General features: G+C 64.9%; 50 protein-coding genes and 1 tRNA gene (1 of these 51 only partly in view). 34 read left to right on the plus strand and 17 right to left on the minus strand.

Going from position 1 to position 57671, the window contains the following annotated elements; translation table 11 throughout:
- The first annotated feature begins 33 nt into the window (after positions 1-33).
- From NG900_RS05090 to NG900_RS05100, 3 genes are all read left to right on the plus strand, one after another.
- Positions 34-585 carry a fimbrial protein gene (locus NG900_RS05090; protein ID WP_252677435.1) on the plus strand — a complete coding sequence of 184 codons (552 nt, stop codon included), beginning with the start codon at positions 34-36 and terminating at the stop codon, positions 583-585.
- Between the two features lie 389 nt (positions 586-974).
- Complete coding sequence (locus NG900_RS05095; RefSeq protein ID WP_252677437.1) at positions 975-2057, plus strand: catalase family peroxidase; 1083 nt, start codon at positions 975-977, stop codon at positions 2055-2057.
- The gene (locus NG900_RS05100) at positions 2054-2602 is read left to right on the plus strand and encodes a cytochrome b (RefSeq protein ID WP_252677438.1); all 549 of its coding nucleotides are present in this window, start codon (positions 2054-2056) and stop codon (positions 2600-2602) included. Before NG900_RS05095 ends, NG900_RS05100 begins: the two co-directional genes overlap by 4 nt.
- Before the next feature lie 96 nt (positions 2603-2698).
- On the opposite strand, the gene NG900_RS05105 is transcribed toward NG900_RS05100, so the two are convergent.
- Positions 2699-3535, minus strand: a complete 837-nt coding sequence (locus NG900_RS05105) for a class I SAM-dependent methyltransferase (RefSeq protein ID WP_252677447.1) — start codon at positions 3533-3535, stop codon at positions 2699-2701.
- A 207-nt stretch (positions 3536-3742) separates the two neighbouring features.
- On the opposite strand from NG900_RS05105, the gene NG900_RS05110 reads away from it, so the two are divergent.
- Entirely contained in the window at positions 3743-5005 is a 1263-nt protein-coding gene (locus NG900_RS05110) for a TIGR03862 family flavoprotein (RefSeq protein WP_252677449.1), read from the plus strand.
- Position 5006: 1 nt separating this feature from the next.
- On the opposite strand, the gene NG900_RS05115 is transcribed toward NG900_RS05110, so the two are convergent.
- Positions 5007-6140 carry a methyltransferase gene (locus tag NG900_RS05115; RefSeq protein WP_252677451.1) on the minus strand — a complete coding sequence of 378 codons (1134 nt, stop codon included), beginning with the start codon at positions 6138-6140 and terminating at the stop codon, positions 5007-5009.
- 258 nt (positions 6141-6398) lie between these two features.
- Between NG900_RS05115 and NG900_RS05120 the strand changes: the two genes are divergently transcribed.
- Both NG900_RS05120 and acnB read left to right on the plus strand, forming a co-directional pair.
- Positions 6399-6977, plus strand: coding sequence for an HD domain-containing protein (locus NG900_RS05120; protein WP_252677453.1), 579 nt, complete (start codon positions 6399-6401; stop codon positions 6975-6977).
- A gap of 130 nt (positions 6978-7107) precedes the next feature.
- The gene (acnB, locus tag NG900_RS05125; protein ID WP_252677468.1) at positions 7108-9693 is read left to right on the plus strand and encodes a bifunctional aconitate hydratase 2/2-methylisocitrate dehydratase; all 2586 of its coding nucleotides are present in this window, start codon (positions 7108-7110) and stop codon (positions 9691-9693) included.
- Positions 9694-9777: 84 nt separating this feature from the next.
- On the opposite strand, the gene NG900_RS05130 is transcribed toward acnB, so the two are convergent.
- Positions 9778-9854: transfer RNA gene (locus NG900_RS05130), tRNA-OTHER, on the minus strand.
- A 358-nt stretch (positions 9855-10212) separates the two neighbouring features.
- On the opposite strand from NG900_RS05130, the gene NG900_RS05135 reads away from it, so the two are divergent.
- Positions 10213-11166 carry a chemotaxis protein gene (locus NG900_RS05135; RefSeq protein ID WP_252677470.1) on the plus strand — a complete coding sequence of 318 codons (954 nt, stop codon included), beginning with the start codon at positions 10213-10215 and terminating at the stop codon, positions 11164-11166.
- A 67-nt stretch (positions 11167-11233) separates the two neighbouring features.
- Here the strand turns inward: NG900_RS05135 and NG900_RS05140 are convergent, their stop codons facing one another.
- Both NG900_RS05140 and NG900_RS05145 read right to left on the minus strand, forming a co-directional pair.
- On the minus strand, positions 11234-11749 hold the full coding sequence (locus NG900_RS05140; protein WP_252677472.1) for a hypothetical protein: 516 nt from the start codon (positions 11747-11749) through the stop codon (positions 11234-11236).
- Positions 11750-11859: 110 nt separating this feature from the next.
- Positions 11860-12948 carry a zinc-binding metallopeptidase family protein gene (locus tag NG900_RS05145; protein ID WP_252677474.1) on the minus strand — a complete coding sequence of 363 codons (1089 nt, stop codon included), beginning with the start codon at positions 12946-12948 and terminating at the stop codon, positions 11860-11862.
- A gap of 234 nt (positions 12949-13182) precedes the next feature.
- On the opposite strand from NG900_RS05145, the gene NG900_RS05150 reads away from it, so the two are divergent.
- The 4 genes from NG900_RS05150 to NG900_RS05165 are packed head-to-tail and all read left to right on the plus strand — an operon-like array spanning position 13183 to position 20414.
- A complete protein-coding gene (locus NG900_RS05150; RefSeq protein WP_252677476.1) occupies positions 13183-16593 on the plus strand; it encodes a transglutaminase family protein in 3411 nt (1136 codons plus the stop codon).
- 21 nt (positions 16594-16614) lie between these two features.
- The gene (locus NG900_RS05155) at positions 16615-19203 is read left to right on the plus strand and encodes a circularly permuted type 2 ATP-grasp protein (protein WP_252677478.1); all 2589 of its coding nucleotides are present in this window, start codon (positions 16615-16617) and stop codon (positions 19201-19203) included.
- On the plus strand, positions 19203-20102 hold the full coding sequence (locus NG900_RS05160; RefSeq protein WP_252677480.1) for a transglutaminase family protein: 900 nt from the start codon (positions 19203-19205) through the stop codon (positions 20100-20102). The genes NG900_RS05155 and NG900_RS05160 overlap by 1 nt, the downstream gene beginning before the upstream one ends.
- A 33-nt stretch (positions 20103-20135) precedes the next feature.
- Positions 20136-20414, plus strand: a complete 279-nt coding sequence (locus NG900_RS05165; RefSeq protein WP_252677482.1) for a hypothetical protein — start codon at positions 20136-20138, stop codon at positions 20412-20414.
- Positions 20415-20526: 112 nt separating this feature from the next.
- On the opposite strand, the gene NG900_RS05170 is transcribed toward NG900_RS05165, so the two are convergent.
- Entirely contained in the window at positions 20527-21171 is a 645-nt protein-coding gene (locus NG900_RS05170; RefSeq protein ID WP_252677484.1) for a TetR/AcrR family transcriptional regulator, read from the minus strand.
- A gap of 139 nt (positions 21172-21310) precedes the next feature.
- Here NG900_RS05170 and NG900_RS05175 point away from each other — a divergent pair, with 139 nt between their 5' ends.
- The 3 genes from NG900_RS05175 to NG900_RS05185 all read left to right on the plus strand — a co-directional run bounded on the left by NG900_RS05175 (position 21311) and on the right by NG900_RS05185 (position 23805).
- Positions 21311-21742, plus strand: a complete 432-nt coding sequence (locus NG900_RS05175; RefSeq protein ID WP_252677497.1) for a YybH family protein — start codon at positions 21311-21313, stop codon at positions 21740-21742.
- An 84-nt stretch (positions 21743-21826) separates the two neighbouring features.
- On the plus strand, positions 21827-22258 hold the full coding sequence (locus tag NG900_RS05180; protein WP_252677499.1) for a VOC family protein: 432 nt from the start codon (positions 21827-21829) through the stop codon (positions 22256-22258).
- 98 nt (positions 22259-22356) lie between these two features.
- Positions 22357-23805: a DHA2 family efflux MFS transporter permease subunit gene (locus NG900_RS05185; RefSeq protein WP_252677501.1), complete on the plus strand. Its 1449-nt coding sequence runs from the start codon at positions 22357-22359 to the stop codon at positions 23803-23805.
- Positions 23806-23861: 56 nt separating this feature from the next.
- On the opposite strand, the gene NG900_RS05190 is transcribed toward NG900_RS05185, so the two are convergent.
- Positions 23862-24473: a TetR/AcrR family transcriptional regulator gene (locus NG900_RS05190; RefSeq protein ID WP_252677503.1), complete on the minus strand. Its 612-nt coding sequence runs from the start codon at positions 24471-24473 to the stop codon at positions 23862-23864.
- A gap of 262 nt (positions 24474-24735) precedes the next feature.
- Between NG900_RS05190 and NG900_RS05195 the strand changes: the two genes are divergently transcribed.
- Positions 24736-25554, plus strand: a complete 819-nt coding sequence (locus tag NG900_RS05195; protein WP_252678431.1) for a class I SAM-dependent methyltransferase — start codon at positions 24736-24738, stop codon at positions 25552-25554.
- Positions 25555-25581: 27 nt separating this feature from the next.
- Here the strand turns inward: NG900_RS05195 and NG900_RS05200 are convergent, their stop codons facing one another.
- Both NG900_RS05200 and NG900_RS05205 read right to left on the minus strand, forming a co-directional pair.
- Entirely contained in the window at positions 25582-26718 is a 1137-nt protein-coding gene (locus tag NG900_RS05200) for an acyltransferase family protein (RefSeq protein WP_252677505.1), read from the minus strand.
- Between the two features lie 98 nt (positions 26719-26816).
- Complete coding sequence (locus tag NG900_RS05205; RefSeq protein ID WP_252677507.1) at positions 26817-27248, minus strand: YciI family protein; 432 nt, start codon at positions 27246-27248, stop codon at positions 26817-26819.
- A 415-nt stretch (positions 27249-27663) separates the two neighbouring features.
- On the opposite strand from NG900_RS05205, the gene NG900_RS05210 reads away from it, so the two are divergent.
- The 19 genes from NG900_RS05210 to NG900_RS05300 all read left to right on the plus strand — a co-directional run bounded on the left by NG900_RS05210 (position 27664) and on the right by NG900_RS05300 (position 50974).
- On the plus strand, positions 27664-28455 hold the full coding sequence (locus NG900_RS05210; protein WP_252677508.1) for an enoyl-CoA hydratase-related protein: 792 nt from the start codon (positions 27664-27666) through the stop codon (positions 28453-28455).
- Positions 28456-28462: 7 nt separating this feature from the next.
- Positions 28463-29986, plus strand: coding sequence for a 3-hydroxyacyl-CoA dehydrogenase (locus tag NG900_RS05215; protein WP_252677510.1), 1524 nt, complete (start codon positions 28463-28465; stop codon positions 29984-29986).
- The gene (gene paaI / locus NG900_RS05220) at positions 29979-30419 is read left to right on the plus strand and encodes a hydroxyphenylacetyl-CoA thioesterase PaaI (RefSeq protein WP_252677512.1); all 441 of its coding nucleotides are present in this window, start codon (positions 29979-29981) and stop codon (positions 30417-30419) included. The genes NG900_RS05215 and paaI overlap by 8 nt, the downstream gene beginning before the upstream one ends.
- Positions 30420-30434: 15 nt before the next feature.
- A complete protein-coding gene (gene paaK, locus NG900_RS05225) occupies positions 30435-31745 on the plus strand; it encodes a phenylacetate--CoA ligase PaaK (protein WP_252677514.1) in 1311 nt (436 codons plus the stop codon).
- 36 nt (positions 31746-31781) lie between these two features.
- The gene (gene paaA, locus NG900_RS05230) at positions 31782-32804 is read left to right on the plus strand and encodes a 1,2-phenylacetyl-CoA epoxidase subunit PaaA (RefSeq protein ID WP_252677521.1); all 1023 of its coding nucleotides are present in this window, start codon (positions 31782-31784) and stop codon (positions 32802-32804) included.
- Positions 32805-32826: 22 nt separating this feature from the next.
- Positions 32827-33117 carry a 1,2-phenylacetyl-CoA epoxidase subunit PaaB gene (gene paaB / locus NG900_RS05235; RefSeq protein WP_252677530.1) on the plus strand — a complete coding sequence of 97 codons (291 nt, stop codon included), beginning with the start codon at positions 32827-32829 and terminating at the stop codon, positions 33115-33117.
- Positions 33118-33125: 8 nt separating this feature from the next.
- On the plus strand, positions 33126-33899 hold the full coding sequence (gene paaC / locus NG900_RS05240) for a 1,2-phenylacetyl-CoA epoxidase subunit PaaC (protein ID WP_252677532.1): 774 nt from the start codon (positions 33126-33128) through the stop codon (positions 33897-33899).
- A complete protein-coding gene (paaD, locus tag NG900_RS05245) occupies positions 33893-34426 on the plus strand; it encodes a 1,2-phenylacetyl-CoA epoxidase subunit PaaD (protein ID WP_252677534.1) in 534 nt (177 codons plus the stop codon). The genes paaC and paaD overlap by 7 nt, the downstream gene beginning before the upstream one ends.
- Positions 34427-34442: 16 nt before the next feature.
- Positions 34443-35528, plus strand: a complete 1086-nt coding sequence (gene paaE, locus NG900_RS05250) for a 1,2-phenylacetyl-CoA epoxidase subunit PaaE (RefSeq protein WP_252677536.1) — start codon at positions 34443-34445, stop codon at positions 35526-35528.
- 16 nt (positions 35529-35544) lie between these two features.
- Positions 35545-37587, plus strand: a complete 2043-nt coding sequence (gene paaZ, locus NG900_RS05255; RefSeq protein WP_252677538.1) for a phenylacetic acid degradation bifunctional protein PaaZ — start codon at positions 35545-35547, stop codon at positions 37585-37587.
- Between the two features lie 65 nt (positions 37588-37652).
- The gene (locus NG900_RS05260) at positions 37653-38495 is read left to right on the plus strand and encodes a LuxR C-terminal-related transcriptional regulator (RefSeq protein WP_252677540.1); all 843 of its coding nucleotides are present in this window, start codon (positions 37653-37655) and stop codon (positions 38493-38495) included.
- A 323-nt stretch (positions 38496-38818) separates the two neighbouring features.
- Positions 38819-40249 (plus strand): aldehyde dehydrogenase family protein, encoded by a 1431-nt coding sequence (locus NG900_RS05265; RefSeq protein ID WP_252677543.1) that lies wholly within the window; start codon positions 38819-38821, stop codon positions 40247-40249.
- 72 nt (positions 40250-40321) lie between these two features.
- Entirely contained in the window at positions 40322-41683 is a 1362-nt protein-coding gene (locus tag NG900_RS05270; protein WP_420804121.1) for a DUF1329 domain-containing protein, read from the plus strand.
- A gap of 75 nt (positions 41684-41758) precedes the next feature.
- Positions 41759-43582 (plus strand): DUF1302 domain-containing protein, encoded by a 1824-nt coding sequence (locus NG900_RS05275; protein WP_252677545.1) that lies wholly within the window; start codon positions 41759-41761, stop codon positions 43580-43582.
- Positions 43583-43666: 84 nt separating this feature from the next.
- On the plus strand, positions 43667-46030 hold the full coding sequence (locus tag NG900_RS05280) for an efflux RND transporter permease subunit (protein ID WP_252677547.1): 2364 nt from the start codon (positions 43667-43669) through the stop codon (positions 46028-46030).
- A 13-nt stretch (positions 46031-46043) separates the two neighbouring features.
- Positions 46044-47048 (plus strand): WD40/YVTN/BNR-like repeat-containing protein, encoded by a 1005-nt coding sequence (locus NG900_RS05285; protein WP_252677549.1) that lies wholly within the window; start codon positions 46044-46046, stop codon positions 47046-47048.
- Positions 47049-47196: 148 nt separating this feature from the next.
- Entirely contained in the window at positions 47197-48579 is a 1383-nt protein-coding gene (locus tag NG900_RS05290) for an APC family permease (RefSeq protein WP_252677551.1), read from the plus strand.
- A 54-nt stretch (positions 48580-48633) separates the two neighbouring features.
- A complete protein-coding gene (locus tag NG900_RS05295) occupies positions 48634-49917 on the plus strand; it encodes an aspartate aminotransferase family protein (protein WP_252677553.1) in 1284 nt (427 codons plus the stop codon).
- Positions 49910-50974 (plus strand): phosphotransferase enzyme family protein, encoded by a 1065-nt coding sequence (locus NG900_RS05300; protein ID WP_252677555.1) that lies wholly within the window; start codon positions 49910-49912, stop codon positions 50972-50974. Before NG900_RS05295 ends, NG900_RS05300 begins: the two co-directional genes overlap by 8 nt.
- A gap of 39 nt (positions 50975-51013) precedes the next feature.
- Here the strand turns inward: NG900_RS05300 and catC are convergent, their stop codons facing one another.
- The 8 genes from catC to NG900_RS05340 form a co-directional block, all read right to left on the minus strand.
- Positions 51014-51304 (minus strand): muconolactone Delta-isomerase, encoded by a 291-nt coding sequence (gene catC, locus NG900_RS05305; protein WP_252678435.1) that lies wholly within the window; start codon positions 51302-51304, stop codon positions 51014-51016.
- A gap of 74 nt (positions 51305-51378) precedes the next feature.
- The gene (locus tag NG900_RS05310) at positions 51379-52506 is read right to left on the minus strand and encodes a porin (RefSeq protein WP_252677557.1); all 1128 of its coding nucleotides are present in this window, start codon (positions 52504-52506) and stop codon (positions 51379-51381) included.
- A 175-nt stretch (positions 52507-52681) separates the two neighbouring features.
- The gene (locus tag NG900_RS05315) at positions 52682-53815 is read right to left on the minus strand and encodes a muconate/chloromuconate family cycloisomerase (RefSeq protein WP_252677559.1); all 1134 of its coding nucleotides are present in this window, start codon (positions 53813-53815) and stop codon (positions 52682-52684) included.
- A 4-nt stretch (positions 53816-53819) separates the two neighbouring features.
- Entirely contained in the window at positions 53820-54773 is a 954-nt protein-coding gene (locus NG900_RS05320) for a PDR/VanB family oxidoreductase (protein WP_252677561.1), read from the minus strand.
- Positions 54774-54788: 15 nt separating this feature from the next.
- A complete protein-coding gene (locus NG900_RS05325) occupies positions 54789-55529 on the minus strand; it encodes an SDR family NAD(P)-dependent oxidoreductase (RefSeq protein ID WP_252677562.1) in 741 nt (246 codons plus the stop codon).
- A gap of 8 nt (positions 55530-55537) precedes the next feature.
- The gene (locus NG900_RS05330) at positions 55538-56041 is read right to left on the minus strand and encodes an aromatic-ring-hydroxylating dioxygenase subunit beta (protein ID WP_252677564.1); all 504 of its coding nucleotides are present in this window, start codon (positions 56039-56041) and stop codon (positions 55538-55540) included.
- Positions 56034-57329 (minus strand): aromatic ring-hydroxylating oxygenase subunit alpha, encoded by a 1296-nt coding sequence (locus NG900_RS05335; RefSeq protein WP_252677566.1) that lies wholly within the window; start codon positions 57327-57329, stop codon positions 56034-56036. Before NG900_RS05335 ends, NG900_RS05330 begins: the two co-directional genes overlap by 8 nt.
- Positions 57330-57347: 18 nt before the next feature.
- Positions 57348-57671, minus strand: the final stretch of a protein-coding gene (locus NG900_RS05340) for an amidase (protein ID WP_252677567.1). Its footprint extends 831 nt past the window's final position; only the last 324 of its 1155 coding nucleotides appear in the window; its start codon lies beyond the right edge, outside the window — the gene reads right to left on this strand; its stop codon occupies positions 57348-57350.

Below are 57671 nucleotides of genomic sequence, written 5' to 3' on the forward strand. Positions count from 1 at the left end.
CTGCCGTGCCTTTTTCTACTCACTGAGTTCCTTATGAAGATCGCGAACCACAAGCGTTGTCTGCCTCAAGCCCTGGCTGCCCTGCTGCTGATTGCCGGTGGTGCTACCGAGGTTTTTGCACAGACCACTACGGTCAACGTGACGGGCAATATCGTTGGCACGTGCGCAGCCGGCGCGGCTAGCCCCGATACACTCAACTTCACGCTCCCCGATACGCAGGCTGCCACCTTGACTGCCGCCGGCCCCGTGACGGCCAGTCGTGCTGCAGTCCAAAGGGTTACGGTTGCGTGCAGTGGCAATCCTGGCGTCAGGATGACCATGTCGATCGCTGGCACATCACCCGTGCCAGCACAGAACGTGGTGCCGAATACAGGCACAGCAACCCAAGTGGGGGTGCAGATTCTCTATGGCGCTGCCGGGGGCGCCACTGCTCCGACAGTGATGCCGATTGGCGGTACGGGCGTTACCTTTGTTGGCGGAGCCCCCGTCGTTATTCCTATTTCGGCGCAGTACTACGTCATGAGTGCCAATCCCAACGCGGGTAGCGTTACGGCCACGGCCACGTTGACGTTCACCCCGAACTGACCGTTTGACGCTCCGGGGCATTTTCCTGGAGCACGGGCATCAAAGAAGAAGGGCTTGCGCCGTAGGGGCTCAAGCCCTTTTTGCATGTTGGCTGATTGCGTTTGCAATACGGACGAATCTCATTGTTCCAAAGGTCAATAAGAAACAAGCTGACGGTGTCACTACGTACCCACTACGTACAGCGAGGCCGGCATGGCCTATGCGCCCCGGCTTCTGCGTTCGCCGGGCAGTCGTAGCGTTCTCCAGACGTCTTTACCGCGATCAGTCCATCCGGCCGAGTCGGCGATGGGCGCAAGCGTGTGCCGCGTGCGGCTCTGTGTGCGACGTCATCGTGGGACGCCAGCCATCACTTGAACCTGCTTTGGAGCTATCAGGAAAGCGCACTCTCTATGTCAAAACTGGATCTCAAATCAAAACGCACCTGGGGCGCGCTAGCCGTCATCGCCCTGACTGCCGGGGCATTGACCACCGCCTTCGCCTGGACGGAGGGCTGGATCGGGTCACGCCTGACCAGCGCACAGTTGTTTTCGGAAACCCCGCAGCCGTTCCCGCCGGGCTTTCGCCGTGCGCATGGCAAGGGCATCTGCATTGCCGGCACGTTTCGGCCGACGGATGCCGCGGCACCGTTGTCGACCGCGCGCGCCTTTACCGAGCCGAACATCCCCGTTGTGGGCCGGCTTGCGATTGCCATGGGTGACCCGCATGGGCCGGACAGCGCTTCCAACGTAGTGAGCATGGCGCTGCTGCTGAAGACCGACGACGGCCAGCAGTGGCGCATGGCCATGAACAACCAGCCGTACTTCCCCACGCACAATGCGCAAGGCTTTACGGTGGATATGCCGAAAGCCATGGCGCCCGACCCCGCCACTGGCAAGCCCGACCCGGCGCGCGTGGCTGCCTTTCTCAAGCAGTATCCCGAAGCGGAAAAGTTCTTGAAATGGGCCGCGCAAGCACCCCAACCCGGCAGCTTTGGCGGGGTGGAGTTCGACGGCATCAATGCGTTCTACCTGGTGGCCGCCGATGGCAAGCGCCAAGCCGTGCGCTGGTCCATGCGGCCGCAAGAGCCGTTCGTGCAACTGAGTCAAGACCAGTTGCAGCACGTGGGCCACGACTACATGTTCGAAGACCTGCGCGCGCGGCTTGCGCAAAAGCCCCTGCACTGGGACATGGTGATGCAACTGGCCGAACCGGGTGACCCGGTCGACGATCCATCCTTGCCTTGGCCGCAGGAGCGCAAACAGATCGTGGCGGGCACGCTGGAGGTGACGCAGGCCGTGGAACAGGCCGAGGGTGCCTGCCGCGATGTCAACTTCGATCCGACGATCGTCCCCACCGGGATTGAGATTTCAGACGACCCAATTCTGCAGGCGCGTTCCGGCGCGTACACCCACTCGTTCAACCGCCGGGAACGCGAGATCGGTTATGGCAAGGCCACCGACGCCGTTGGCAAGCCGGAGGTCCCATCCAAATGAAGACACGCAACCCACGTCATTTCAACGCGCTCGCACGGGGCTTGCACTGGCTGATGGCGGCGATGATTCTGTCCATGCTCTTCATCGGCGCGGGCATGATGACCTCGGTCACGCATCGAACCGAATTGATCGATCTGCATCGGCCGTTGGGCATTGCCATTCTGGTGTTGGCGGTGGTCCGCCTGATCAATCGGCTGCGTCACGCGCCGCCGCCGTTGCCGGCTAGCGTGCCGCCGCTGCAGGCACTGGCCGCCAAGGCGTCGCACGTTGTGCTGTATGCGCTGATGTTGGCGCTGCCGCTGATCGGCTGGGCGCTGCTGTCTGCGGGCGGCTACCCAGTCGTGCTGTTCAAGGGCGTCAACCTTCCGGCGATTCTGCCCGCCAGCCCCGAGCTGTATGCGTGGCTGCGCGATGCGCATGGCTGGTTGGCCCGACTGCTGTTTCTGGTTGTGATCGCCCATCTGTCCGCGGCACTGCTGCACGGGTTGGTCTATCGGGACGGCGTGTTCTCAAGCATGGCCAAGGGCGACGGACATCGCGGGTAAGGCGTTGATCGACGCCTCATGAGGCGCTGAAAAAAAAGAAAAGGGACGGAAAGCGATTTCCGTCCCTTTGTCTTTGATCAGTCGGGCTGGCGGCTATCAGGCTGGCGCAAAGAAGCGCTCGTGCAGCTCTTCCAGCCCCAGCGTGCTGATCACCTCGTTCAGTCGCTCGGTCGGGCGGCGGCGCGGCAGGTTCTTGTACTGCGCGATGATCAACTCGTTCTTCATCGAATGCTCCCAGCCGACCAGCTCCGTCACGCTCACCTGATAGCCGTGGGCCTCAAGCTGGAGGCAGCGCAGCACGTTGGTGACCTGGCTGCCGAATTCACGCGTGTGCAGCGGGTGGCGCCAGATCTCGGTGAGCGCATTGCCGAGCGATTTGCCCTTGTTCTTGCGCAGCACGCCGGCCACCTCTGCCTGGCAGCACGGCACGAGCACGATGTACTGCGCCTTCTTCTCCAGCGCAAAGCGGATCGCATCGTCCGTGGCGGTATTGCAGGCATGCAGCGCGGTCACGATGTCGATGGTGGCGGGCAGCTTGTCTGACGTGATGGAGTCCGCCACCGACAGGTTCAGGAACGACATCCCCTTGAAGCCGAGCCGAGCGGCAAGTTCGGTCGATTTGGTGACCAGCTCTTCGCGCGTTTCAATGCCGTAGATGTGCGAGGTGCCGTCACCGGGTTGTTCCTTGCAGAAGAGGTCGTACAGGATGAAGCCGAGGTACGACTTACCCGCGCCGTGGTCGACCAGCGAGACATGCCCCTTGGCCTGCTGCACGTCGGCCATCAGCGGCTCGATGAACTGGAACAGGTGGTAGACCTGCTTGAGCTTGCGGCGGCTGTCCTGGTTCATCTTGCCGTCGCGCGTCAGGATGTGCAGCTCCTTGAGCAGTTCGATCGACTGGTTGGGGCGGATTTCGTGGGTGTTGTTGGACATCGTCAGGACAGCCTGGCGGCATGCGGCACGGTGTGTGCGGCAGCCATGGGAAAAACGGAGCGAAGGCGTGAGTTTACCGAAAAGCGTGTCCGACGATGGGAAGGGCGCCTGCATGAGCACGATGGGCCGCTTGGTTTGCCCGGGCCAAGCCGGGATGTGACAATAGCGCCCCGCCTGTCTGCTCGTATGTCATCTGTCCACCTTCGCATGTCTGAACCGCAAAACATTCCCCTCGTTGCCGTGATCGGCGCCGGCCCCGCCGGGCTGATGGCTGCTGAAGTGCTGTCCGGCCAGGGCGTGCGCGTGGCGGTGTTCGATGCCATGCCGTCGGCCGGGCGCAAGTTCCTGCTGGCGGGTATCGGCGGGATGAATATCACGCATTCGGAGCCGATCGACGCGTTTCTGGGCCGGTATCGCGCGCGACGCGAGCAGCTTGCGTCGCTCATCGATCGGTTCAATCCCGATGCGCTGCGCGCGTGGATTCACGGCCTGGGCATCGATACGTTTGTCGGCAGCTCGGGCCGCGTGTTTCCGACCGAGATGAAGGCGGCGCCGTTACTGCGGGCGTGGCTGCACCGGCTGCGCGCGGCGGGGGTGCAGTTGCACATGCGCCATCGCTGGGTGGGCTGGGCGGAGCCGTCCGACTACGCGCAGGTGCTGCGCTTTGACACGCTCGACGGCCAGCGGCTTGTGCAGGCCGATGCCGTGGTGCTGGCGATGGGCGGGGGCAGTTGGCCGCGTCTGGGTTCCGATGCGGCATGGGTGCCGCTGCTGGAGGCGCGTGGCGTGCAGGTGCAGCCGCTTCAGCCCGCCAATTGCGGGTTCGATGCGGATTGGAGCGCGTATTTTCAGGAGCGCTATGCGGGGCAGCCGGTCAAGTCGGTGGCGATTGGTTTGCCGTCCGGCGAGGGCGGTGCGTTGCAGTTCCGCCAGGGCGAGTTCGTCGTTACGCAGACGGGCGTGGAAGGCAGCCTCGTCTATGCGTTGTCCGCGCCCATCCGCGATGCGCTGCTGGCCGGCGGTGACACCACGATCTGGTTGGACTTGGCGCCCGGCTGGAGTGCGCAGCGTGTGACCGACGAGCTGATGCGCCCGCGCGGCGCGCGTTCGATGTCGAGCCACCTGCAGAGCAAGCTGAACATCACGGGGGTGAAGCTTGGGCTGCTGCGGGAGTGCCTGTCGAAAGAGGCGTTTGCCGATCTCGCCCAGCTTGCGAAGGCCATCAAAGCGTTGCCGCTGCGCCTCACTCGCGCCAGGCCGATCGACGAAGCCATCAGCAGTGCAGGCGGCGTTGCCTTTGAGGCGTTGAATGCGCAGTTGATGATCGAGCGCCTGCCCGGCGTGTTCTGCGCGGGCGAGATGCTCGATTGGGAGGCGCCGACCGGCGGCTATTTGCTGACCGCATGCTTTGCGAGCGGCGCCGCGGCCGGGCACGGCGTGCTCGATTATCTGGCCGCCCTGGGTCGCTGAATTACTGGCGGGCCTTCAGGCGCCACAACGATGTCACCTCGGCCACGCGCGCCTTGTGGAGCGGGTCAGTGGCGTCGGACGACTTCGGGTGCTTGGGTTTGATGTCGTCGCGGCCGACGACTCGCAGGCCCGCCGCATCGATCATCGCCAGCAGGGCGTCGCGCGTGCGCAGGCCGAGGTGCTCGGCAAAGTCGGACAGGATCAGCCAGCCCTCGCCGTTAGGCTCCAGATGCGCGGCGAGCCCGTCGAGAAAGCCCCGCAGCATGCGGTTGTCCGGATCATAGACGGCGCGCTCGATGGGCGAGCTGGGCCGCGCGGGCAGCCACGGCGGATTGCACACGACCAGCGGCGCACGGCCTTCGGGAAATAGATCGGCTTCGACGATGTCCACCTGGGTTTGCAGGCCGAGGCGTTCGACGTTTTCGCGTGCGCAGGCCAGGGCGCGCTGGTCCTGGTCGGTGCCGATCACGCGCTTTACACTACGTTTGGCCAGCACGGCCGCGAGTACGCCCGTGCCCGTGCCGATATCGAACGCCAGGGCTTTCGATGGCAGCGGCGCGTTCGCCACCAGATCGATGTATTCCCCCCGTATCGGCGAGAACACGCCGTAATGCGGGTGGATGTGTACGCCGCCCAGCGCGGGAATCTCGACGCCTTTCTTGCGCCATTCGTGCGCGCCGATCAGGCCAAGCAGCTCACGCAGCGAGACGACGGAGGCGGCATTGCTCGAGCCGTAGGCCTCAGTGCAGGCGTCGCGCACATCCGGGGCGCGGCGCAGGGGGATGGTGTAGCCGGCATCCAGCGGGATCAGCAGCATGCCGAGCGTGCGCGCGCGCTGCGACTGCGCTTGCCGATGCAGGTTGAACGCGTCGATCGGCGACGTGGCTTCTTTGCGCGGTTTCCGGTCGGTGCGGCGGGACATGGCCTGCAGCAGTTGGCGCGCGTTCTGGAAGTCGCCGCGCCAGAGCAGCGCCGTGCCTTCGCAGGCGAGGCGATAGGCGGCATCGGCAGTGGTGCGGTCATCGGCAATGACCACGCGCTTGGGCGGCGGGTTGCCGGCTTCGGAGCGCCAAAGGGTGGTGTGCGCGGCGCCGGTTTCGGCGTCGGTCCAGGAGAGGGTGGGGAGATCGGTCACGGGAAATCTGGTAAAGCGGGGGAAGGGCGCGGCTGCGGGCGTTGTGGGCGACACGATACCGCCGGTGGTGCAAACACACAATGCGGGCGGGTGGCGCTGCGGTATCGCGGTCTTGCCGGCGCGGCCTGCTAGCATGATTTCCATGCGAAGCGTTCGCGCAATCCGAACCGTTTTTTGCCGCGCTCCGGCGTACCTTGTCCTAATCAATATGCGGTCGCGGCCGAACTCTCGTCCGCACCACAGCCTGAGGTATTCAACGTGAACTCGCCCGACCTGCAGCGCCAGCTTGCCTTCCTCAGAGAAATTGATCGACTGAAAACCGTGATACGAAAGTCACCGCTGATCGACCAGTCGCGGCGCGAGAACAGCGCCGAGCACTCGTGGCATCTCGCCATGTACGCGCTGGTGCTGTCGGAGCACGCGGCTGCGCCGGTTGACGTGCTGCGCGTGGTGAAAATGCTGTTGATCCACGACATCGTGGAGATCGACGCGGGCGATGTCCCGTTTCACGAGCCATCGACGCATGCCGGCCAGGCCGAGCGGGAGCAACTGGCGGCCGAGCGCATCTTTGCCTTGTTGCCGGATGCCCAGGCAGCAGAGTTGCGCAGCTTGTGGTTTGAGTTCGAGGCCGGCGACAGCAACGACGCGCGATTCGCCAAGGCGCTGGACCGCTTCCAGCCCATGGTGCACAACGCCGCCACCGAAGGCGGGACCTGGGTGGAATTCGAGGTCACGGAAGCGCAGGTGATTGCCCGTGGCAAGCCGCCCATCGAACGCGGGGCGCCCACCTTGTGGGAGGCCGCGTCCGAGCTTGTGGAAGGGCATTACCGCCGCTGACTCTTATATAAGATATAAGACATTTGACGTTATAGGGGCATTGCGATTAGAATCGCGCCCAATTGGCGCCCAGAGCAGTCTCGGTTGTCTGGAAGCCCTTCCCCTGAAACGCAATCTCAGCAGGTCCCCCATGCTTGAAAACTATCGTGCTCACGTGGCCGCCCGCGCCGCGCTCGGTATTCCTCCCCTGCCGCTGACGGCTCAGCAAACCGCCGAACTGGTGGAACTGCTGACCAACCCGCCCGCTGGCGAAGAGCAGACCCTGGTCGACCTGATCACCCACCGCGTGCCCGCCGGCGTGGACGAAGCCGCCCGCGTAAAGGCCGGCTTCCTGGCCGCCGTGGCCAAGGGCGAGACTGCCTGCCCGCTGATTTCGCGCGCCCACGCCACCGAACTGCTCGGCACGATGCTGGGCGGCTACAACATCGCCCCGCTGATCGAGCTGCTGTCGGATGCGGAAGTCGGCGCCACCGCTGCCGAAGCGCTGAAGAAAACCCTGCTGATGTTCGACCAGTTCCACGATGTCAAGGAACTCGCCGACAAGGGCAATGCAAATGCCAAGGCCGTGCTGCAGAGCTGGGCCGACGCCGAATGGTTCACGAGCCGCCCGGAAGTGCCGGAAAGCCTGACCATCACCGTCTTCAAGGTGACGGGCGAAACCAACACCGACGACCTGTCGCCGGCGCCGGACGCCACCACCCGCCCGGACATCCCGATGCACGCGCTGGCGATGCTGAAGAACGCACGCCCGGGCATCACGCCGGAAGAAGACGGCAAGCGCGGCCCGGTCAAGTTCATCGAATCGCTGAAGGAAAAGGGCCACTTGGTCGCCTACGTGGGCGACGTGGTCGGCACCGGCTCCTCGCGCAAGTCGGCCACCAACTCGGTGCTGTGGTTCACCGGCGAAGACATCCCGTTCGTCCCGAACAAGCGCTTCGGCGGCGTGTGCCTCGGCGGCAAGATCGCCCCGATCTTCTACAACACGATGGAAGATGCCGGCGCGCTGCCGATCGAGCTCGACGTGTCGCAGATGGAAATGGGCGATGTGGTTGAGCTGCGCCCGTACGAAGGCAAGGCGCTGAAGAACGGCGCGGTGATCGCCGAATTCCAGGTCAAGTCCGACGTGCTGTTTGACGAAGTGCGCGCTGGTGGCCGCATTCCGCTGATCATCGGCCGCGGCTTGACTGCCAAGGCGCGTGAAGCGCTGGGCCTGGCCCCGTCGACGCTGTTCCGCCTGCCGCACCAGCCGGCCAACAGCGGCAAGGGCTTCTCGCTCGCACAGAAGATGGTCGGCCGCGCCTGCGGTCTGCCGGAAGGCCAGGGCGTGCGCCCGGGTACGTACTGCGAACCGAAGATGACCTCGGTCGGCTCGCAGGACACCACGGGCCCGATGACCCGCGACGAACTGAAGGACCTGGCGTGCCTCGGCTTCTCCGCCGACCTCGTAATGCAGTCGTTCTGCCACACCGCCGCGTATCCGAAGCCGGTGGACGTGAAGACGCACCAGACGCTGCCGAACTTCATCAGCACGCGCGGCGGTATCGCGCTGCGCCCGGGCGACGGCGTGATCCACTCGTGGCTGAACCGCATGCTGCTGCCCGACACCGTCGGCACCGGCGGCGATTCGCACACGCGCTTCCCGATCGGCATCAGCTTCCCGGCAGGTTCGGGTCTGGTCGCCTTCGCGGCCGCCACCGGCACGATGCCGCTGGACATGCCGGAATCGGTGCTGGTCCGCTTCAAGGGCAAGATGCAGCCGGGCGTCACGCTGCGTGACCTCGTCAACGCAATCCCGCTGTACGCGATCAAGCAAGGCATGCTGACGGTCGCCAAGCAGGGCAAGAAGAACATCTTCTCGGGCCGCATTCTCGAAATCGAAGGCCTGCCCGATCTGAAGGTCGAGCAAGCGTTCGAGCTGTCGGATGCATCCGCCGAGCGTTCGGCTGCCGGTTGCACGGTGCACCTGAATAAGGAACCGATCATCGAATACCTGAACAGCAACATCACGCTGCTCAAGTGGATGATCGCCGAGGGTTACCAAGACCCGCGCAGCCTGCAACGCCGTATCAAGGCGATGGAAGCGTGGCTGGCCGATCCGCAACTGCTGCAACCGGATGCCGACGCAGACTACGCTGCCGTCATCGAGATCGACCTGGCCGACATCCACGAGCCGATCGTGGCCTGCCCGAACGACCCGGACGACGTGAAGACGCTGTCCGACGTGGCTGGCGCCGTGATCGACGAAGTGTTCATCGGTTCGTGCATGACCAACATCGGCCATTTCCGCGCCGCGTCGAAGCTGCTGGAAGGCAAGCGCGACATTCCGGTCAAGCTGTGGGTTGCGCCGCCGACCAAGATGGACCAGAAGCAACTGACCGAAGAAGGCCACTACGGCGTGTTCGGCACGGCCGGCGCGCGTACCGAAATGCCGGGCTGCTCGCTGTGCATGGGTAACCAGGCACAAGTGCGCGAAGGCGCGACGGTCATGTCGACGTCGACCCGTAACTTCCCGAACCGTCTGGGCAAGAACACGAACGTGTATCTGGGCTCGGCGGAACTGGCGGCGATCTGCTCGCGTCTGGGCAAGATCCCGACCAAGGAAGAGTACATGGCCGACATGGGCGTGCTCACTGCCAACGGCGACAAGATCTACCAGTACATGAACTTCGACCAGATCGAAGACTTCAAGGAAGTGGCCGACACCGTGCAGATGTAAACGTGCTGTCGGGCGACGGCGGGTTGTTGGCACCGTCGTAACTCGATAAGACGCCGCAGGCGAATGCCTGCGGCTTTTTTTTTTTGGTGGGACGTACAGGAGTTGAACCTGCCTGCCTGCAACGGTTAGCCGCTGCCGCTCGACCCATGAGCTACCGTCCCGCCTTCACTATATCGACCCTTGCTGAGCAAACCCGAGTCCGGACATGTCCCTAGCCGGATCGGCCGGTGAAGGCTGGTGGCGCAGGCATCCAGATGTTCTACCCCGTCAGTGTTTCCAAGTGTCGGCGAGAGCCTAATGCGACGTGCCCCAGCATTGCCGCGCAGCATGCCGCGGTCGGATTGAGATGCCATTGATGCCTGTACGTCAGCGGTCTTTATGGCCGCCCGCGGAGCTTGCCTAGGCTGTCGCGTCCCCACGTTGGAAGGGCGTAGCGATCACCTGCGTAAATCCCTTCAAGTTGCCCGGTACCGTGCCGTTTACCGCCACATAACGTGTGCCTGAACGGGGGAAGACGCAATGTCACTGCATTCGCAATTGGAAGTGGATGAACGGACCAATCTGACGAACAACAACCGCTTTGAGCTGTTGCTGTTCCGCCTGGGGGAATCTGCGCGATCCAACCAGCGCGAGATGTTCGGCATCAACGTGTTCAAGGTGCGCGAGATCATGGTCATGCCGCCCGTGACGCACGTGGCGGATGCCGGTGCCCATATCCTGGGTGCGGTCAACGTGCGCGGCCAGATCATCCCCGTGATTGACCTGGCCAGCGTGATCGGCACCAAGAACGGCAATGCAAACATCCTGCTGATTACCGAGTACGCGCGCTCCACGCAAGGCTTTGCGGTGGAAGAGGTGGACGAGATCGTGCGGCTGGAATGGAGCCAGGTCTTCCCGGCCGAAGCGAGCGTGGGCAGCAGCAACATCACGAGCCTCGCGCGCCTGGACGGCAACGCCGACAACTCGCGCCTGGCGCAGGTGATCGACGTCGAGCAGATCCTGGTGGATGTGTTCCCGACCCGCCGCACCGATCTGGCCCCCGACAACGACGAGCGCCCGATCAAGCTGGCGCCGGGCGCCAAGCTGCTGGTGGCGGACGATTCGGGCCTGGCCCGTTCTCTGATCGCCAACGGCCTGGAGGCGATGGGCACGCCGTACGTGATGACCAAGAGCGGCCAGGAAGCGTGGGACACGCTGCAGAACATCGCGCGCGACGCCGCGCGAGAAGGCAAGACCGTGCGCGACAAGATCGCGCTCGTGCTGACCGATCTGGAAATGCCCGAGATGGACGGCTTCACGCTCACGCGCAAAATCAAGACCGAGCCTGCATTCCAGTCGATTCCCGTGGTGATCCACTCGTCGCTGTCGGGCTCGGCCAATGAGGACCATGTGCGCCGCGTGGGTGCCAATGGCTACGTCGCCAAGTTCGAGGCCAACGAACTGGCGCAGGCGATCGCGTCGGCGCTGGGCTGATCGCGCCGCATTCATACCCAGGTTAGGGCGGTGTGCAATGCGCCGCCCGGTTTGACGCGGGCCGGCTTTATTTGCGGGCGTCGCGATCATTGCCGCCCAGTGGGTCGACCACGATCATGGTGCGGTCCAGCACGCCGTTGTCATCGAACAGCGCGTTGAAATGCGCTTGTTGATACCCCGCAACGTACATCCGGTATGACCAGGCTTCCCGCTTCATCAGCGGGTAGTACTGCGTCGGCTCGCGCGGCATGCCGAAGCGCTCGGCCACATCGTGCTTGGTCCACACGCCGGGGCGCGCTTCGTAGATTTCCTTTTCCGTCAGCATCTGCCGGTAGTGGGTGAGCTTGCCCTGCCCGTCAAAATCGGCGGCATACACCTCGTGCCCCAGCGGTTGCCTGGAGTAGATCCAGCGGTGTGTGCCATCGGCCAGCTGATACGTCTCGGTCGGTGCGCCAAAGGTTTCGCGTACGGCACTTTCTGGCTGGCCGATCAACTTTTGCGCGGTCTGCAGGGGGGTGAGCGAGGCACAGGCGCACAGCGCGAGTGCCGTCACGCTGATCCATCGGCTGAGTCGGGCGGGCATGGCGTTCTCCGGGAGGATGCGGGGATTGATCTTCAGGATGGTAAACGCCTTGGCCGCTCGAAATATTCCATCCGTCCAAACTGGCGCCTCGCCGCACAACATTGGTGCGATCAAGCGGGCTTGTTCGCCGACGCTGCGATGACACGGTGCACGAACCGCAGCTTGTCGATCACGGGCGGGGCCAGCGTGAACGGGTAACCGTCGGGCTGCCCGAGGCTGCGATTGAGGCTGTTCAGCACATAGGTGAGCGGAAACCATCGGCTCATCAGGTTGTTGAAGCTGGCTTCTTCCACGGGGGTCTGGTCGGTCAGTTCGGGCTCCAGCGGGTGGTCGGGTAGCAGGGCCAGGCCGTATGACACAGCAGTGTCCAGCGCGTCGACCATGTGCAGGTAGTGCGCCCAGGTTTCGGCCCAGTCTTCCCAGGGGTGCATGGAGGCGTAGGCACTGATGTAGTGCTGCGCCCAGTCTGCGGGTGGCCCATTGTCATAGTGGGCTTGGAGGGCATCGGCATAGCTTGCGCGCTCGTCGCCGAAGCGCAGGCGGAAAGCCGCTTCCCACATGGGTCTGCCGGCAATCAGGCGGTCGAAGAAGTAGTGCCCGGACTCGTGGCGGAAGTGGCCGAGCAGCGTGCGATAGGGCTCGCCCAGTTCAGTGCGCGCCTTCTCGCGTGCGGCGTCATCGGCCTCGGCAATGTTGAGCGTGATGCGGCCATGGTGGTGGCCGGTCATCACGGGGTCGCCCTCTTCCTGGTTTTCCAGAAACGCAAACTCCAACCCTGTCTCGGGGTTTTCCTGCCGTGATTCCAACGGCAAGCCCAGCGTCATGAGCGTATAGAGCAACCGGCGCTTGGCCACCTCCAGCCGGTACCAGTAGAAGCGATTTTCCGGCACCGTCAGGTCGGGGATGGTGGCCGTGAACTGGCAGGCCCGGCACAGTGCGTCGGGCGAATCCGCCGGGATCATCCAGTTGCAGACGTTTTCGACTGCGTAGTTGTGGCATTGGCGGTAGAGCCGGCCTTGCGCATCGGGGTGCAGGCTGCGCCAGAGGTTGCCTCCTGCTTCCGGCGCGGCGTCGACGGGCTCGAAGGCGCTGATCTCGCCCACGTCGGGCAAGTAGCCGAGCAGGGCGTCGCAGCGCTCGCACAAGACGTTTTCAAAGAAGACGAGTTGCTGGCAACGGTTGCAGTGGAACGTTTTCATGGTGATCCCAGGGCCGGGGCTGGCATGTTGGCGCGCGCTCCACCAAGATGGTGGAAGGCGGCGAGGTGCTCAGCAAGCGTTGTACCGCATCGGCCTGTCATACGCACGGCCTTGCACGGCTGGCACGATGGCAGGAGCCCCAAGGAGGGGTGTGCCGCGCAAACGGCATGAACCTTGCTTTGACCGCACGCCGGCACTGCGCCGGCAAGCCATAAGAGCCATTGAGGAGCCCGTGTGTCGATCCGAGTCGCGTTGAATCACGTTACCCACTATCGCTATGACCGGCTCGTCGAGCTGTCGCCCCAGGTGGTTCGCCTGCGGCCGGCGCCGCACTGCCGCACGCCGATCCATTCGTATTCCATGCGGGTGGAACCGGCCGAGCATTTCATCAACTGGCAGCAGGACGCGTTTGCCAATTACCAGGCCCGGCTGGTGTTTCCGAACAAGACGCGCGAGTTCAAGGTGACCATCGACCTGGTTGCCGAGATGGCGGTCTATAACCCGTTCGATTTCTTCCTGACGCCCGAAGCCGAGTCGTTCCCCTTCACCTACGCCGATGACCTGGCTGCCGAGCTGGCGCCCTACCTCGTCAAACGCGAGATGACACCGCGCTTTGCCGCGTTTGTCGCCAGCATTGACCGCACGCCGCGCCGCACGATCGACTTTCTGGTGGGCCTGAACCAGCGCCTGCAGCAGGACATCCGCTACCTGATCCGCATGGAGCCCGGTGTGCAGACGCCGGAAGAGACGCTGTCGCTCGGCTCCGGCTCATGCCGTGACTCGGGCTGGCTGATGGTGCAGACGCTGCGGCAGTTGGGGTTGGCCGCGCGCTTTGTATCCGGTTACCTGCTGCAGCTCACGCCCGACGTGAAAGCCGTCGATGGCCCCAGCGGCACCGAGGTGGACTTCACCGACCTGCATGCCTGGTGCGAGGTCTATCTGCCGGGCGCCGGTTGGATCGGCTTTGACCCGACCTCGGGCCTGCTGGCGGGCGAGGGGCACATCCCCGTGGCCTGCACGCCGGAGCCCGGCAGCGCGGCGCCCATCTCGGGTGCGGTGGACGAGTGCGAGGTGGAGTTCGAGCACACGATGTCGATCACGCGCGTGCTGGAGGCCCCGCGCGTGACCAAGCCCTACACCGAAGCGCACTGGGAAGACGTCGTTCGCATGGGGGCACAGGTGGATGCCGACCTCGAGGCCATGGACGTGCGCCTGACCATGGGCGGCGAGCCAACCTTCGTGGCTGTGAGCGACCGCGATGCCGCCGAGTGGAACACCGACGCCCTTGGCCCTACCAAGCGCAGCTACGCCGTCGGGCTGATGGACAAACTGCGCCAGCGTTACGGCGCCAACGGCTTCCTGCATATCGGGCAGGGCAAGTGGTACCCCGGCGAGCAACTGCCGCGCTGGGCGCTCTCGCTCTACTGGCGCACCGACGGCCAGCCCTGCTGGAGTAATCCAACGCTGTTTGCCGACGAGCGCGAGCCCGGCCGCTACACCTCCGCCGATGCACAGCGCTTTCTGCACCATCTGGCGCGCAAGCTGTCGGTGGACGAACAATGCATCCAGCCCGGCTACGAGGACACGTGGTACTACCTCTGGCGCGAGCGGCGTCTGCCAGTGAACGTCGACCCGTTCGATTCGCGGCTCGACGATGAACTGGAGCGCGTGCGCCTGCGCCGTGTGTTCGACGCCGGCCTGTCTGCCGTGACGGGCTACGTGCTGCCGCTCGCGCGCAATGACGATGCCGCGCTGGCTGGCCCCCGCTGGGTGACGGGCCAGTGGTTCTTCCGCGACGAGCGCATGTATCTGATTCCCGGTGATTCGCCGATGGGCTATCGCCTGCCGCTCGACTCACTGCCGTGGGTCAGCAAGAGCGACTACCCGTATCAGCACGCGCACGATCCGTTTGGCCCGAGCGCGCCGCTGCGCACGGCGACGGAGTTGCGCATGCAATACCAGGGCGACTCTGCCGGCGCTGCAGTGGGAACGAAAGCCGTATCGGCCGCGCTCGGCACCGGCTCGCGGGCCGATGCTCGCCTGCCTGGGCAGAACGAATCCGCCTCGTGGGTCCACCGCACCGCGGTGTGCGTGGAAGCGCGCGACCCCGCCCGCGCCGCCGGCCCCAAGGTCGAGAACGACACCTTCGGCTCCGGCCATAGTCAGCTGCATGTCTTCATGCCGCCGCTGACGGCGCTGGACGACTACCTCGACCTGCTGGCCGCCGTGGAGGCCACCGCCGCCGAACTGCGCGTGCAGATCGTCATCGAGGGCTATCCGCCGCCGCGCGACCCGCGCCTGAAGCTGCTGCAGGTGACCCCCGACCCCGGCGTGATCGAGGTCAACATCCACCCCGCCAGTAACTGGGAGCAGTTGGTCGACCATACGGAATACCTGTACGAATCCGCCCATCAGTCGTACCTGAGCACCGAGAAGTTCATGCTCGACGGGCGCCACACCGGCACCGGCGGCGGCAACCACTTCGTGCTGGGCGGGGCCACGCCGGCCGACAGCCCGTTCCTGCGCCGGCCCGATTTGCTGGCGAGCCTGATTGCGTACTGGCACAACCATCCGTCTCTGTCGTATCTGTTCTCGGGGCTGTTCATCGGCCCGACCAGCCAGGCGCCGCGCGTGGACGAAGCGCGCAACGACCAGGTGTACGAGCTGGAGATCGCGTTTGCCGAGCTGCAGCACCAGCTTGACCGGCTGGGTGCGGCCAATGTCCAGCCCTGGCTGATCGACCGCATCCTGCGCAACATCCTGATCGACGTCACCGGCAACACGCACCGCGCCGAGTTCTGTATCGACAAGCTCTATTCGCCCGACGGCCCCACGGGGCGCCTGGGCCTGCTGGAGCTGCGCGGCTTTGAGATGCCGCCGCACGCGCGCATGAGCCTGGTGCAGCAACTGCTGCTGCGCGCGCTGGTCGCCCGCTTCTGGAAGACGCCGTACACCACGCGCCTCACGCGCTGGGGCACCGAGCTGCACGATCGGTTTTTGCTCGGCACCTTCGCGCAGATGGATTTCGATGATGTGCTCGCCGATCTGCGTGAGGCGGGCTACGCCTTCGAGCGCCATTGGTTTGCGCCGCATTTCTCGTTCCGCTTCCCGCTGGTGGGCGAGCTGCATACGGGCGGGATTTCGCTCACGCTCAGCGGCGCGCTGGAACCCTGGCACGTGATGGGCGAGGAGGGCGCGCAGGGCGGCACGGTGCGCTATGTCGATTCCTCGGTCGAGCGGCTGGAGGTGCGCGTGCTGGGCCTGAACGAGAACCGGCACGTGGTGACCGTCAACGGCATTCCCTTGCCATTGCAACCAACCGGCCGCGTGAGCGAGCAGGTGGCGGGTGTGCGGTTCCGGGCGTGGTCGCAGGCGTCGGCCTTGCACCCCACCATTGGTGTGCACGCGCCGCTGACGTTCGATTTGGCAGACACTTGGACTGGCCGCTCGCTGGGCGGTTGCCAGTATCATGTGGCGCATCCGGGTGGGCGCAATTACCAGACGTTTCCCGTCAACGCTTACGAGGCGGAAAGCCGCCGGCGCGCGCGCTTCTTCACCACCGGGCACACGCCCGGGCCGCTGGAGGTGCGAGCGCCCGAGCGCAGTCTGGAGTTTCCGTTTACGCTGGATTTGCGCCGCTACTAATCTCTTCCAGCCAAGCCGATCTTGTCTTACCAGTCGACCCTGCCGCTTGATCCGCAAGAGCCCGCTGCCGCCCACGCGGATGTGCTGGCCCTCCTTCGCATGCTGCCGGTGCGGGAGGGCCACTGGGATGAACTACACGACGCCACGGGCGCATTGCGTGAACCCTGGCGGCAGTTCTTCGAGCACGTACGCGAGGGCGGCCTAGTCGGGCTGGAGCAGGCCCGTGCCTCCGTCGCCCAGCAGGTGCGCGACAACGACATCAGCTACAACGTCTACGCCGACAAGGGCGAGCCGCGCCCGTGGGCGCTCGACCTGCTGCCTTTCCTCATCGACCCTGCCGACTGGGCCGTGATCGAGCAGGGCGTGATGCAGCGCGCGCGGCTGCTCAACGCCATCGTGGCGGATACCTACGGCCCGCAGTCGTTGCTGGCGCAGGGGCTGATGCCGCCGGCGCTGGTGTTCGGCCATCCGGGCTATCTGCGCGCGGTGCGCGGCTTCACGCCCCCGGGCGGGCAGTACCTGCAGATCGTGGCGGTGGACCTGACCCGTGGGCCCGACGGTAACTGGGTGGTCGTCGGCCATCGCACCGAAGCCCCATCGGGCCTGGGCTATGCGCTGGAGAACCGGTTGATCGTCTCCGGCCTGTTTGCCGATGCCTTTCGCGAGTTGCGCGCGACACGCCTCGCGCCAACGTATTCGCAGTTGATCAGCACACTGGCTGCTGCCGCGCGCACCACGATGTCTGATGACGAGGCGGGAGAATCACCGCACATCGCGCTGCTCACGCCGGGCCCTTTTAGCGAGACGTATTTCGAGCACGCCTTCCTGGCGCGCTATCTGGGCATGACGCTGGTCGAGGGCAAGGACTTGACGGTGCGCGGCGACAAGCTCTATCTGAAGACGTTCAACGGCCTGGAACGCGTGCACGTGGTGCTGCGCCGCCTGGACGACGTCTTCTGCGATCCGGTGGAGCTGCGCGCGGACTCCACCATCGGCGTGCCGGGGCTGCTGCAGGTGATGCGTGCGGGCAATGTGATGGTGTCGAACGTGCCCGGCGCGGGGTTTGTCGAATCGCCGGCCATGCTGGGTTTTTTGCCGGGGATTGCCCAGGCGCTGCTGGGCGAGCCGCTGGCGCTGCCCAGCGTGCCGACATGGTGGTGCGGCGAGGCCCTCGCCCGCGAAGAAGCGCAGGCCAGCCTGTCCGAGGGGCTGCTGCTGCCGACCTGGCCCGGAAACCACCCCGACGGCCCGCCCGGCATGGCGGGTGGGCCGCAGCCCCTGGCCGACTGGCGCGCGCGCATTGATTGCGCGCCGGACACCTTCACCGTCCAGGCGCCGTTGCCGTATTCCTGCACGCCGCGCTACGAGGCCGGCATGCTTGCTGGGCGGCCCTCGGTGCTGCGCGTGTTTGCAATTGCGGACATGGCAGGCGGCTGGCATGTCATGCCCGGCGGATTCACGCGCCTGGCGGCCGATCGACAGGCCTCTGCATCCATGCAGATGGGCGGTAGCAGCGTCGACACCTGGGTGTTGTCGAACCAGCCACAGCCTGCTGCGCCGTTTACGTTGTTGCCCTCGCCGATGCGGCCGGCGGACCTCGCGCGCAAGCACCGCACAGTGTCGAGCCGCGCGGCGGAGAACCTGTTCTGGTCCGGCCGCTATGGCGAGCGCGCGGAAAACGGCGTGCGGCTATGCCGCCTCATCCTCGGCTCGCTAGAGGCCAACGATGCCGACACCATGTTCGGCACGTTGACGGAACTGGCGGCCGAATGCGGGCTGATCTTCAGCGCCGATGTGTTCGCGCGCAGCAGCCCAAGCGCGTTTGAGCGGGCGCTCGTCGCGGGCTTGAGCGAGCAGTCGGGCACCGCGGGCGTGGGTCAATGCCTGGCCGCGCAGGCGCGTGCCTCGGGCGAGGTGCGCGGGCGCCTGTCGAATGATCATTGGAAAACCATCCTTGCCGCGCGCAACGACTTTCGTGACGGGCTGGCCAACCTGAGCGCCGAAGGCGCGCCCGATCGCGTTGCGCTGGTCGACCAGCTCGAATATCTGGCGACGCAACTGTGCGCCATCAGCGGTGCCCAGGGCGACCGCATGACACGTGACGAGGCCTGGCGCCTGTTGTTTGCCGGCCGCCATATCGAGCGCGTGTGGGCCATGACCACGTTCCTGCGCGTGATTGCCGAGCAGGGCAAGCTCGCTACTGCCGAGGGGTTTGATCTGCTGCTGCAGTTGTTCGACAGCACGCTCACGTACCGGTCTTTGTATCCGGGGCGGCAGGAGGTGCCTGCGCTGCTGGACCTGCTCGTGGTCGAATCGACCAACCCACGTGGGTTGTATGGCGTGTATGACCGGCTGCGGACCAAGCTGGCGCAGATCGAGCGCGCCGCTGCGCCGATGCACGCCCAGCGCCGCCACCCCTTTGCCGACCTGATGCCCCCGGTGGAGACGCTCCCATCGCTGGAAGCGCTGTGCGAGACCGATGCCGACGGCCGCTACGCCAACCTCATCCGCCTGTGCGACACGCTGGTGGACTACGTGGCCGCCGCGTCCAACGAGATCAGCGCGCGCTACTTCAGCCACGCCAGCACCCCAACCGCACAGGTGGCTTGATGCAAGCACGCGCCACGCTCCTGACGGTCTCGCACAGCACGGTCTATCACTACGCAACTGCGGTAGAAACGGCGCAGCATCTGGCGACCATCCGCCCGCGTGCCTGCCCGTGGCAAGAGATCGTCGCGCACGATGAGCAGATCGATCCGTCACCCTCGTACCTGACCAGCCGTGTCGACGGCTTTGGCAACGACGTGCTGTATTTCTCGCTTGATGCCCCGCACGACAGCCTGCGCATGACCAGCGAGACCACGGTGCGCTTGCTGCCGCGCTGGAACGACCTGGACCCAGCCGCCACGCCCGCGTGGGAGGTTGTGGCGCAGCGCCTGCGGTATCAGGCCGGCTCCATGTTCTATCCGGAAGCCGAGTTCTGTTTTGCCTCGCCCAACATCGCGCTGACCCCCGAACTGGAGCGCTATGCGCGAGAGAGTTTCGCTGCAGGCACGCCTGTGGTGGCCGGCGCCATCGACCTGATGCATCGCCTGCATGCCGACTTTGAATACGCCCCCACCGCAACCGCTTTCGATACGCCGGCCGCGCAAGCGTTTGAGCTGCGTCGGGGCGTCTGCCAGGACTTTGCCCAGGTGATGATCGGCTGCCTGCGCGCACTGGGATTGCCCGCCCGCTATGTGAGCGGCTATCTGCGGACCGAGCCGCCGGCTGGGCAGCCCCGATTGATCGGGGCCGATGCCTCGCACGCGTGGGTGTCGGTGTTCTGCCCGCAAAGCGGTTGGGTGGATCTTGACCCGACCAACGACGTGCTGGCCGATCTGGACCACGTGACGCTCGCCATCGGACGCGATTACAGCGACGTTTCACTGCTGCGCGGCATGATCCTCGGCGGTGGCGAGCATCAGGTGGACGTGGCGGTCAGCGTAGGGGAAGTCACGGGCCTCTGAGGGGGCCGATTTGGTAGCACAGCAGGGAGCATCATGAAAAACGAAATCTCTTGGCAAGACCTGCCCGACCCGGCCGATGTATCGGGCGTTTTCGCTTTTGCCATGTCGTTCAACGGCTATGAAGAACTGGGCTCGTTTGAAGCCTGCACGAGTGCCGCGCGCGAACGCAGGCGCGCTTCGCTTGCCGACCTGCGCAACGAGCTGTTCTGCGCCGCGCGTGCATCGCGCCATGCCGGTTCAACGGGCTACCTGGGGACGTACGAGGCGTTGCTTCCGCTTTTCCGGCATATGCTGGGTGCGCCTGGCAGGTGAGCGATACAGCGCGGCTGTCATCGTTGCGTTGAAGGCCGAGCACGCAAACGCAGCGGCGCGCACGTGCTCAGATGGTGCGCGCGCATGGCCACGCACATCGACGCAGCCGGGCCTACAGGCCATTTTCCACCATCTCCACCACGCGCAGTGCGATGGCGCCGGTCTGCTCCGGCGGGCGGCTGCGCAAGGGGCCGTCGATGATGAGCAGCGCGAGCCCATGCACCGCAGACCATGCGAGGTATTCGGCACCGGGCCGGCGCTCGGCGGGTAGCACGCCGGCGGCGGTCATGCGATCCAGCGCGAGGCTCAGCAACTGGAACGGGTTCAATCCGCTGTCGCCGGCCTTGGCGGGGTCGGCGTCGTTTTCCACTTCATCGGGCACGGCAAAGGCGGTGCGGAACAGGCCCGTCTCCATTTGCGCAAAACGCAGGTAGCCGACCCCGATGGCACGCAGTGAAGCGCGTGCCCGTGCGTCTTCGGGCCCGGTCGGGTCGATGGCGTTCAGTTCGGCTTCCATCGCGCGCGCCAACGCGGCGAGCGCTTCCGCCCGCACACCCTGCAGCAGATCCAGCCGGTTGGCGAAGTGGCGGTAAGCCGCATTCGGCACGACACCGGCACGGCGCGTGGCCTCGCGCAGCACGATGGCATCCGGCCCGCCTGCGCGCGCCAACTCAATGCCCGCGTCGAGCAGCGCGCGCCGCAGGTCGCCATGGCGATAGGTGGTACGCACCGGCGGCCGGGGTGGTTCCTGGGTCATGCAAACACGCTCCGCAAGCTTGATGTGGACACCGTCCATTATGTCTGCTATCGTTTGTGAACAGTGTCCACAAATCAACCCTAGGCGCTGTTGCGCAAATTTCCAAGACCGGATTGCGGCAAAGTTTTCGGAGGCCGGCATGACGACTGCAACAAACGCCGTGGACGATGAAGCGCAATTGCGTGCGTTGATCGACGCATGGGCCGCCGCCGTCCGCGCCAAGGATATCGACGCCGTCATGCGCAATTACGCACCCGACGTGGTGGTGTTTGATGTGATGCCACCGCTCTTCGTGAAGGGTGTCGAGGCCTACCGCCGCAACTGGCAGGGTTGGTTCGAGGCACTGGAGGGGCCAGCCGATTTCCAGTTCACCGAACTGCACCTCGAGGTGAGTGGCGATCTGGCCTATTGCTTCAGCACGAACCGCCTGAGGGCGCGTTATCGCGATGGCGGCAGGCACGATGCACAAACGCGCGCCACCGTGTGTTTTCGCAAAACCGATGGTCGTTGGCAGGTCGTGCACGAGCACGCCTCGGTGCCGATGCCGGTGCCGGAAACCGCGTGCAACTGACCTGATTGAGGTGCATTCCCCCGACCGCGTGGTGTGATGCGCGGCTTTGCAGTCCCCACTGCGTTCCTATCCCAAGGAGTTGTGATGCAAATTCAACCGTATCTGTTCTTTGAAGGTCATTGTGAAGAAGCGCTGGAGTTTTACAAGAAGACGCTTGGCGCCAAGGTCGACATGCTGATGCACTACAAGGATGCCCCCAAGGATGCGCAACCGACTGCCGAGCAATGCGGCGGCATGGCACCGCCGCTCGACAAGGTGATGCACGCGGCGTTTCGCGTTGGCGAAACCCAGGTGCTGGCATCCGACGGCATGGCTTCGGGCAAGCCCGACTTCAAGGGCTTTGGTTTGTCCGTCAGCGTGGCCGACAAGGCCGCCGCCGAGCAAACGTTCAAGGCGTTGGGTGAGGGTGGCCAGGTCACGATGCCGATGGCCGAGACGTTTTTTGCCGTCGCCTTCGGCATGGTGGTCGACCGATTTGGCGTGACGTGGATGGTGATCGCACCCAAGCCGATGTAAGCGCGCCTGCGCACCACGAACGGCCGCCATGCAGGTGGCCGTTCTTCACTTGGTGCACCTCAACCTCGTTGCACCCATTGCGAATAAGGAGCGTTTCCATGACGCATGGCATCGACGAACGCAAGCGCTGGCTTGCCCTCATCGTGCTCTGCCTGGGCGTGTTGATGATCGTGCTGGACACGACCATCGTGAACGTTGCACTGCCGTCCATCCGGGCGGACCTGGGCTTTACCGAGACCGCGCTGGTGTGGGTGGTCAACGCCTACATGCTGACCTTCGGCGGCTTTCTGCTGCTGGGCGGCCGGCTCGGTGACCTGTTCGGGCATCGCAAGCTGTTTCTGCTGGGCATCACGCTGTTCACGTTGGCGTCGGCCGCGTGCGGGCTGGCAAATTCGCAGGGGGTGCTCATCACGGCGCGTGCCGTGCAAGGGCTGGGTGGGGCGGTGGTGTCGGCGGTGTCGTTGTCGCTCATCATGAATCTGTTTACCTCGCCCGCCGATCGCGCCAAGGCCATGGGCATCTACGGCTTTGTGTGCGCGGGCGGGGGCAGCATTGGAGTGCTGCTCGGCGGCCTGTTGACCAGCGCGCTGAGCTGGCACTGGATTTTCCTGGTCAACCTGCCGATCGGTGTGGCGGTGTATGCGGCGTGCGTGGCGTTGCTGCCGGCGGGCAAGCCGCTGGCCGATCGCGCCAAGCTGGACGTGGCAGGTGCCATTGCAGTGACGGCCTCGTTGATGCTGGCGGTGTACGCCATCGTGCATGGCAACGAAGCTGGCTGGGCATCCACGCAAACGCTTACGCAGCTGGGCATTGCCGTTGCGCTGATGATCGCGTTCCTGGTGATCGAATCGCGCGTGTCGCATCCACTGATGCCACTGCGTATGTTCGCGCTGCGCAATGTGGCCACTGCCAATGTGGTAGGCGTGCTGTGGGCTGCGGCGATGTTCGCGTGGTTCTTCATCTCAGCGCTGTACATGCAGCGCGTGCTGAACTACAGCGCCATGCAGGTGGGGCTGGCCTTCCTGCCGGCCAACATCATCATGGCGGTGTTCTCGCTGGGCTTGTCGGCCAAGCTGGTGATGCGCTTCGGTATTCGGGCGCCGCTGTCGCTCGGGCTGCTGGTGGCGGCCGTTGGGCTGATGCTGTTTGCGCGCGCGCCAGCGGATGGCAGCTTTGCGCTGGACGTGCTGCCCGGCATGCTGCTGCTGGGCCTGGGTGCGGGCGTGGCCTTCAACCCGGTGCTGCTGGCGGCGATGAGCGACGTGGCGCCGGATGAATCCGGCCTTGCGTCGGGCGTGGTCAACACGTCGTTCATGATGGGCGGTGCGCTGGGGCTGGCCATCCTGGCGAGCCTGGCAGCCGCGCGCACGGAGGGGCTGGCCGCAGCCGGCGCCGATGCAACGGCGGCGCTCAACGGCGGTTACCACCTTGCGTTCCTGCTGGGTGCCGTTGCAGCCGTGTTGGCCTCGGCCTTGGCGGGCGTGTTCGTGCGCACCCGCGCGCATGGGGCGGCGTCGGACGAGGCTTCGTCCGCAGCATCCATCTGAGCCCGCAGAGGAAACTCTCCGCGTGCCTCCATCGGAGCGCGCGGTGAAGCTGCGCTTCAGCCCTGTTTATCGCTCAGGCCGTTTTCCAGCATGTCGATCACCATCTCGGCATAGCCCTCATACGAAAGCGGCCCGTCGGGTTTCAGCCAGGTGAACGTCCAGTTCATCATGCCGAACAGCATCATGGTGATGGGCCTGCAGTTGGCATCGTCCACCTTGTGGGGGTAGGCGGCGCCCAGTTGCCGGCCCACGGCAGCCACGACGTCCCGCTCGCGCGCGAGCACGATGTCGCGCTGCTCCGGTGACAGGTATTTCACGTCATTGAGCAAGGCCACGTGCCGCGTGCGCGAGGTGGCGTACTCGGCCAGGAACGTGCGGACCAGCAGATGCAGCGTGGCGCGGGCGGAGAGCCTGGCGTGCCGCGCGTCGCTCTCGGCGCGTTCAACCAGATCCGCCAGCCGCCGCGTGTAGCGGTCGAGCAGATCGAACAAGATGGCTTCCTTGCCTTCATAGTAGTGATACAGGCGCGACTTCGAGCCACCGCATGCAGCGGCGAGCTGGTTCATCGACACGCTCGGGTAGCTGTCGGCCGCAAAGGCTTCGGCGGCGGTGTCGAGCACGCTTTCGCGGCGCAACTCGAATTCGTCTTCGTTCTTGACGCGGGACATGTCTGGGCGGCACATCGATTGGATGCCCGCCATGTTAACCGGGTGGGTTGCCAGGTGTCGATGCAGTTGCGGCGCATCAGGCGATTTCATGCATGGCCATGAAATCCGGTCCTGCGTCAGCAAATGCGTCCTTGGAAGGTGGCGCGCTCGTGCCTGGGCAGGCGCACTTGGTCGTCTAGTCGACTTGACGGAGTGCCTGCCGCGCGGATCCGGACTATAACCACACATGCCCGACCCTCACTTCGGGCAAAGGCGGTGAATGATGGAAGCACGCGGCAACGACAAGGTGTTCGCCGGCTCGATTCCCGAGCTGTATGACACGCTGCTGGTCCCGTTGATCTTTGCGCCCTATGCGGTGGACATGGCTGCCCGGGCCGCACGGGGCACGCCGAAACGCGTACTGGAAGTGGCGGCCGGCACCGGCGCCGTGACGCGCGCGATGGCGCATGCACTCTCAGAAGCCACCGAGATTGTCGCCACCGACTTGAACCCGCCGATGCTCGATCGCGCTGCCGCGGTAGGCACCACCCGGCCCGTGACGTGGCAACAGGCCGATGCGCAGCAGTTGCCGTTTGATGACGGCAGCTTTGACCTCGTGGTCTGCCAGTTTGGCGTGATGTTCTTTCCAGACCGGCCCAAGGCCTTTGCTGAGGCGCGGCGCGTGCTGACACCGGGCGGAACGCTGCTCTTCAGCGTATGGGATCGCATCGAGGACAACGATTTCGCAAACGCCGTCACGCGTGCCCTGGCGAAACGCTTTCCCGAGAACCCGCCGATGTTTCTGGCACGCACGCCGCATGGCCACTACGATCGCGCCGCGCTTCAGGCAGATGCACGCCAGGGCGGTTTTGCCGCAGAACTCGCCTGTGATGTCGTGACAGCACGCAGCCGCGCAGATACGGCGCGCGTGGTGGCCATGGCCTACTGCCAGGGCACCCCAGTGCGAGGCGAGCTGGAGGCTTTGGGCCCCACTGCCTTGGACGATGCCACCGATGCCTGCACAGACGCGTTGGCCGCACAGTTTGGCGCCGGGCCGGTCGATGGAAAGCTTCAGGCGCTGATGTTCAGCGTCACGGCCTGAGATATCGGTAGGTGCTACGCAAAGGTGTCACGGCTTTTGCGTGCCCAGTCGCGTGCGCCAGGCATGCCGCCGGTCGCGCATCCAAGCGATCGTGCGACGGCCCAGCGCAATGGACGGCAGTTCCACATAGCGATGCAGCAGCATGGCCAGCACAAGCGTGAGCGCAAGGTTGACGGCGAACAGCATCAACTGTGTACCGATCCATTGCGGCGACAGCACGCCCACCAGCCGGTGCGTGGCTTCGATCACGCTCGGGTGCGCCAGGTATAACGCGTACGACAGCTCGCCCAGCCAGACAGCGACACGTGGCACGCGCAGTTCACCGCAGTGCTCCATGGCCACCATGCCGATCAGCAGAGCGCCTGCGGGTAGCCCGCGCCAGAACAGGTCGAACTTGGGTGCCGGCCCCACCGCCGACATCACGAAGGTCGCCACGCCCACGGCCAGCAGCACGCGCGCAAACGCGGGTGTCAGGCGCTGGCGATGTGCCGCATACAGCCATGCCAGCCCCGCTCCCAGCAGGAACTCCAGCACCAGCGGATTGGCGGCCATGGCCTGCAGCGGCGTGGCCCAGTCGTACAGCGCTTCCGGGTTGCGCAGCACGATGCCGCTGTGCCAGAACGGCATGATGATCGTTGTGGTGAACAGCGCCAGTGCCACCAGAGCCAGCGCACGCCGGCCGAACAGCGCCAGCCCCAACGCGCACAACGCGTAGAAGAACACCTCGTAGTTGAGTGACCAGCCGACGTACAGCGCCGGATACCCGAAGTAGGGTGCATCCACATTGGCCTGTGGCATGAACGCCAGCGACGAGAGCAGCACGCCCGCCGACACCGGATTGAGCCAGGTGGAGTGCAGCACCGACATGAGCCAGTAGGGCGGTGCCAGCCGAAATGCGCGCTTGACGAGAAATTCGCCGGGCGGCTCCGGCTCTTTTCCCGTGCCCTGGCCCAGAATGGCGACCCACGCGATGATGAAGCCGCTGATGACGAAGAACACATCTACGCCCACATGCCCGCGCTTGATCACATGCGTGGTCAGCCACGGGAGGGCGGGAATGTCGGCATGGGCCAGGGCGAGCCCGGAGTGATACACCACCACGTACAGCGCGGCAAAACCCCGCAGTGCCTGGATGCTCAGAAGGGACGACGAAGAACGGGTCACGCAGCATGGACGACGGCAGCGCGGTCGAGGCTCCGCTGCCGTCCTGTTATCGACAATTCAACTGTTTCAGCAAGCGGTGTGCCGCGTGATCACACCGCCTACGGCTGCTTGGCCGCGAGCTCGGCACGCAGGCGTTCTTCACGCTCGCGGGCCTCCGGCGTGAACTCCGGACCAAAATCTTCCGCTTCAAACACGCGGCGGATCTCCAGACGCACATTGCCGCCGCCATCCAGCGCGGGCCAGCGCTTGACCCATTCGAGGGCTTCCTCCTCCGATTTGACCTGCAGCATGGCGTAGCCGGCAATCAGCCCCTTGGCTTCGGCAAAGGGGCCGTCGATCACCGTCGGCTTGCCGTCCTTGAACTCCACACGTGCGCCGCGCGAACTGGGGTGCAGGCCTTCGCCGCCTAGCAGCACACCTGCGTTGGCGAGCTCTTCCATGTACTTGCCCATGGCGGTGAGCAGTGCCTCGCTGGGCATCACGGAGGCTTCGGTGTCTTGGTCGGCCAGTCGCAGGACCATGAATCGCATGGCGTTTCTCCTTGGGTTCGGTTGGGTAGGGTAGGCGCCGCTAGAGTATTCGCGCCCTGACTTGTACGTCGAATGAAGAGTGGTGGGAATCGGCATGATCGGCAATAAAAAGTGCAACAACGTGCAGGAGTACGGTGGCACACCGGTCTCGTGCGGGAGCTGATGACGCGGCGCACGTCTCCCTACGCGATGACGCGTCCGGGGGGGCCACCGTCTCTTCGCAGCGCCAGCAGCACATGCTTCAGCACCCTTCGGGCCCAGATAGACGGAGGGGGAAACGTAGGCTGAGGGTTTTCACCGATCTGATTGCGCTACATCAAACCTGCGAACGATATTATTATTAACCGACCGGTCGGTCTGCTAATGATTTGAGTCGAATCAAGCACATACGCACCTCGACGTACTAGGAGACGAGATGTCTGAGCCCCTGATCCTGTCCTCGCAGACCGGATCCGTCCGCACCCTCACGCTGAATCGCCCGCAGTCGCTCAACAGCCTGAACAGCGCCATGCTGGGGGCATTGCTCGATGCACTCGGTCACATTGCGGGCGACGCCACCGTGCGTTGCGTCGTGCTGACCGGTGCGGGCCGGGCGTTCTGCGCGGGACAGGATCTTGCCGATCCGCTGGTGGCTCCCGGCAACGCGCCCAAGGATCTTGGCGTCATGATCGAGCGCTTCTATCAACCGCTGGTGCAGCGGATTCGCTCGATGCCGACGCCGGTCGTGGCGGCGGTCAATGGTGTGGCTGCAGGGGCGGGCGCCAATATCGCGCTGAACTGCGACATCGTCATCGCAGCACGCGGCGCGAGCTTCATCCAGGCGTTTTCGAAGATTGGGCTGGCGCCCGATACGGGCGGCACTTGGCTGCTGCCGCGCCTGGTTGGCCGGGCAAATGCACTGGGCCTCACGTTGCTGGGCGACAAGCTCGGCGCTGAAGACGCAGAGCGCATCGGGTTGATCTGGAAGTGCGTTGATGACGCCTCTCTTCTTGATGAAGCGCAGGCGATCGCGCAGCGCCTGGCTGCCATGCCGACCAAGGCGCTTGTCGCCACGCGGTGCGCACTCGACCGTGCCGGGTTGCTGTCAATGGAAGCCGCCCTGGAGGCGGAGACGCAACTGCAGCGTGAACTGGGCTTCGCGCACGACTACAACGAAGGTGTTGCGGCATTCGTTGCCAAGCGCACGCCGGCATTTACCGACCGCTGACATCGCCATGTCCTACCACTTCGATATTCAAACGCCCGTTGCCGTGATCGGCGCGGGCAGCATGGGCGCCGGCATCGCGCAGGTTGCCGCGCAAGCGGGGCACCCGGTGCGCCTGTATGACGCGCAGCAGGGCGCCGCCGACGCCGGCCGCACGCGCATTGCCGCGGACATCGCCGGTGCCGTCAAGCGCGGCCGGATCGCCGCCGAAGATGGCGATGCAATTCTCAACCGCATCCAGGTCGTGGACAGCGTGGGTGACCTGAAGGGATGCCGCCTCGCCGTGGAGGCGATCGTCGAGCGCCTGGACATCAAGCAATCGCTGTTCAAGCAGCTTGAAGCGACGCTTGGACCTGATGCCATCCTCGCGACGAATACCTCGTCGATTTCGGTGACGGCTGTTGCCCAAGCGCTCGAACACCCGGGGCGCGTGGTCGGCTGGCACTTCTTCAACCCGGCCACGCGCATGAAGCTGGTCGAGATCATCGCGGGTGTGCGGACCGAGCCTGAAGTGGTCCGCGCCATGCACGCGCTGTCGGCGGCTTGGGGCAAGACATCGGTGGATGCGCCCAACGCGCCGGGTTTTATCGTGAATCGCGTGGCCCGGCCGCTTTATGCCGAAGGACTGCGCCTGCTGGCCGAGCGCATCGCCGATGCGCCGACCATCGACCGCCTGATGCGCGAAGCCGGCGGGTTTGCGATGGGGCCGTTTGAGCTGATGGACCTCATCGGGGTAGAGGTCAACCTATCCGTGACGGAATCCGTATTCCAGGCGACGGCATACGACCCGCGCTATGCACCGCACCTGATCCAACAGGAGCTTGTGCGATCGGGGCGTTACGGTCGCAAGTCCGGGCATGGCTTCTACGACTACAGCGCGGACGCCGCTGCACCACAGGCACTGCCGGTGCGGCCCGCTGCGAATGCGCCCGTCCTGCGCCATGCGGATGCACTGGGGCTGCTGCAGCCGCTGGTGGCGCGCCTGCAAGGCGCTGGCGTGAAGCTGGCCAACGACGCATCGCTGCCGGCGGACACCTTGGCGATGGGCGACGTTCGACTTGCCGTCACCGATGGCCGTACCGCCACCGAAGTGGCATCCGAAGCGTTCGGCAACACGGTCGTGCTCCTGGACCTGGCGCGTGACTACGCGACGACCAAGGTCATTGGCGCGGCAGCGAGCGAAGGCGCGAACGCGCAACTGGCTGGCCTGGCTGCAGCGCTGGCGCCCGCAGGCATCGAAGTGCTGGCAATGAACGACGTGGCTGGCCTGGTCGTCATGCGCACGGTGTGCTGCCTGGCCAACGAAGCCGCCGACGTGGTGACCTGGAGTGGCGCAAAACCGGCCGATATCGATACGGCCATGCGCCTGGGGACAGCGTATCCGCAGGGGCCGCTGGCGTGGGCCGATGCGATCGGCACCTCGCGCGTCGCGCTCACGCTCGCCAATCTGCTCAAGCATTACGGCGACGTGCGCTATCGCCGCTCGCCAGAACTGTCGAAGAAGCATTTCTCCAAGGGAACGTTCCATGACTGAGCCGCATCCGCAGACGATTGCAGACGAGGTCTGCAAAACCATGTTCGCCAACGACAAGGCAACGCGCGGCCTGGGCATGAAGATCGACGCCGTCGGCCCCGGGCGCGCAACGATGTCGATGACGGTGCAGGAGACCATGCTCAACGGGCACGGCACCTGCCACGGCGGGTTCATCGCCGCACTGGCGGATTCCTCGTTTGCGTTTGCCTGCAACTCGTATAACGAGATGACTGTTGCCTCGGGTTTCAGCATCGACTTCATGGCGCCCGCGTGGCCCGGCGATGTGTTGACGGCGACGTGCGTGGAGGTGTCCCGCGCTGGCCGCACCGGCGTGTACGACACCGAGATCACCAATCAACGGAACGAACGCATTGCCGTGTTTCGCGGCCGTTCCTACACCATTAAAGGAAAGCCGGCGACCGCCGCGCGATAGGAGACCCCCATGGTTATGAGCCGCCCCACAGCCGACGACCTGGACCCGATTGAGCGGGCCAGTCGCGACGAGATCAGCGCGCTGCAACTCGATCGCCTGAAGGCGACACTGCAGCATGCGTATGACAACGTCCCGCACTACCGCAAGGCCTTTGATGACAAGGGTGTGCACCCGAGCGACCTGAAGCAGTTGAGCGATCTGGCGAAGTTTCCGTTTACGACCAAGAAGGACTTGCGCGACAACTATCCGTTCGGACTCTTCGCCGTGCCTCGCGAGAAGGTGGCGCGCATTCACGCTTCGTCTGGCACGACAGGCAAGCCCACGGTGGTCGGCTACACCAAGAACGATATCGACACGTGGGCCAACCTGGTCGCACGCTCGATCCGTGCGGCGGGCGGCCGGGCCGGCGACATGGTGCACATCGCCTACGGCTACGGGCTATTCACCGGCGGGCTCGGTGCGCACTACGGCGCCGAGCGCGCAGGCTGCACGGTGGTACCGATGTCCGGCGGCCAGACCGAGAAGCAGGTCCAGCTGATCCAGGATTTCAAGCCCGACATCATCATGGTCACCCCGAGCTACATGCAGGTGATCATCGAAGAATTCGTGCGCCAGGGGCTGGACCCGGCGGCCAGTTCGCTCAAGGTCGGCATCTTCGGCGCGGAGCCCTGGACCGAGGCCATGCGCCGCGACATCGAGCAGAAGGCCGGCATCAGCGCGGTCGACATCTACGGCCTGTCCGAAGTGATGGGCCCTGGCGTGGCGAGCGAATGCATCGAGACCAAGGACGGCCCCGTCATTTGGGAAGACCACTTCTTCCCCGAAATCATCGACCCGGAAACCGGCGAAGTGCTGCCCGATGGCGAGGAGGGCGAGCTCGTCTTCACGTCGTTGACGAAGGAGGCGCTGCCCATCATCCGCTACCGCACGCGTGACCTGACGCGCCTGCTGCCGCCGACCGCACGTGCGTTCCGGCGCATGGGCAAGATCGTGGGCCGCAGCGACGACATGCTGATCATCCGCGGCGTAAATGTCTTCCCCACGCAGGTGGAAGAGATCGTGCTGCAGCACGCGAAGCTGTCGGGCCAGTACCAGATTTTCGTGAGCCGCGAGGGCTTGCTGGATCAGGTGGAAGTGCGCTGCGAACTGCAGCCGCAGCACGTTGAGATGGGCGGTGACGAGATTCGCGAGATCGCCAACTGGCTCCAGTACCGCATCAAGACGCTGGTGGGCATTTCCACGCGCGTCACGGTGCTTGCACCCGCGTCCATTGAGCGGACGCAGACTGGCAAGGCCCGACGGGTCGTCGATTCCCGCCCGCGCTGAAGCCGCGGTCATTGAACCAACCAAAGAGGAAACGCCATGTACACACAGGCCATGGACACGATGGGCCGAGAGCCGGATGAATCCTTGAAGGCAGTGGCTTCTGCGGACGAGGCAGCGCTCCAGGCGAACTTCGACGCGCACATCGATGCCGGCAACTACGTCGAAGCCAAGGACTGGATGCCGCAGAACTACCGCAAGACGCTGGTGCGTCAGATCAGCCAGCACGCGCATTCCGAGATCGTCGGCATGCTGCCCGAAGGCAACTGGATCACGCGCGCGCCTACGCTCAAGCGCAAGACCATCCTGCTGGCCAAGGTGCAGGACGAGGCCGGGCACGGGCTGTACCTGTATTCGGCTGCGGAAACGCTCGGCACCTCGCGCGATGAAATGCTGGAAGCGCTGCACACGGGCAAGGCGAAGTACAGCTCGATCTTCAACTACCCGACGCTCACGTGGGCTGACATGGGCACGATCGGCTGGCTGGTGGATGGCGCGGCCATCATGAACCAGGTACCGATCTGCCGCTGCTCGTATGCGCCGTATGCGCGCGCCATGATCCGCATCTGCCGTGAAGAGAGCTTTCACCAGCGCCAGGGCTTTGACGCGCTGCTGGTGATGATGCAGCAGGGCACGGATGCACAGAGGGCCATGGTGCAGGACGCCGTCAACCGCTGGTGGTGGCCGTGCCTGATGATGTTCGGCCCGCCCGACGACCAGTCTCCCAACTCGGCACAGTCGATGCGCTGGGGCATCAAGCGCGTCAGCAACGACGAGCTGCGCCAGAAGTTCATCGACGCCACGGTCGAGCAGGCCAAGGTGCTGGGCGTGACGCTGCCGGACCCTGACCTCAAATGGAATGCAGAGCGCGAGCACTACGACCACGGCCCCATCGACTGGGACGAATTCTGGCGTGTCGTGGGCGGCAATGGCCCGTGCAACCGCGAGCGACTGGGCACGCGCGTCAAGGCCTGGGAAGACGGCGCATGGGTGCGCGAGGCCGCCTTGGCTTTCGCCAGCAAGCAATCCGACAAGCAGTCCAACACTCAGCAAGTGGCTTGACCCGACTCGAAGAGGAATCGACATGACAACGCAAAACGAATGGCCGCTGTGGGAAGTCTTTGTGCGGGCCAAGGCCGGTCTGGATCACAAGCACTGCGGCAGCCTGCACGCCGCCGACGCCAAGATGGCGATCCAGCTCGCGCGCGATGTCTACACGCGCCGGCAGGAAGGGACCAGCGTGTGGGTGGTGCGCTCCACCGACATCGTGGCGAGCGACCCGCACACGAAGGACGCGTACTTTGATCCGGCGGAAGACAAGGTGTATCGCCACCCGACCTTCTACACGCTGCCCGAATCCGTCGACCACATGTGAGCGCAGCCATGCAACTTTCCATCCAACCGAGCCGCGCGCCTGCTGTCCACTACCTGCTGCGCCTGGGCGACACCTGCCTGATCTCGGGCCAGCGCCTGGGCGAGTGGTGTGGTCACGCGCCCATCCTTGAAGAAGACATTGCGCTGTCGAATATGGCGCTTGACCTGATCGGCCAGGCCCGCGCACTGCTCACGCATGCAGGCGGCCTCGATGGTCAGCGTCTTGACGAAGACCAGCTCGCCTTTCTGCGTGAAGAGCGCGACTACCTGAACCTCACCATGGCCGAGCTGCCGCGTGGCGACTTTGCCGTCACCGTGCTGCGCAACACCATGCTGGCCGTTTATCTGCGCCTGATGTGGGAGCGGCTGGCCAGCTCTTCCGATGCGGAGCTTGCTGCCATCGCGGGCAAGGCCGTGAAGGAAGCGCGCTACCACGTGCAGCATTCCGCCGATTGGGTGGTGCGGCTCGCGCAGGGCACGGAAGAGTCTCGCTGCCGCCTCATGGCCGCGCTCGACACGCTGTGGCTGTACGCGCCGGAGTTCTTTGAAGACGACGCCGTTGATGAATTTGCCGCCAGCAGCCAGCTGGGCCCGCGTTCGTCCGATCTGAAGGATGCGTGGCACGCGGAGATGGCCGCGGTGTTCGACGAGGCCGGGCTCGCCATGCCGCAGGAGCAGCCGTTCCGCAGCACCGGCAAGCGCGGCGTGCACACCGAGCACATGGGCTACATCCTGGCCGACATGCAGTATCTGCAGCGCGCATACCCTGGGGGCGCATGGTGAACACAGTCTCGCAACCCGAGGTGGCCGAGCGCGTGCAGCGCACGTGGGATGTGCTGTCGGACGTGCTCGACCCGGAAGTGCCCGCGCTGTCGATCCGCGATCTGGGCATCGTGCGCGATGTCTGCGTGGAGGGCGACACCGTCGAGATCGTGTTGACGCCTACCTACTCTGGTTGCCCCGCCACCGAAGTGATTGAGCAAAGCGTGCTCGACGCGATCGGTGCGGCGGGCCTGGGGCCGGCGCGCGTGCGCCTGCAGCGTGCTCCGGCTTGGACCACGGACTGGATCAGCGAAGACGGCCGCCGCAAGTTGCGTGAATACGGTATCGCCCCGCCGGGGCCGGTTTCGGAAGACGGCGCGGTGCGCATCCAGTTCGTGCGCCGGCGCGAGCCCGCGGCCGCCGTGCCATGCCCGCGCTGCGGCAGCCACAAGACGGAGCGTCTGTCGGCATTCGGGTCGACGGCCTGCAAGGCGATGTATCGCTGCCTGTCGTGCCTGGAACCGTTCGAACACTTCAAGCCCATTTGATCGAGGCGAGACTGCCATGAATTTCTCTTTTCACCCGCTGCGTGTACGCGCGATCGAACCGGACACGCAGGATGCCGTGATCGTCTCCTTTGACGTGCCGGCCGACCTGCGCGATGCGTTTGCCTTTACGCAGGGCCAGCATCTGACGCTGCGCACGGAGATCGACGGCCGCGACCTGCGCCGTTCGTACTCGATCTGTTCCGGCGTCGACGATGACGCGTTGCGCATTGGCGTGCGCAAGGTCCACGGCGGCGCATTTTCCAACTGGATCCACGCCAACCTGCACGTGGGCGACACCATCCAGGTGATGGCGCCGCAGGGCCGCTTCTTCGTGCCGCTGGACGCGACGCAGAGCCGCCACTACGTCGGGATTGCCGCCGGCAGCGGCATCACGCCCATCCTGTCGATTCTCAAGACCGTGCTCACGCGCGAGCCGCACAGCACGTTCACGCTCATCTACGGCAATCGGCACTTGCGCTCGACGATGTTCAAGGAAGAGATCGAGGACCTGAAGAACCAGTTCATGTCGCGGCTGGTGCTGCACTACGTGTTCTCGGGCGAGCATACGGATGCCGAGCTGTACCAGGGCCGGATCAATCAGGAAAAGATCGGCGAGTTCCTGCGCACGCTCGTGCCGGCTTCCACCATCGACCACGTGTTCGTCTGCGGCCCCTTTCAGATGAACGACGACGCGGAAGCCGCGCTGCTGGCCGCTGGCGTGCCCGAAGACCGCATCCACATCGAACGCTTTGGCGTGGCCAAACAGGCCGAAGGGCAGGTCGACGCCGTGGTGCATGAAGCGCGCCCCGGCGACGCGGAGGTGGCGCGCATTGTCATCATCCGCGACGGTCTGCACCGGGAGATCGAATTCCGCAAGGACCAGCCTAGCGTGCTCGATTGCGCATCCGCCGCGGGCATGGAAGTGCCGTACTCCTGCACCTCGGGCGTGTGTGGCACCTGCCGCGCCAAGGTGCTTGAAGGCGAGGTCCGCATGGAGCGCAATTTCGCGCTGGACAAGAGCGAGGTCGAAGCCGGCTTCGTGCTCACCTGCCAGGCGCACCCGCTGACAGAGCGCGTTGTCCTTTCGTTTGACGAGCGCTAAACCCTTCATACCAATCATGACCACCACACTTCAAAGCTGGATCGGCGGCCGCTGGATCGGCCAGGAAAGCGCGCAGGTGCTGCGCAGCGCAGTCAACGGCAGGCCCGTAGCGGCCGCGCATGCAGAAGCCATCGATTTTGCCGAGGCGGTTGCCTTTGCACGTGCAGCCAACAAGCCGCTGCTGGCGCTGGATTTCCAGCAGCGCGCGGCGCGCCTCAAGGCGCTGGCGAAATTCCTGATGGAGCACAAGGAATCGCTCTATGCGATTTCCGCACACACCGGCGCCACGCGCACGGACAGCTGGATCGACATCGAAGGCGGCATCGGCACGCTGTTCGCCTACGCCAGCATGGGCAGCAACGAGCTGCCTTCCGGCAACGTGGTGCACGAAGGGCCGGCCATGCCGCTGGGCAAGAAAGGCGGCTTTGCGGGCACGCACATCCTGGTGCCGCGTGCCGGGGTGGCGGTGCACATCAACGCGTTCAACTTCCCGATCTGGGGCCTGCTCGAAAAATTCGCGCCCAGCTTCATCGCGGGCATGCCCTGCATCGGCAAGCCGGCCACCGCCACCAGCTACGTGACGGAGGCCGCGGTTCGCCTAATCGACCAGTCGGGCATCCTGCCGCCGGGCAGCCTGCAACTCGTGATCGGCGGCACGGGCGATTTGCTCGACCGCCTGCGGGAGCAGGACGTGGTGACCTTCACCGGCTCCGCGGACACGGCGGCCAAGCTTCGCGTGCATGCCAACCTCATCCGCCATTCGGTGCCGTTCAACGCCGAGGCCGATTCGCTCAACTGCGCGATCCTGGCGCCGGACGTCACGCCCGACGACGAAGAGTTCGATTTGTTCGTCAAGGAAGTCGCGCGCGAGATGACCGTCAAGGCGGGGCAGAAGTGCACGGCCATCCGTCGCGCCATCGTGCCTCGTCAACACGTGGAGGCTGTTGCCAATGCGCTCAAGGCACGTCTGGCCAAGACGGTGGTCGGTGACCCGTCGCGCGAAGATGTGCGCATGGGCGCGCTGGCCTCGCACGCACAACAGGCTGACGTGGCAGAACGCGTGGCGATGCTGCGCCAGCACGCCGACCTGATCGTCGGTGATGCTGCCGGTTTTGCTCCAGTGGGCGACGGCGTAGCCGATGGCGCTTTCTTTGCGCCCACGCTGCTGCTGTGCCAGAACCCGCTGCAAACGGCTGCCGTGCACGACATCGAAGCCTTTGGCCCGGTCAGTACCCTGATGCCATACGACGATCTGGACGAAGCGCTTGAGCTCGCCACGCGCGGACGCGGCAGCCTGGTGGGCACGCTCGTCACGCGCGACCCGAAGATCGCTGCCAAGGCGGTTCCCGTTGCGGCGGCATGGCACGGCCGTCTTCTGGTGCTCGACCGCGAGGCCGCAGTCGAATCGACCGGCCACGGTTCGCCGCTGCCGGCACTCAAGCATGGCGGGCCGGGGCGTGCGGGCGGGGGCGAGGAGCTGGGTGGCGTTCGCGCCGTGAAGCACTACCTGCAACGTGCCGCCGTGCAAGGCTCGCCGACCATGCTGAGCGCGGTGACGGGCGAGTTCGTACGCGGCGCCCGCGTGAATGAATCGAGTGAGCACCCGTTCCGCCGCTGGTTCGAGGATCTGCAGGTCGGCGATTCGCTGCTCACGCACCGTCGCACCGTCACCGAGGCGGACATCGTTGCCTTCGGCGGCCTGTCGGGCGATTACTTCTACATGCACTTCGACGATATCGCCGCGAAGCAGTCTCAGTTCGGCAAGCGCATCGCGCATGGCTACTTTGTGCTGTCGGCGGCGGCGGGGCTGTTCGTGTCACCCGCGCCGGGGCCAGTGCTGGCCAACTACGGGCTCGATACGCTGCGGTTCACCAAGCCCGTCGGCATTGGCGACACCATCCGCGCGCGGCTCACGTGCAAGCGCAAGGTGGATCGCCAGAAGCGCGATGCCAATGGCGTGGGCCAGGGCGTGGTGGCGTGGGATGTGGAGGTGACCAACCAGGATGGTGAACTGGTGGCGAGCTACGATATCCTCACGCTCGTATCCAAACGGTCGTAGCCACGTGGCGTGAAGCGCGCCCTTTTTTGGGGCGCGCAACGCGCGTCAATCCGGTGAGGTGAGTCATGCGCAGTGATGACATTCTGCGAGCGCAACGCAATCTGCGCAGCAAGCTGCTTGATGACCGCCAAACCTTGCCTTGGCAACCGGCTCGCGATCTTGCCGCGCAATTGCTGCTGTATCTCGACGACCCGAACCAATGTTGGAAGGCGGGTGCCGAGTGGCTGCGCGAGATGGTGGACGCAGATCGCGTTGACGGCGGGTTTGCGCAACCGGGCGAGGCGCTCTATGCGCCGCAGATCGAGGCGCTGCGCTCGGACCGATCCGTCCCTTCCGTGGTTGGCGTACAAATGAACGCGCTGGACCCGGGCGTCGCCGCTGTCTGGGCGAGCGACGACATTGTCGTCTTCAATGACGTCGCGCACGACGGCCGCATGAGCCCGGAAATGCGCGCCCAACTGCGCGGCATCGGCACGCGGACCAAGCTGTCGGTGGCATTGCGCAATGGCAACCGCCCGCTCGGGCTGATGTGCGCCGATTGGATGGAGCCCAAGCACGCATGGACCGCCGCCGTGGGGGCCAACCTCACATTGTTCGCCTGCGGGGTGCTGGGACCCGTGCTTGCAGTGGCCCGGCAATTGGCTGCGGACGATGCGTTGCCCATGCCCACTGCGCCCCACGTGCCGGATTCGGTGCCGGTGCATCCGGCGCTGGCCGGGCTCACCTCCGCAGAGCTGAAGATCGCGCGCATGGTGGCGCGGGGCATGAGCTACAAAGAGATCGCGCGCGAGCTCAATCGCTCGTTCTCCACGGTGGATCACCAGTTGCGTAGCGTGCGCGACAAGCTGGGCGCGCCATCCACGGCCCGTCTGGTGCGGATGCTCGCAGACTTGTTGCCCGCTGCCTGACGGCAAGCACACCACCGCACACCCGACACCCCTCTTGACCAGCTTGCCATCCGCACGGATGGCGCGCCTGGCTGGCCATCTTGCGGCATACGCACTGCCACGGTGCGGCACGCTGCCCCTTCTTCCTTTCCCTCACCTGTCCGCTACGGGCTAACCCTATTGCGAATCTTCGCGATGGAACGGACCGGACTGCCTACCTAGACTTGCTTCGCGACGGTCGGTATGCCCTTCCATTTGCAGCCGTTGGAGGCTGTGAGTACAGGTTGCCTTGAGCGGACCCAAGCGTCCGGCGCGTTGAATTTCCCCTTTCTGGAGACCTGCTTGTGCGTACCTTTGAGAACACCGTGAACGGGCAGTCCGTTGCCAGTGCGCGGACCTTTGAATCCAAGAATCCGGCAACGGGTGAAACGCTCGGCCTGGTGCCGCACTCGACAACCGAACAGGTCGTACAAGCCGTGGCTGCCGCCAAGGCCGCCCAACCCGCCTGGGCCGCACGCCCTGATGCAGAGCGCAAGGCGCTGATGATGGAAGTCGCCCAGGTCATCAAGGCCAATGCCGACTACTTGGCCGAGTGGGTCACGCGCGAACAGGGCAAGCCGCTGGGCGGCGTTGGCCCCGACCAGGTGCCCGGCTCGCGCTTCGAGCTGTGGGGTTGCGAAGTCTGGACGCAGGTGCCGGCCAGCCTCGACATGCCGGCCGAGGTCGTGTTTGAAGACGACACGCGCCGCGACGTGGTGCATCGCAAGCCGTTCGGTGTCATCGCCGCGATTGCACCTTGGAACTGGCCGCTGCTGATCGCGATCTGGCAGGTCATGCCGTCGCTGCGCGCGGGCAACACGGTGGTACTCAAGCCGTCGGAATACACCAGCATCGGCACGTTGGAACTGGTCCGGCTGATTGCGAAGATCCTGCCCCCAGGCGTGCTGAACACCGTCAGCGGCCCCGGCGAAGTGGGCGCGGCGCTGGTCGAGAACCCGGACATCAACAAGATCATGTTCACCGGATCGACGGCCACCGGCGCGCGCATTGCCGCCACGGCCGCACGCAACGTGGTGCCGACCACGATGGAACTCGGCGGCAACGACGCCGCCATCGTGCTGCCCGATGCCGACCCGAAGGCCATCGCCATGGGCCTGTTCTGGGGGGCATTCCTCAACATGGGGCAGACCTGCGCCGCAGCCAAGCGGCTGTACGTGCCGGAGAACCTGCATGACACGGTGGTCGCCGAGTTGAAGGCGCTGGCCGAGGCGATGCCCATGGGCAACGGCATGGAGCCCGGCATTGCCGTCGGGCCCATCCAGAATCGCATGCAGTACGACAAGGTGGTCGCGCTGGTGGAGCAGGCCAAGGCCGGCGGCGCGACCATCGTCTGCGGCGGCCAGGAACCGGGCGGCCCGGGCAACTTCTACCCCATCACGCTGGTGACGGACATCGAAGACGGCGCCAGCCTGGTCGATCAGGAGCAGTTCGGCCCGGTCCTGCCGATCATCAAATACAAGGACGTGGAATCGGCCATCGCCAGTGCTAACCGGCTGGAGGTGGGCCTGGGCGCGTCGGTGTGGTCTTCCGATGTGGAACGTGCCGCAGCCGTGGCCTCGCGCCTCGAGGCCGGCACGGTGTGGATCAACCAGCACGGCATGGTCCACCCGATGGTGCCGTTCGGCGGCGTGAAGCGTTCGGGCTGGGGCGTCGAGTTTGGTGTCGACGGTCTCAAGTCGGTCACGCAGCCGCAAGTGATCAGCGTCAAGAAATAACCCAGAAAACATCAAATCAACAGTGCCGCGCGGGCGATATGCCTTGCCTCAGCGGCCACCGGAGGAACCATCATGGAACACAAGACACGCGTGGCACGGCTGTGCTCGGCGCTTGCCCTGGCCGGCCTGTCATCCGCCATCAGTGCGCCCGCTTTTGCGGACAACGCCGGCATGGACAAATCGGCAAGCGCCGACGGCAAGATCCCGGCCTATGCGGGGCCACAGCCCGCACCGGCCGGCTGGTCCTACGGCAAACTGCGCGGCGACTTCTGGAAGCACAAGGGCGAAAAGCCGCTGTATTCGATCGATGCGGGCAACGTCGACAAATACGCAGACCACCTCACGCCGGGCCAGATCCAGCTGATCAAGCAGAAGAAAGGCTATCGGATGGATGTGTATCCGACCCATCGCGAATGCGGTGCGCCGGATTTCGTGCGCGCCAACACCGAGAAGAACGCCACGCAAGCCAAGCTGGACGCTGCCGGCGAGGCACTGGAGACCGCGAGCCTGCCCGGCATGCCGTTCCCCACCCCCAAGAACGGTGCGGAAGCCATGTGGAACTACCTGGCGCGCTATCGCGGCGTGGGTGCGGAGTGGCAGAAGTCAGTGACGGCGGTTTCGCCGCGCCCGGGCAGCACGGAGTGGATTGCCGCCGAATCCAAGCAGACGCTGTTCTTCCCGTGGGGCAAGAAGGGCACGACCACGCCGCAGCAGGCCGGGATGCTCTACGGCATCTACTTCGGCTACGAAATGCCGGCCGCACTGGCAGGGCAGGGCGTGGCGCAGCGCAACTTCTTCAGCAAGGCGCCCGAGACGTATTACTACTTCACGGGCCAGCGCCGTGTGCGCCGCATGCCGTCGTATGCGTATGACGCCCCGCAGATCGGCTTTGAGAACCAGTACACGCTGGATGAGCCGTGGGTCTTCAACGGTCTGCTCGACCGCTTCACCTGGAAGCTGGTCGGCAAGAAGGAGGTCTATATCCCGTACAACAGCTTCGGGATGTTCAACTTCAAGGCCAAGTTCGACGACATCTACAAGCTTGATGGCGTGAACGCCGATGCGCGCCGGTATGAACTGCACCGCGTCAACGTGGTGGAGGCGACCGTCAAATCGGGCGTGCGCCACGTGGCATCCAAGAAGGTGTTCTACATCGACGAGGACAGCGGCCTGATCGTGGCCGGCGAAGACTACGATGCCCAGGGCAAGCTGTGGAAGGTCAAGGAGGCGTATCCGATTCCGGTGTACGAGCTGCACGGCGCCTGCGATGTGGAGCCGTTCGTCCAATATGACCTGGCCAACGGCCGCTATGTGACCGACCAGTCGACCATCGGCACCAACACCGACATCCGCTGGTACGAAGACACCACCGATCCCCGTTTCAAGGACGACTTCTACTCGTCCGAATCGCTGCGCAGCGTCAGCGAACGCTGATAGTCATCTAGCCATCTCGGCAATTTCCGGGCGCCCCGGCGCGCCCGGCTTCCAATCAAAAGGCGGGGACGCTCAATGAACAGATTGACGGCGCGGCGCGCGATTGCATTCGCGGCGCTCATCGCGTGCGGCAGTGCGCACGCAGTTGAATTTTCGCTGTCCGATGACAGCATCAAGGGCTCGTGGGTCACCAACCTGACGGCGGGCGGCGGGGTTCGCACCAAGAGCCCGAGCTGCTCGCTCACGGGTGACCCGAACCGGTACGGCTGCGGTGCATCGGCCAATGTCGACCAGTGGGGCTTCGGCGACATGGGCGACCTGAACTACCGCAAAGGTCAGGCGTTTTCCACCTATGTCAGCGCGACGAGCGAGCTGCTGCTCTCGATGCCGAGCCAGGGCCTGAAGTTTCTGGCACGCGGCACCGCGTACTACGATTTCCTGGCCGCCAGCACCGCGCGCACGCCGCTGTCGAGCGATGCGAAGGCGCAGATTGCGCAGAACGCCCAGCTGCTCGATTTCTGGGGCGAGAAGGACTTCCACATCGGCGATCAATCGGCGCACGTCCGCCTGGGCAACCAGGTCATCAACTGGGGTGAGAGCTACTTCGCATCGGGCGGTATCAACGCGACCAACTCGGTCGATATCCAGAAGCTGTTGATCCCGGGCACGCAGCTCAAGCAGGCGCTGCTGCCGGCGCCAATGGTGAGCTTTGCCACCGGCATCGCACCGGGGCTGAGCACCGAGGCGTACTACCAGTTCCAGTGGAACGGCAACCGCTATCCGGCGGTCGGCAGCTACTGGTCGGTGACGAACAACTTCGGGCGGGGCGCGGTACCAACCACGCTCAACAGCAACAACCCGAACGTGGGTGGCGTGGATGCCGGCACCATCGCCGGGCCGAACAGCCACGATTCGAACACCCTTGCTTCGGTCAACAACGGCCTGGTCAATGGTGCGTATGCGGGGCCGCCGTATAACTCATTCGGCGTGCCGATCTCGGTCGCGCTGCCGACGAACACGAAGCCGCAGTTTGGCGTGAAGTTCAACTACAAGCCGCAGTCGGTCGATGTGAACCTCGGCTTCTACTACGAGAACTACACCGACAAGGCGCCCGTGCTGTCGACGCTGGCCGATGGCACCAACCGCTGGCAGTACCTGCAAAACCGCCAGCTGTATGGCGTCAGCGCCAACTTCTCGGTGGGCGACTGGGCGATTGGTACGGAGCTGTCTTACCGCCCGCGTGATGCCGTGTCGCTGTCGAGCTGCTATGGCGCGGGTGGTCCGCTGGACCTCATCACGAATGGCACGTCCGGGTTCCAGTGCAACCAGTGGGTTGATCGCAAGAAGTTCCAGTACGACATCAACGGACAGCTCAACCTCACGCAGAGCGACTACCCGTGGCTGAAGCTGATCAAGGCCGACGTGGCGGTGTTGACGGCGGAACTGACCTGGATCTACTACCCGGGCCTGCCATCGAACGGCACCATCACGCGGAACATGAACGGCACCGCCGTGACGCAGGCACCGGCGTCGGGGTACTTCGCGTGGCTGAACAACAACTCCGGCCTCGGGTATCCGATTGCAGAGTCCAAGGGCACGGCCAGCTCGATGGGAGCCACCATCGACTTCAATTGGACGTATGACGGCACGGTGATTCCGGGCTGGCAGGTCACGCCTGGCATTACCTACACGCAGTCGCTCTATGGGTACACGCCCACGCTGACGGGCAACTACGCGCAGGGAGCGAAGTCGGCCAACCTGTACGTGCTGTTCAACCAGAACCCGGCGAAATGGCAGCTGGGGCTGAACTACACCATGTTCTGGGGTGGCCACGAGACGGTCGGTCAGCCGTTCTCCGACCGCAACTTCATCGGCTTCTTTGCCACGCGCAATTTCTGACCCTAGGCACACGACGGAAGCACGCGCCCGGCAACGTGCAGGGCGCGTGCGATTGGATGAATGGCAAGCAGATAGGGGTATGACGTGCTGAGCCGATTGGTTGAAAAGCTTGAAGCCTTGTTCTTCGGGCATCGTGTGGTCACGCTGTCCGTGATTGCGCTGTTCACGGCCGTGATGGCCTTTTTCGCGCTGCAATTGCGCATGGATGCGGGGTTCGAGAAGCAGATCCCGATCGGCAACGAGTACGTCCAGACCTTCCAGAAATACCGCGATGCGCTGTTCGGTGCCAACCGGATCACGGTGGTCGTCAAGGCGCGCAAAGGCACGATCTGGACGCGCGAAGGGCTGGAGCGCCTGTACCAGGTGACCCAGGCAGTGAGCTACCTGCCCAACGTGGACCGTGGTGGCGTGCAGTCGCTCTGGACGCCGAACGCATTCGTCAACCAGATCACCGAGGATGGCTTTCGCGCTGATCCGATCATCGACGGCACGATCACGCCCGAGGCGCTAACGAGCAAGAACATCGAGTCCATCCAGCAGGCAACGGCGGCGGGTGGCTATGTGGGCGTGCTGGTCTCACGCGACCAGACCAGCGCGATGGTGACCGCCGAACTCAACGAGCGCGACGCCAACGGCAGTGCACTCGACTATGTGGCGTTCAACCGCATCCTGGAAGACAAGCTGCGCAAGCCCTATGAGGACGCGGATTTCCAGGTGCAGATCATCGGCTTTGCCAAGCAGATCGGCGACATTGCGGACGGTGCCTCCGGGGTGCTGATCTTCTGCGTGCTGGCGCTGCTGCTGACCGCCGGTGCGGTGTACTGGTACAGCCAGTCGGTTCGCTTCACAATCCTCCCGATCGTGTGTTCGCTCACCTCGCTGGTGTGGCAGTTCGGCACGCTGCGCCTGCTCGGCTTCGGGCTGGACCCGCTGGCCGTGCTGGTGCCATTCCTGGTGTTTGCCATTGGCGTTTCGCACGGCATTCAGCAGATCAACTACATCGTGCGCGAGCTGTCGCATGGTCGCAGTTCGGAAGAGGCCGCGCGGCATAGCTTCAGCGGCCTGCTGATTCCGGGCACGCTCGCGCTGGTGACGGCGTTCGTCTCCTTCATCACGCTGCTGCTGATTCCCATCCCGATGGTGCGGGAGCTAGCGATCACCGCGTCACTGGGCGTTGGCTACAAGATCATCACCAACCTGGTGATGCTGCCGGTGGTGGCATCGTGCATGCACTTTACCAAGGCGTATGCAGACAGCGCGCTGGTCGCCCGCGAGCGCCGCGCACGCTGGCTGAAGACACTGGCACGCGTTGCTGAGCCCCGCAATGCCGTGCTTACGCTTGCAGTGACGGCTGTGGTGTTCGGGGTGGCAGCGTGGCAGAGCCGCGACCGCGTGGTCGGCACCCTGCAGCCGGGTGCGCCTGAACTGCGTGCGGACTCCCGCTTCAACCAGGACGCCGTGTCGATTGCCCGCAGCTACGACATTGGCCTGGACTGGCTGACCGTCGTGTTCGAAGCCCCCAAGTCAGACGACTGCACCGACCCGCGCATCGGCGGCTTTGAAGACGGCTTTGCCGCATCGATGAAGCATGTGCCGGGCGTGGTCTCCATCAGCTCGTACTCGCAGATGCTGCGCACGTATAGCGAGGGCTACAACGAAGGCAACCCGAAGATGTCGGTCATCCCGATCGACCCGGTCAACTATGCCGCGCTGAGCGCTGAGATCAACCGCGTGCGCGGGTACATGACGAAGGACTGCAAGATGACCGCTGTCCACCTGTTCCTGACCGACCACAAGGCGTCCACCATCAACGGCGTGATCGATGCGGTCAAGGCTTACGGTGCGGTCAATCATCTGGATGGCCTGAAGATCCGCCTCGCGGCAGGCAATGCCGGCGTGCTGGCCGCCACCAACGACGAAGTGGCGCGCAGCGAGCTGCCGATGATGCTGTACGTGTATGCCGCGATCATCATTCTGGTGCTGCTGGCCTATCGCGATTTCCGCGCGGTGATTGCTTGCTGCCTGCCGCTGACGGTGGCCACGTTCATTGGCTACTGGTTCATGAAGGAGCTGGAGATCGGCCTGACCGTGGCAACGCTGCCAGTGATGGTGCTGGCCGTGGGTATCGGCGTTGACTACGCGTTCTACATCTACAACCGGCTGCAACTGCATCTGGCGAATGACGTGCCCATCGTCAAGGCGGTCGAGCAATCGATCCTGGAAGTGGGCGTGGCCACCATCTTCACGGCGATCACGCTGGCGGTGGGCGTGGCAACGTGGAGTTTTTCCGCGCTCAAGTTCCAGGCCGACATGGGCAAGCTGCTGGCGTTCATGTTTGTGGTGAACCTGGTGATGGCCATGACGGCGTTGCCGGCACTGGCGGTTCTGCTTGCACGGGTATTCCCCCGCAGCAAGGCCGTCAAGAGCTCCAGCCTGTTCAGCCACTAAGCGAGGGATCACGATGAAAGCCAATACGTTGAAGACGGCCATTCGCCTGATTCCCGTTGTTGCCGCCCTGCAACTGGCGCATGTCGCCGGCGCGCAGGAGCAGGCCAGCGCCGTCCCGGGCACGCTAGCCCTGAAGCTGAATGCCGCCAAGGTGCGTGCCGATGCCACGCAGAACATGATGCTCGGCGCCGCGCTGGCCGGCTCGCGCATCGTGGCGGTGGGCGAGCACGGTGTGGTCCTGCTGTCTGACGACAATGGCGCGCATTTCCGCCAGGCCAAAGGCGTGCCGTCGGATTCGACGTTGACGTCTGTCACCTTTGTCGATGCCAAGCACGGCTGGGCGGCGGGGCACTGGGGCGTCATCCTCAAGACCGACGATGGCGGAGAGACGTGGGCCTTGCAGCGCTCCGATACCACGGTTGATCAGCCGGTGTTCTCCATCGCCTTCCGGGATGCACAGCACGGCTGGGCCGTCGGCCTGTGGTCATTACTGTTGAGCACCGACGACGGCGGGCATACGTGGAAACGCCAGACGCTTGATGCGGGCAAGGGTACGGGAGCCGGCAAAAGTGGCCTGAACCTGTATGCCGTGTTCATGGGGGCGCAGCAGGATCTCTACATTGCCGGTGAACAGGGCACCGTGTTCAAGTCGGCCGACAACGGCGGGTCGTGGCAGGCAACGCAGACCGGCTACAAGGGCACGTTGTGGAGTGGCACGGTTTCGGCAGATCGTGTGCTCTACGTGGGTGGCTTGCGCGGCAACCTGTTTGCCAGCCACGACGGTGGTGCGACATGGCAGTCGATGCCCTCCGGCGCGGGCGATTCCATCACCGACTTGAAGTCGACGCCGCAGGGCGTGGTGGGCGTCGCGCTCGACGGCAGCGTCACGCAACTCAAAGCGGGGCAGTCGGGTTTCGTGGCACGCCGGTTGCCAGGGCATGACGTGCTGACGGCGCTGGTGGTCGCTCCCAACGGCTCGACCGTCCTGTTCTCCAAGGACGGCGTGGTCGCCAGATAAGGCGCTCGCTGCCGCAGACACAGGCAACTTCTCCCTCTAGTGCATCGCACGCGGTCTGGCGCGGGGGAAGACGCGTCCCGGCATTGTCCACCGCACGACTGCTTTCGACAGACCACTCGCACGCCAACTCAGGCCGGAGCGCTGAACGATGGAACATCAATACGGGCAGGTTGTCTCCGGGTTGCCGGAAGCAGCGGTGGCCACTCAACAGGAAGGCGACGGAAGCGTCCCCCGAACCGGTTTGAAATGGGTGAACGTGGCGGGGTTGGGCGTTGCCTTTGCGGTGTCCGGCAACTTCTCCGGCTGGAACATGGGGCTGGGCATCGGCGGCTGGGGCGGTATGCTCCTGGCTGCGCTGCTGATGGCGTGTTTCTACCTGTGCCTCGTGCAGTGCGTTGCCGAACTGGCGGCGGCTTGCCCCGTTGAAGCCGACGGCATGGATTCGTTCGCCGCCATCGGGCTCGGCAACGGTGGCCGCTTCTTTGCCGGTATCTCGATTGCCATGGCGGTCAGCATGTGCGTGGGCGTGGGGGCGTCGTTCATCCAGGCGTATTGCCTGTCCGTATTCGGCGTCGGCGGCTCGCTGTTCAAGATCGCGCTGATTGCAGCGTTCGTGCTGTTCCAGTTGCGCGGCGCGCGGGAGGCCGTCTTCCTGACCACGGTGGGCGGCTTTTTTTCGGTGGCGGTGCTGGTGTTCTTCTGTGCCGCCATGGTGCCGGGTTTCTCCTTGGCGGCGCTGTACTCCCATCACGATGGCGTGGCCACCCTGTTGCCCAATGGGATACGCGGGGCGCTTGAGTGCATCCCCTATGCGCTCTTCATGTTTCTTGGCGTGGAGCAGGCCGCCAACGCGGCGGGCGACATGCACGAGCCGTCAAAGCACCTGCCGAAAGCCATCTTTGCAGCGGTGGGGACGGTGGTAACGATCGGCATCTCGGTGCTCATTTTTGCTGCGGGCGGGGGTGTTGAGCGTGTGGCAGCGGCCGACGGCAATCCGCTGTTCGTTGCGGTGGCCGGTGCAAAGTTTGCCGGTGCTACGGGCGGGATCGAAACGGCGGTGGGCATCGGTTCCATCGTCTCGCTGCTGTCGACCGCCTTTTCGCTGGTCTATGCGGCATCGCGCCAGTTTTTCTCCCTGGCCAAAGGCGGTTTCCTGCATGGTGGCCTTGCCCGGTTGAACAAACGCGACGTGCCATCCAATGCACTGTGGCTGGTGGCGGCGCTGGCGGTGTTGGGCGCGCAGATGGATGCCGACACGGTGCTGGTGTGCTTCATCTTCTGCCTGAACATCTGCAACCTGCTCGTCCTGCTGTCCTTCCTTCGGGCGCGTGCCGCCCAACCCGGTCTTGCCCGGCCGTATCGGGCTATCGGTGGCCGCGTCTCCGCAGGCATCGCCGGGGTGCTGGCGCTTGCCGTCATGGCTGCCTGCGTGCAATTGCAGCCCGCCGCCCTTGAATACGTCGCGCTCGGCTACGGGCTGTGCGCCGTTTATTACCTTGTCCGCCGTCCACGCCTGCGCAGTGCCCAATAGCCGCCAGTGTGGTGTACGGCGCTCTTGCTTTTCGATTGCTGGAGATGCATCCGTATGAGTGAAGACCTGCTGAACCGCCGCTACCGTCTGGTCGGCAAGGGCGCGCCGCTCTTTTATGAAAAGCCGCTGCATGTGGTGCGCGGGGAGGGCGTGCTGCTGTTCGATGCCGATGGCAATGAATACCTCGATGCGTACAACAACGTGCCCGTGGTGGGCCACTGCAATCCCAGGGTTGTGGAGGCGCTCACGCGCCAGGCCGGATTGCTCAATGTGCATACGCGCTATCTGCACGAGAACCTGCTCGACTATACGGAGCGGCTTACGGCCACGTTCAGCGCGCCGCTCGACATGGCCATCCTCACCTGCACCGGCAGCGAGGCAAACGACGTGGCGCTGCGCATGGTGCGCGAGCTGACCGGCAAGCGGGGCATCATCTGCTCCAACAGCACGTACCACGGCAACACCACGGCGGTCGATGAACTTTCGACGATGTTCCGTGGCGGGAAATCCGAGTCGCCGAATGTGCGTGCCATTCCGTTCCCCGAAACCTACCGCCCGCTGAACGGCCTGACGGGCGAGGCGCTTGCCGATGCCTACGTCAACGAGGTCCAGGCTGCCATCCGGGCCTTTGAAGAGAGCGGCACCGGTTTCGCCGGCATGCTGGTCTGCCCGATCTTTGCCAACGAAGGGCTGCCCGATGTGCCTGCCGGCGTCATGCCGCGCATCGCCCGCATCGTGCGTGAGGCTGGCGGCATGCTGATCTTCGACGAGGTGCAGGCGGGCTTCGGCCGCACGGGCTACATGTGGGGCCATCAGATGATTGGCGTGGAGCCCGACATCGTGACGATGGGCAAGCCCATGGGCAATGGCCATCCCATTGCGGGGCTGGTCTCCAGCGCGGACATCATCAACGCGTTCCGCAGCCGCGTGATGTACTTCAACACCTTCGGCGGCAATCCGGTGTCGTGTGCGGTGGGGCTGGCCGTGCTCGACGTCATCCAGGAGGAGCGCCTGCTCGACAACGTGCGCAACGTGGGCGCGTACGTTGCACAGGGCCTGCGTGAGCTTAAGCAACGGCACGAAGCCATTGGCGACATCCGCGCGCGCGGCCTGTTCTTTGGCGTGGAGATGGTCTCCGACCGCGCGCGCAAGACGCCTTCGGCCGAGATGGCCAACATGGTGCTCAACCGGATGCGCGAGAACGGCGTCCTGATCAGCCGTGCGGGCCCGTTCGACAACGTGCTGAAGATGCGGCCGCCGCTGCCGTTCACCAAGGCACATGCGGACAGGTTGCTGAGCACGCTCGATCAATGCCTGGAGGCCGTCGCCCATGTTTGAGCCACCCGTCCAACACGATCAGGCGCTGGAGATCCTGCGGCGGCTGGCCCATTCGGCCTTCCGGCACTGGGGCCTTGAGCCCGCAGAACTCAGCCTTATCAAGTTTCGTGAGAACGCGGTGTTCAAGGTCGTGACCCAGCATGGGGAGCGCTTCGCCTTGCGCATCCATCGCGGCGGCTATCACTGCGATCGCGCGCTGGATTCCGAGCTGCAATGGATGGCGGCCTTGCAGCGCGCGGGGTTCGACGTTCCCACGATCGTGCCCACCGTGGACGGCCGTCTCTTCGCCACGGACAGCGTGGAAGGGCTTGCCGCGCCCTTGCAGGTGGACGTGTTTGAATGGATCGAGGGTCATCAGCTCGGCACCTCCGAGAACGGGCTGGGCGACGACCTGCAGAACATCGAGGCCACGTATCGCACGGTCGGCAATCTGGCGGCACGCCTGCACAATCACGCCGCGTCGTGGACGTTGCCCGGGGGCTTCCAGCGGCACGCGTGGGACAGGGATGGTCTGGTGGGCGAGCAGCCGTTCTGGGGGCGCTTCTGGGAGCTGGAGGCGCTGTCCGCGCAGCAGCGGAGCCTGTTGATCGAGGCGCGCGACCTGGTCCGGCAGGAAATGCTGAGCCTGGCCGGTACCGCCGACATGGCCCAGTGCTACGGCCTCATCCACGCGGATTTCGTGCCCGAGAATCTGTTCGTGTCAGGCGGCCAGGTGCGCTTGCTGGATTTCGACGACGCCGGCTTTGGCTGGCACCTGTTTGAACTGGCGACGGCGCTGTACTTCATCCAGAACGATCCGAACTACCCCACCGCCAAGGCGGCGCTGGTTGCGGGATATCGTGAGCATCGCGATCTGCCGGATGCGCTGCTCGACAAGCTGCCGGTGTTCATGATGGCGCGCGGCTTTACCTACTTGGGGTGGGTGCATACGCGGCCGGGCTCGGAGGAGGGCAAGGCGCTGGCGCCTTACCTGATCGACCTGGCGTGCCGGTTTGCCGAGCGGTTTGTCGGGCGCGGGCAGGACATGGTGGCGCCGGTGGAGGTGCCTGCAGGTTGACCGGACTGGACGGCTCGCCGAGCCGCCCGGCTTGGCCTGTTACCGATCGTCGCTGTGCACGGAAGACCCGTGGCGGCACAGCGCTTGCACTTCCATCGACATGTACGGAAAAAGCGGCAGCTGGCTCAGCACGTCGTGCAGGTGGGCCGGGCTCTCCACATCGAAGATGCTGACGTTGGCATAGCGGCCGGCGATGCGCCACAGGTGGCGCCAGACACCATCGCGCTGCAGTTGCTGTGCCATGTCCTTCTCTTGCGCCTTCAGCGCAGCGGCCTTCTCCGCATCCATGTCGGGCGGCAGATTGACGGTCATTTCCACATGAAACAGCACGGCGGGCTCCTTGGGATTTTGAGGGGAGGGCAGGCGTGCCATGACTGCCGGCACGCCTTCGTACGCTCAGACGATCAGAACTTGTGGCGGATACCGACTGCGGCACCGAGCATGCTCGTCTTGCCGGCCGCCAGCGGGTAGCCGCCGCTGTTGAGGTCGGTGCCGGCCTGATCCAGCACCAGGCCCGCATTGCGGGCGTAGGCCGCAGTCAGGTACACGTCGGTCCGCTTGGACAGGTTGTAGTCGGCCAAAAGCGCCAGCTGCCACGGGTTCGACCCCGTGGACGGCGCGCTGTTGACGGTCTTGATCTTTTCGTACGAATACTCAAGCGACAGGGCCAGCGCACTGGTGGCGTTGTAGACGGCGCCGAGCCAGTAGTAGTCGTCGCGCAGCGCAACCGCGCCGAGCGCATCCTTGTTCTGGCCCCAGCGATAGCCACCCATCAGCTTGGCAGGGCCGAAGACATAGCTGCCCGCCACGGCAGCCTTGCGGACGGTGCCCGAACCGAATGCGCCGCCGCCAATCGCCACGCTCGGGTTGTACTGGTCATAGACGAGCGCTGCGCCAAGCGGCCCGGCCGCGTAGGCCACGCCGGCACCGTAGCCGCTGTCGCGCCGGAACTGGCCTGGCACCTCGCCGTTGCCGCCGCCCGTGGGGCTTGCGCTGGGCACGCCGGTCCCGAACGACCAGTGCGCCTGGACATTCACCGGGCCGAACGAGCCCTTGTAGACGACCATGTTGTCCTGACGCAGGTTCAGGCCGGTCATCACCGGTACCGGCTCGTACTGGTTCGAATAGCCCATCGGCGCGAAGTTACCCATCAACTCGAACAGTGCGGTGTACTGACGGCCGAGGCTGATCTGGCCAAGGCTCTTGCTCTGCAGGCCGACGAACGCCTGACGGCCAAACAGGCGGCCGCCTTGCCCCGACGTGCCGGTGTCGACGAAGAAGCCGCTTTCCAGCACGAAGATGCCGGACAGGCCGCCGCCCAAGTCTTCCACGCCACGCATGCCCCAGCGCGAGCCGGACAGGCCGCCGCTGACGAGCGCAGCACGGTTGCCCGAGCCGCCGCCCGTGGTGGCCATGTTGGTGGCGTATTCCACGTTGGCATCGACCACGCCGTACAGCGTGACGTTCGACTGTGCCTGTGCGGCGCTGGCGCATGCCAGCAAAGATGCGGCTGCGATGGACTGTATTTTCATGCTGCAGGGTCTCCTCTCGTGTTGTCTCCGAATGGGCAATCCGGAGCGGCTTGATGCCGGTTTTTCCGCCGCGCCGCCTTGCGTGTGGCGCAGCAGGTCTTGCATAGCGACACGGTGCCGGGTCGCTATCGGGTTCTTTGGTGATGCGTCGGGATTCGGGCGTGCCCGCGTCGGATCAATGGGCGTGGCGCACCATCCGCTCGATGCGCGGCCAATCGAACGTGATGCCGAGGCCGGGCGTGCTGGGCAGATGCAGTTTGAAATCCTGGTAGCACAGCGGCTCGGTCAGGATCTCTTCCGTCAGCAGCAGCGGGCCGAACAGCTCGGAGCCCCACTTCAGCGACGGGAATGTGCTGAAGAGGTGGGCCGATGCCATCGTGCCGGCCGCGCCTTCCAGCATCGTGCCGCCGTACAGGTCGATACCCGCCGCCGTAGCGATGGAGGCCACGCTTGCCGCGCCGAGAAGCCCACCGGATTGCGCGATCTTCACGGCAAACACGTCAGCCGCACGTTCGTGCGCCAGCGCGAACGCATCGGTCGCGCCGTGCAGCGCTTCGTCGGCCATGATGGGAATGTGCGCGAGTTGCGTGAGCCGCTTGAGGCCCGCGCGGTTGGTGGCCGCAATCGGCTGCTCAACCAGGCTCACACCGGCCTCGGCCAGACGCGCGCCAGCCCAGATCGCTTCGCTTTCCGTCCAGGCCTGGTTCACGTCGACGCGCACATCGGCGTGGTTACCCAGTGCGCGTTTGATGGCAACCACGTGCGCAACATCCTCCGCTGCGGCGCGCAGGCCGATTTTCAGCTTGAACGCGCGGTGGCGGCGGGCCTCGATCATCGCTTCGGCTTCGGCGATATCGCGTTGCGTGTCACCGCTGGCAAGCGTCCATGCCACGTCGACGGCGTCGGTGCTGCGACCGCCGAACAGCTCCGACAACGGTACGCCAAGGCGGCGTGCCTGCGCGTCGAACAGCGCGGTTTCGATCGCGCATTTGGCAAAGCGGTTGCCCTGGATGCGCTTGCGCAGCATTGCCATGACCGCACCGGGGCGCGTTGCGTCCAGGCCCTGCAGCATGGGCGCGACATACGTGTCGATGTTGACCTTGATGCTTTCGGGGCTTTCCTCGCCATACGCGAGGCCGCCGATCGTCGTGCCTTCGCCCACGCCTTCGACGCCGTCCGAGCATCGAAGCCGGACGAGCACCAGCGTCTGGCAGTTCATGGTTGCAACCGACAGTTTGTGCGGACGGATCGTGGGGACGTCGACGAGCAGCGTCTCGATGCGCTCGATGCGGACAGGGGTAGCGGTCATGGCTTCAGAGGTCGAGGACGATGCGTGCCGTTCGTGCGCGCGATACGCAGGCACAGATCAGCCTGTTGGCGGCCTTCTCTTTTTTGGAGAGGCAGTTGTCGCGATGGTCGGGCTCGCCGGAGAGCACCGGCACCACGCAGGTGCCGCAGATGCCTTCGCGGCATTCGGTGTCGATGTCGCAGCCGGCGGCCTGCAGTGCGTCGACCAGCGAGACATCCGCCGCCACGACGATCACCTTGCCGCTGCGCGCCAGCTCGGCTTCAAACGCACCGGCCGGCACTTCGCTGGCGACGGGCACGGCCTTGAAGTGCTCCAGGTGCACGGCATCCGGGCCGAGGCTGCGCTCGCCCACCGCAACCACGCGGTCCATGAAGGCGGCGGGGCCGCACGTGTAGGCATGTGTGCCGGGCGTGGCGTCCGCCATGCAGCGGGCGAGGGCGGGCTCCAGCGCATCCGGTTCCACGCCAAGGTGGAACGTCACCTTGCCCTGGAAGCGGGCCGATTCCAGCGTGGATACGAATGCCGCGTGCTCGCGTGAGCGCACGAAGTAATGCAGGTGAAACGGGCTGCCCTGGCGGGACAACGCATACGCCATGCTCAGCAGCGGCGTGATGCCGATGCCCGCTGCAAACAGCAGATGCGCACTGGCCTCGGGCGACAGGCTGAACAGGTTGCGCGGGCTGCCGATGGATAGCTCCGCACCTTCCCGCACGCCGTCGTACAGGGCGGACGAACCGCCGCGCGATGCTTCTTCACGCTTCACGGCGATCAGGTAGGCGGACAGATCATCTGGCGGGCTGCACAGCGAATACTGGCGCGTCACGCCGGTCGGCCCGAGCACATCGACGTGCGCGCCGGGCTCGTATGCCTGCAGCGTGTGGCCATCCGCAGGGACCAGACGGAACGAGCGAATGCCAACCGCCTCGTCCACCACCTTTTCGACTTTGACTTTGACCATGACTGGACCTCCCGATCAGCGCATCAGCAGGCCGCCGTTGGCGTCCCAGTTCGCGCCAGTCACCGCACCGGCGGATTCGGCAGTGAGCAGCAGTACCACGTCGGCCACGTATTCCGCCGAGCCGAGCCGTTGCACCGGAATCGCGCGGCGGATGGCTTCAAGGCGCTCCGGCGCCACGGTCTCGTGCACGATCGGCAGGTCGAGAGGGCCGGGCGATACGCAGTTCACCGTGACGCCGCGCTCGGCCAGTTCACGCGCGAACACCTTGGTCAGCACCGCCACACCGCCCTTGGCTGCCGCGTAGTGCGCACCCGTGGCGGTGCCGCCGTTCTGGCCGGCGAGCGAGCCGATGTTGACGATGCGGCCGAAGCCGCGTTCGGCAAAGTGCGCGCCAAATACCTGCGAGCCGACAAACGTGCCGCGCAGGTTGATGGCGACGATGCGGTCGAATTCTTCGGGCGAGATGTCCATCAGCGCCGACACTTGCGACTTGCCGGCGTTGTTGACCAGCACGTCGGTACCGCCCCAGTGTTCCTGCAGGGCCGCCCGGGCCGATTCGAACGCAGCCTTGTCGGTCACGTCCAGCGCCAGCGCAATGGCCGTGTCACCGCTGGCGTCGAGCGACTGCGCCACGGTGCGCGCCGCATCGACGTTCAGATCGGCAACGGCGACCCGATAGCCAGCGGCGTGCATGCGGCGGGCAATGACTTCACCCAGACCGCGGGCCGCGCCCGTGATCAACGCAACACGTTTCATGGCGACTCCTACAGCAGGAAACCGAGCGCGTTCAGGCTATCGGTCGAGTTGATCAGGCGCACCACCTTCTGCTCCAGGCGGATGCCGTCTTCGGTGAAGCGCAGGCGGTGGGTCAGGTCGGCGGCGAAGAGCGTATGCACCTCGCGCTTGTAGGCGACGAGCAGTTGCGCGGAGTTCACCTCGATCACCTGGTCGTCATCGGTCGGCACTTCCACAAAACGCGAGATGGTGCGCACGGTGCGCGCCGCGTCGACGGCCGACACCGAGTACCCCGAGGTCAAGCGCTCAAGGCGCATGGCGCGCATGCGCGCGTCGTCGTAGGCGTAGTTGAGCGTGGATGCAAAGTCGGTGGTGTCGTGGTCGATCGGCACCACGTACACGCCGGTCTCCATCCAGAGCGCGTTCCACGCGTGGTACTCCTTGCGGTCCAGCAGTTCGGCCTCGCGCCAGATGAACTCGGTGGCGAGTTGGAGCGAGGGCGCCACGTGGCGCAGTTCGTTGGCTTTATTCATGGCTCATCATCCTTTTCCACATCCGATAGGCTTCGCGCATGCCACCTTCGTCGGTGGCATGGGACACCTTGTCGCCGTTCTCGGCAACGACTTCGCGGTTCAGCCCGCGGTTGACCAGGATCGGCACGCCTGTGCCCGCGTTGGCGCCGCGCTGCACGCGCTCCCAGGCTTCTGCGTCGTCAGGGCTGCCAAAGCCGAACGGACCCTGGAAGTGCTCGTGGATGCGCAGGCGCTCGCGGTTGGCGATCTCGGGGCCGCCATCCATGCCGAGCGCAACGTGGCGAATTTCCGTCTCGGCCACCGACACCGGGTGCAGCACGCGGAAGAACGCCATCGACATCGCCACGTTGGGGAACAGGTTCAGGTTGAACCCGGCGCCGTGCAGCGAACGCACGATGCGGCGCACCTGCTCGGGTGGATAGTCCTTCGACAGAGCTTCGATCACGTGAGCGAAGCGCTCCTGCAATTCCTCGGTACCGTCGTCGACGTCGAGGTCGACGTGCTCGGGCACCATCACCATCACGCTGTGACCGTTGCCCAGCGCATGCGTGACAGCCTTGTCATCGGTCATGAACGAGAGCATCTCGGAGGTCTCTTCATCCACCGATGCCATCCACGACTTGTGGACGATCGGGAAGTGGTAGCCGTCGGTGGTGTTCTCGAGCTGGATCTTCCAGTTGCCCTGGAAGCGGAACTTGTGTTCGCCCTGCGTCTTGATCGGGTAGCCGGCGCCCTGCTTCATGAACAGGTCGATCCAGTGCTTGGCTTCACCGAGGAAATCGGTGAGCGGCTCGACATCCTGGTTGAAGCTGGCGAAGACCATGCCCGCGTAGCTTTCCACGCGCAGCGAGCGCAGCGGCAGCTCCGACTTGTCGAGGATGTCTTCATAGCCGTCGGGATACGGGAAAGCGCGCAGCTTGCCGTCCAGCGCGTACGACCAGCTGTGGTACGGGCAGGTGAAGCCCGTTGCGTTGCCCTTGTGCTTCTCGCACACAGTGGCTCCGCGATGGCGGCAGCGGTTTTCCAGCACGCGGATCGTGCCGCTCTTGTCGCGCACGACGATCACCGGCTGGCGGCCGATCTTGGTGGTCTTGAAGTCGCCCACGTTGCGGACTTCGCTCTCGTGCGCCACCCAGATCCAGGTCTTGTAGAAGATGCGGTCGAGTTCGAGTTCGAACAGCGCGGGGTCGTGATAGAGCGAGCCGTCAACGCGGTCGTCCTGCACGCGTTGCTCTGGCTTGGCCGTGAAGGTCACGGGCTGATAGGTGGCGGGTTCGTTGGTGCACATGTTGGTACTCCGTGAGGTTCAGGCGGCCGCACCACGGGCGGCGGTGGCTTGTTCGACGGCTTGTTCGATTCGGAAGGCAATGGCGCACAGCGTCTCGTCGTCGTGCTTGCGACCGACCAGTTGCAGCCCAGCCTTGAGCGTGGTGTTCGGCAACGGAACGGGCAGCGTCAGCGCGGGATGGCCGCTGAGGTTGAACGGCCTGACCAGCGACGTCAGATTCAGGATGGGCTTGCCCGCCCGGACATCGGCCAGCAGGGGCGGCAGGTCGGGCAGGGTAGGCAGCGCGATTGCATCCGCTGTGTCGAGCAGGGCATCCAACTCCGCGCTGAATTGATGGCGCAC

It is taken from the genome of Ralstonia soli (genome assembly GCF_023955655.1).
Lineage (GTDB): Bacteria > Pseudomonadota > Gammaproteobacteria > Burkholderiales > Burkholderiaceae > Ralstonia > Ralstonia soli.

Excerpts from the sequence above, each read along its gene's own strand:
- NG900_RS05110 (WP_252677449.1), top strand. The coding sequence starts at position 3,743 with ATGTCTGAACCGCAAAACATTCCCCTCGTTGCCGTGATCGGCGCCGGC.
- NG900_RS05310 (WP_252677557.1), bottom strand. The coding sequence starts at position 52,506 with ATGAAAATACAGTCCATCGCAGCCGCATCTTTGCTGGCATGCGCCAGC.
- NG900_RS05290 (WP_252677551.1), top strand. The coding sequence starts at position 47,197 with ATGGAACATCAATACGGGCAGGTTGTCTCCGGGTTGCCGGAAGCAGCG.
- NG900_RS05270 (WP_420804121.1), top strand. The coding sequence starts at position 40,322 with ATGGAACACAAGACACGCGTGGCACGGCTGTGCTCGGCGCTTGCCCTG.
- NG900_RS05095 (WP_252677437.1), top strand. The coding sequence starts at position 975 with ATGTCAAAACTGGATCTCAAATCAAAACGCACCTGGGGCGCGCTAGCC.
- NG900_RS05165 (WP_252677482.1), top strand. The coding sequence starts at position 20,136 with ATGAAAAACGAAATCTCTTGGCAAGACCTGCCCGACCCGGCCGATGTA.
- paaC (WP_252677532.1), top strand. The coding sequence starts at position 33,126 with ATGCAACTTTCCATCCAACCGAGCCGCGCGCCTGCTGTCCACTACCTG.
- NG900_RS05210 (WP_252677508.1), top strand. The coding sequence starts at position 27,664 with ATGTCTGAGCCCCTGATCCTGTCCTCGCAGACCGGATCCGTCCGCACC.
- NG900_RS05275 (WP_252677545.1), top strand. The coding sequence starts at position 41,759 with ATGAACAGATTGACGGCGCGGCGCGCGATTGCATTCGCGGCGCTCATC.
- NG900_RS05180 (WP_252677499.1), top strand. The coding sequence starts at position 21,827 with ATGCAAATTCAACCGTATCTGTTCTTTGAAGGTCATTGTGAAGAAGCG.
- NG900_RS05295 (WP_252677553.1), top strand. The coding sequence starts at position 48,634 with ATGAGTGAAGACCTGCTGAACCGCCGCTACCGTCTGGTCGGCAAGGGC.
- NG900_RS05105 (WP_252677447.1), bottom strand. The coding sequence starts at position 3,535 with ATGTCCAACAACACCCACGAAATCCGCCCCAACCAGTCGATCGAACTG.
- paaB (WP_252677530.1), top strand. The coding sequence starts at position 32,827 with ATGACAACGCAAAACGAATGGCCGCTGTGGGAAGTCTTTGTGCGGGCC.
- paaD (WP_252677534.1), top strand. The coding sequence starts at position 33,893 with ATGGTGAACACAGTCTCGCAACCCGAGGTGGCCGAGCGCGTGCAGCGC.
- acnB (WP_252677468.1), top strand. The coding sequence starts at position 7,108 with ATGCTTGAAAACTATCGTGCTCACGTGGCCGCCCGCGCCGCGCTCGGT.
- NG900_RS05335 (WP_252677566.1), bottom strand. The coding sequence starts at position 57,329 with ATGTGCACCAACGAACCCGCCACCTATCAGCCCGTGACCTTCACGGCC.
- paaK (WP_252677514.1), top strand. The coding sequence starts at position 30,435 with ATGAGCCGCCCCACAGCCGACGACCTGGACCCGATTGAGCGGGCCAGT.
- paaI (WP_252677512.1), top strand. The coding sequence starts at position 29,979 with ATGACTGAGCCGCATCCGCAGACGATTGCAGACGAGGTCTGCAAAACC.
- NG900_RS05205 (WP_252677507.1), bottom strand. The coding sequence starts at position 27,248 with ATGCGATTCATGGTCCTGCGACTGGCCGACCAAGACACCGAAGCCTCC.
- NG900_RS05315 (WP_252677559.1), bottom strand. The coding sequence starts at position 53,815 with ATGACCGCTACCCCTGTCCGCATCGAGCGCATCGAGACGCTGCTCGTC.
- NG900_RS05145 (WP_252677474.1), bottom strand. The coding sequence starts at position 12,948 with ATGAAAACGTTCCACTGCAACCGTTGCCAGCAACTCGTCTTCTTTGAA.
- NG900_RS05100 (WP_252677438.1), top strand. The coding sequence starts at position 2,054 with ATGAAGACACGCAACCCACGTCATTTCAACGCGCTCGCACGGGGCTTG.
- NG900_RS05215 (WP_252677510.1), top strand. The coding sequence starts at position 28,463 with ATGTCCTACCACTTCGATATTCAAACGCCCGTTGCCGTGATCGGCGCG.
- NG900_RS05160 (WP_252677480.1), top strand. The coding sequence starts at position 19,203 with ATGCAAGCACGCGCCACGCTCCTGACGGTCTCGCACAGCACGGTCTAT.
- NG900_RS05190 (WP_252677503.1), bottom strand. The coding sequence starts at position 24,473 with ATGTCCCGCGTCAAGAACGAAGACGAATTCGAGTTGCGCCGCGAAAGC.
- NG900_RS05135 (WP_252677470.1), top strand. The coding sequence starts at position 10,213 with ATGTCACTGCATTCGCAATTGGAAGTGGATGAACGGACCAATCTGACG.
- NG900_RS05285 (WP_252677549.1), top strand. The coding sequence starts at position 46,044 with ATGAAAGCCAATACGTTGAAGACGGCCATTCGCCTGATTCCCGTTGTT.
- NG900_RS05300 (WP_252677555.1), top strand. The coding sequence starts at position 49,910 with ATGTTTGAGCCACCCGTCCAACACGATCAGGCGCTGGAGATCCTGCGG.
- paaA (WP_252677521.1), top strand. The coding sequence starts at position 31,782 with ATGTACACACAGGCCATGGACACGATGGGCCGAGAGCCGGATGAATCC.
- NG900_RS05185 (WP_252677501.1), top strand. The coding sequence starts at position 22,357 with ATGACGCATGGCATCGACGAACGCAAGCGCTGGCTTGCCCTCATCGTG.
- NG900_RS05090 (WP_252677435.1), top strand. The coding sequence starts at position 34 with ATGAAGATCGCGAACCACAAGCGTTGTCTGCCTCAAGCCCTGGCTGCC.
- paaZ (WP_252677538.1), top strand. The coding sequence starts at position 35,545 with ATGACCACCACACTTCAAAGCTGGATCGGCGGCCGCTGGATCGGCCAG.
- NG900_RS05175 (WP_252677497.1), top strand. The coding sequence starts at position 21,311 with ATGACGACTGCAACAAACGCCGTGGACGATGAAGCGCAATTGCGTGCG.
- NG900_RS05170 (WP_252677484.1), bottom strand. The coding sequence starts at position 21,171 with ATGACCCAGGAACCACCCCGGCCGCCGGTGCGTACCACCTATCGCCAT.
- NG900_RS05330 (WP_252677564.1), bottom strand. The coding sequence starts at position 56,041 with ATGAATAAAGCCAACGAACTGCGCCACGTGGCGCCCTCGCTCCAACTC.
- paaE (WP_252677536.1), top strand. The coding sequence starts at position 34,443 with ATGAATTTCTCTTTTCACCCGCTGCGTGTACGCGCGATCGAACCGGAC.
- NG900_RS05325 (WP_252677562.1), bottom strand. The coding sequence starts at position 55,529 with ATGAAACGTGTTGCGTTGATCACGGGCGCGGCCCGCGGTCTGGGTGAA.
- NG900_RS05320 (WP_252677561.1), bottom strand. The coding sequence starts at position 54,773 with ATGGTCAAAGTCAAAGTCGAAAAGGTGGTGGACGAGGCGGTTGGCATT.
- NG900_RS05195 (WP_252678431.1), top strand. The coding sequence starts at position 24,736 with ATGGAAGCACGCGGCAACGACAAGGTGTTCGCCGGCTCGATTCCCGAG.
- NG900_RS05260 (WP_252677540.1), top strand. The coding sequence starts at position 37,653 with ATGCGCAGTGATGACATTCTGCGAGCGCAACGCAATCTGCGCAGCAAG.
- NG900_RS05140 (WP_252677472.1), bottom strand. The coding sequence starts at position 11,749 with ATGCCCGCCCGACTCAGCCGATGGATCAGCGTGACGGCACTCGCGCTG.